Source organism: Halomonas sabkhae, from assembly GCF_030409265.1.
Classification (GTDB): domain Bacteria; phylum Pseudomonadota; class Gammaproteobacteria; order Pseudomonadales; family Halomonadaceae; genus Halomonas; species Halomonas halmophila.
This window is the reverse complement of record NZ_JAUFPM010000023.1, coordinates 283524-341194: the sequence shown is the minus strand read 5'-3', so window position 1 is coordinate 341194 and position 57671 is coordinate 283524. Positions and strand designations below refer to the sequence as shown.

Here is a 57671-nt window from a genome sequence, read left to right as displayed (position 1 = left end):
GCCGCCATCCGTGCGGCCCTGGCGGCGGAGGGACGCGCCTCCGGAGGTGACGGGGCATGACGCTGGCACTGCCGAGGATCGAGTCCGCCGGCCTGGATGGCTGGATGGTGCGCCTCTTCGATTCCATCGACGAGGCCAACATGCCCTGGCTGACGGCACTGGTACGCCAGTGTGAGGCGAGTCTGAGCGATGCCCTGGTGGATCTGGTGCCGTCCTACACTACGCTGCTGGTCATCTTTGACCCCCTGGTCATCGAGCCGGGGGACGTCCGGCAACGCCTGCAGCAGCTACTGGCCAACCTCGAACCCGATGACAACAGCGCGGCAGCCGACGTCGTCGAGCTGCCCACCTGGTACGACACTCGGGTCGGCCCGGAGCTCGAGCGTATCGCCGAGCGGGCCGGGATGAGCATCGAACAGGTCATCGAGGCCCACAGCCAGACCGAGTATCGTGTCTTCGCGCTGGGCTTCGCGCCGGGCTTCGCCTTCATGGGGCGGGTCGCCGAGGCGATTGCCTGCCCCCGGCTGGATACCCCGCGGCGACACGTGCCGAAGGGCAGCGTGGCCATCGCCGAACGCCAGACCTCGGCCTATCCGCAGGTCTCGCCGGGTGGCTGGAACCTGATCGGCCGCACCCCGGCCGTGCTCTTCGATCGGCATCGCGACGGCTTCAGCCTGCTCCGGGTCGGTGATCGTGTGCGTTTCGTGCCGGTATCGCAGGCCGAGTTCGAGCAGCTGGGCGGCGATAGCCAACCCATGGAGGCCCGGGCATGAGTGCGCCACAGACGCTTTTCGAGGTTCGCCGTGCCGGCCCGCTGGCTCTGCTGCAGGATGCCGGCCGCTTCGGCGTGCGACGACTGGGCGTGACCCAGGGCGGGCCGGCCGATGCACACGCCTGGGCTTGGGCCAATCGGCTCGTCGGCAATGCCTGGGGCACCACCGGGCTGGAAATCACCATGGGCGGACTCGAGCTTGTGTGCCGGAGCGAGGCCGTCATTGCGGTCTGTGGGGCGGACCTGGGCGCCAGCCTGGATGGCGAGGCCCTGCCGCTGTGGCAAGGCCTGCGGGTGGAAGCCGGCCAGCGCCTGTCCTTCCAGCAGCCGGTCAACGGCCTGCGAGCCTATCTGGCGGTCGCCGGCGGCTTCGAGGCCGAGCAGGTGCTCGGCAGCACCGCCACTGTCACGCGTGAAGGCCTGGGCGGCCTGCATGGTGACGGCCAGCCGCTGCAGGAAGGTGACCGGCTTTCCCGCGCCGCCGGTCCGAGCGGACTCCAGCCCGGCCAACAGGCGCCGGCGGATGCCATCATCGACTATCGGCAGGCGCCACGATTGGCGCTGATCCCCGGGGCCCAGGTGGCTGCCTTCGAGGGCCGCAGCCTCTACCAGGCCTTCAACGCGACCTGGCAGGTCGATGACCGCGCCGACCGCATGGGCGTGCGCCTGCGCGGCCCGGAGCTGAAATGCCGCTCGGGCGGCATGATCTCGGAAGGCATTGGCCCCGGCGCCGTCCAGGTTCCCCCGGACGGCCAGCCCATCGCACTGCTCAACGACCGCCAGACCATCGGCGGCTACCCGCGCCTCGGGGCGCTGACGCCGCTGGCCTGCGCCCGGCTGGCACAATGCCTGCCCGGCCAGCAGGTGCGCCTGCAGCCCACCAGCCTGGAACAGGCCAGCCGCGCCTATCGGGCCTTTCGCAGCTGTTTCGGAGAGTCGTAAATGAGCATTTTGATCGGACTCGCCCGCGAGCTGATTCTTAACGCCGTATAACCGAGCGCAGACAGTTTTCGGACAATGCTTAGATACCCAGGCCGCTCTCCCGCAGCAGCTGATCGATCGACAGATCGGACGGCTTGCGGTGGGGCGTCTCCTCGAACATCAACTCGGACTCCAGCTGACCGACGCCGTCACGCACCAGGCGCTCGATCAGCTCGGCCTTGGAAAACCCCGTGCGCTCGGCAAGGCGCTCCAGGCGGGTCTCCAGCTCCTGCGAGAAACGAAGAAAATGCGGCATGATGCAATCTCCTGAGGTAAGCAGGCCTAACCTATCCCATTGATGTGACAAAGTGTTGACATCGCTAACACATCACATCGTCCGATCCGTCTCCCTCTCGTCGTAAGCATTTTTGATGAGACCCGCCTCTCCGATCTTTCAGCGAATAGAAGATATCAATCAATCGCGTTTATAGGCGAAAAACGGAGTTTTCTATTCTCCTGGCTAACATCCTGTTTAATCCCGGAATTATGCTCTGAGCATGATTCTTCTAATTTTGTTTGTATTATAAATCTTGATCACAAGATGGACGGTAAGTTGTGTTTTTGAATAAAGTATGATGAAACAAATAGGTGCTGGTCGCTGAAATAAATAGAGTTGTGCTGTATCGATTAATCCTGCCATTTTAGTAGTGTCTGGCAGAGCCGCTGTGTCGCTGAATGATGACAGTTGAAGTTTTCTCCAAAGGCCTTATTTAAGGATTGCTGCAGTGCGGCGCTCAAGCGGATGGTGGCGTGCCGGCTCTGGAAAAAAGGGAGCGAATTATGTTGACCCCGGGTGGGCCGCGGTGTTGAATGCATCACCCGCCACGCCTGCCATCATGCCAATCTTGTCTAATCAATACAGGGTGAAATTAGCCCGAAATATAATAGAGAAGATGCGCTTTGGTTGTCGCTTTGCGGAGACGCTTAAAGTTTTGGTATTGCAGTTGGGAAAATACGGCAATAGTGGCCTTAAAGCTCTGGCCCTTGCCATCGGGTAGCCACTTTAAAGCCAATAAAAACAATAACTAACATCTCTGGTGAAGAATGCTCGGCGGTTTTCTTGTGGGCATTCTTGTAGGCCGCTTGTAAAAGTTTGTTGCATGCATTGAATGTTCAGATTTTTAAAATATAATGCGCAGCTATTATAAAAAGCTAATAAGTACACCAGGTAGAACTGAAGTGGCTGTTTCCAGATCCAGCAACCGGCTTTGTGTTGACTGGATTCACCGTTGCAACGGCGTAACGCCGGCGCAGGAAGGAGCACCATGTTCAGAGCAATTGGAGTGCTGGTGTGTGGCGTTGGTCTGCAAGCGATCGACGTCGTGCATGCTCAGGAACAGCCCCTGGATGACCGGCGTGAAGCCTGGGTCATCAAAGCCCGGGATGGGCAGTTAGCCACGGGTATCGAGGGTCTTCAGCGTTTATATACCGAGACTCGGGATGCCCGAGTGCGCGACGATCTGATCGCGCTGTTGATCCGTGCCGAGCGCTATCAGGACGTGCTCGACGTCTGTGCGAACTGTCGCCTGGACAGCCTGTCAGCCAACAGCCTGGAAATGCTGGGCATGGCGGCGCGGCAGACGGCCGAGCTCAATCGAGCCAATGCCTATTACCAGGCACTGACCGAGCGCCAGCCCGACAATTTCCAGGGCTGGCTCGGCCTGACCCTGACCCGGCTCGAGATGGGTGATATTGGCGCCGTGGACAAGCTGCTGCGGCGCCTGCAGGAGCAGCAGGGGCGTAATCAGCAGTGGCTGCAAGCCCGTCTCGACCTGGCGTCCCAGCTTAATGCGCCGGTCATGGAGCTGCAGACCCGCCACTGGATGGTCGAGCGCTTTCCCGACAATATTCCGGCCATTCAGGCCCTGTACCGGCTGGCGGTCGAGCTGGGGGCCACCGGCGCCGCCGAGCGGGTCATGACCGAGTATCCCGAGGCTTTCAATGCCAGGGACCGCCTGTGGTTGCGTTACTACCGGGCCCGGGACCGGCTGCGTCTCGCACAGAGCGCCAACAAGCCGGAGCTCTATGGCGGCGCTCTCGACACCTTCAATGCCGTTCTGGCCGAACCGGACGCGGCGCCCGGCCTTGTCAAGCGTGCCGAATTCGACAAGCTCCTGACCCTGGTCAAGCTACGCCGCTTTGCCAAGGCCGAGGCCTTCGCCGGCGAGCTGGAGATGCGCTATGGCGAGTTGCCGCCCTACCTGCGCCGGGCACGCGCCGATGCGCTGTCCGGACTGGGGCGCCCCGATGACGCCCTGGCCATCTACCAGTCGGTGGTCGCAGACGACCCGGCGCAGGCGCATGATGCCAGTCAGCCGCTGAATGCTTCCTTGTTCTATGCCTATGCCGACCTGCAGGCCTATGACCGGGCCGAACACCTGTTGAGCGACTGGAAAGACCATGAGCCGGCCACGCGCTGGGACTTCACCGGAACACGCCGCGTCGATAATGCCGGCCATGACCAGGTCCTTCAGCTCGAGATGGTGCTCGAAGCCTGGCGTGGCGACATCGATGCCGCCCAGGCGCGGCTCGACGAATTCCTGCAGCGGGCTCCGGCCAATGCCTCGCTGTGGAAGACCCAGGGCGACTTCCATCGCTGGCGGGGCTGGCCCGACAAGGCGATCGAGGCCTATGAGCGTGCTGTGCAGCTATCCGCACCCGACAACCGTGAGGCCCCGCGCCACGGCATCCTGCTGGCGCGTCTGGACAGGGGCCAATGGCGCGACACCGTCGACGCCATGGAACGTCATATCGAGGAAGACCAGCCCAGCGTCAACCGCGACAGCCTTGCGCGCGACCTTCGCGAGCGGCGTGCCGGCGGTCTCAGCGTGTCCGGCTCGACGGGCGAGGGCACCGGCAGCGGGGTTCAGAGCAGCCGCGACTGGCAATACAGCACCCGCCTCGAATCACCCCGGCGGGACGATGGCGGGCGCTTCTTCGCCGAACGCATCGACATGTTCGGCGAGTACTACGATCAGGATCTGCGTGCCTCCTACAACACCATTGGCTACGAACTGCCGCTCTATCCCGCGACCTTTTCATTCAGCGCGGGGCAGGGCGCACACCTCAGTGACGAGACGCTGCTGCGGGGCAAGCTGGATCTGAACCTCGATGATCACTGGTCGGCCTCCTTCAAGGCGGAAATGAACGCCTCAGGAACGCCACTGCGTGCCCTGAATGACGGCCACAATGCCGATCTCTACGAAGCGGTACTCGGCTATCACCGCGACGAGGCAGGTGCCGGCAGCCTTAGTGTCAGCGTCATGGACGTGGACGACGGCAACCTGCGCCGCTCGCTGTCGGCCAGCTGGCGGGAAACCCTCTACCGCTACGACGAATGGCGGGTCGATGGGGCGGTATACGCCGGTACCTCGCGCAATGACGACGTCCCGGCCAGTTATTTCAATCCGAACAGCGACGCCAGCCTGAGCGCCGAGGTCACGGTCGAACACCGCCTACCGCTGGGGTATCGCCAGAGCTTCGTGCAGGGCCTGACCCTGGGCTCGGGGCGTTACTGGCAGGAGGACGAGGACGCCGCCAATACCTGGCAGATCGGTTATCAGCACCGCTGGGAGCTCGCACCGCGGCTCAATCTCGAATATGGCTTCAGGCGCAGCCGGGCCGTCTACGACGGTGATGCGGAGTTCACCAACGTCTTCAGCCTGGGGCTGGACTGGAGGTTCTTATGAGTTCGCAAGTCGCAATGCCGAACCTCGGGCGCATGGCCGCTTTGATGAACATGGCAATTACCCGGTTGGTAGCCGGCCTGCTCGCTGTTGCGCCGGTCCTGGCCGATACCAGTGAGCAAGCGAAGAAGTCGACCGAATACACGGTGCTGAGCTACCACGATGTCGTCGACCTGACCCGCACGCCGGATCTGGAGATCTACCCCCAGACCATCACGCGTGACCGGCTGATCCAGCAGTTCAACCTGATCGACGATCTGGGCTACACCCCGGTCAGCCTGCAGGACATCCTGGATGCCGAGGCCGGTAAGGGCTCCTTGCCGCCCAACCCCGTGTTGCTGACCTTCGATGATGGCTACAGCAGCGTCTACGACATCGTGCTGCCACTGCTGGAGCTGTACGACTATCCGGCCGTCGTCGGCCCAGTGGGCTCCTGGCTGGCGGTGCCGGAAGGCGGCGAAGTGCCCTATGGTCAGACCAGCCTGCCGCGCGAGCGTTTTCTCAGCTGGGCCCAGCTGCGCGAGCTGCAGGCATCGCCGCTGGTCGAGATCGCCACTCATACCTACGACCTGCACAAGGGCGTCATCGGCAACCCGCAAGGCAACGAACAGCCGGCTGCCGGCACGCCGCAATGGAGCGAATCGGGCTACGAGAGCATCGAGGCCTATCGTCAGCGCATTCATGATGACCTCGAGCGTGCCCGTGACCAGCTCGAGAACAAGCTGGGCGAAGCGCCTCGCTCCGTCATCTGGCCCTATGGCGGTTACAGCCACGCCACCATGGACATCGCCGCCGAGCTCGGCATGCCGCATACCTTCAGCCTGCTCGCTCGCCCCAACAAGCTGGGGCAGGGCACCGACGACATCAATCGCTACCTGATCGACCAGGAAACCAGCCTGGAGACCTTCGAGGAATACCTGGGCGGCAGGATCTGGCACCCGGCCGACGAGCGGGTCATCCATGTCGATCTCGACTACGTCTACGACGATGATCCGGCGCAACAGGCCGAAAACCTCGGCAAGCTGCTCGACAAGGTCAAGGCACAGGACATCAGTACGGTCTACCTCCAGGCCTTTGCCGATGAAGACGGCAATGGTGTCGCCGAGAGCCTGTACTTCCCCAATGACCACCTGCCCATGCGCGCCGACCTGTTCAATCGTGTCGCCTGGCAGCTCAAGAAACGGGCCGGCGTCTCGGTATATGCCTGGATGCCGGTCATGGCCTTCGATCTCGGCGATGATTACACCTATGTCAGCGATGCGCGACTGGGCAACCCCAGCCCCGAGCGCTACCGCCGGCTGTCGCCCTTCGTCGAGCGCAATCGGCAGGTCATCGCCGATATCTACAAGGATCTGGGCTATTACGCCAAGTTCGATGGCCTGCTGTTCCACGATGACGGCCTGCTCAGCGACTTCGAGGATGCCTCGCCGGCCGCACTGGCGTGGTACCAGGACAAGTGGGGGCTGCCGGGCTCCGTGGACGCCATCCGCCAGGATGACGACCTGATGGCCAGGTGGACCCAGCGCAAGACCGAGTTCCTGATCGACTTCACCCACCAGCTGGTCGATGAAGTCGGTCGCTACCGCATGTACGACACCACGGCGCTCTACACCGCGCGCAATGTCTACGCGCCGGTGGTGCTGAACCCGGACAGCGAGCAGTGGTTTGCCCAGGAACTCGAGGCCTTCTCCCGGGCCTACGACTACACCGCCGTGATGGCCATGCCCTACATGGAAGGCGCGGAGGACGCCGATGCCTGGCTGAAGAACATCGCCGAAGTCGCTATCGCGCGGGTCGACCCGGATTCACTGGTGTTCGAGCTTCAGGCTCAGGACTGGCGCGATCAGACACCGGTACCCAGCGAAAAGCTGGCGCACTGGATGCGCACCATCCGCGAGGCCGGCATCAACCAGTACGGCTACTACCCGTATGACTTCCACAACGACCATCCCGATGCCGAAGTGCTGCGTCGTGAGTTCTCCCTGGGCACCACATTGAGGAAGACGCCATGACCTTCATCGACGCACTCGCGACCTTCACGATCGGCTACCCGAGTCTCATGGCGGTCGTCTGGACCTGTGGTGGCATCTATTACTACTTCCACTGGGAGCGTGCCCAATCGCGGCGGCCCGCCCTGGCGGACATGCCGGATGCGCCCCGGGTGACGATCCTGGTGCCTTGCCACAACGAAGGGGGCAACATCAACGAGACCGTTGATCACCTCTTCCGCCAGAACTACGCCAACCTCGAGATCATCGCCATCAATGACGGCAGTCGCGACGATACCGGCGCTCGTCTGGATGCACTGGCCCAGCAATACCCGGGACTCAAGGTCATCCATCAGGAGAACCAGGGCAAGGCGGGAGCCATGAACCACGGGCTTTCCCATGCCACGGGCGACTATATCGTCGGCATCGACGGCGATGCAGTACTCGACTACGACGCCGTCAACTGGATGGTCATGCACTTCCTCGACAGCCCCAAGGTCGGCTGCGTGACCGGCAACCCCCGTGTGCGCACACGTTCCACGGCCATCGGCAAGATCCAGACCGGCGAGTTCTCGTCGATCATCGGCCTGATCAAGCGCGCCCAGCGGATCTACGGCATGGTCTTCACCATCTCCGGCGTCATCTGCGCCTTCCGCCGTACGGCGCTGATGCAGGTCAAGGGCTGGAGCACCGACATGATCACCGAAGACATCGATGTCAGCTGGAAGCTGCAGTTGTCCGGCTGGCAGGTGCGTTATGAGCCGCGTGCGCTGTGCTGGGTGCTGATGCCGGAGACCCTGCGGGGCCTCTACAAGCAACGGTTGCGCTGGGCACAAGGCGGGGCCGAGGCCTTCCTGCGCCACTTCACCAAGGCCATACGCCTGAGCAATCGACGCTTCTGGCCGCTGATCATCGAATACGTCATCAGCGTGGCCTGGTGCTACTCGATGCTGATGCTGCTCGTCACCGGTCTGGTCGGTGTCCTCACCGGCGTCACGCCGTGGACCGAGATCGAACTGCTGCGCTGGTTCGGCGGCGCCCTGGTCCTGCTCTGCCTGGTGCAGTTCGTGGTCAGCTTCGCCATCGACAGCCGCTACGACCGGGGCATGATCCACTGCATGTTCTGGTGTATCTGGTACCCGGTTTTCTACTGGATGTTGAACATGGCCACCGTGGTGGTGGCCTTCCCCAAGGCCGTGGTGAGACGCCCCGGCCAACCTGCGATATGGAGCAGCCCGGATAGAGGAGAAAGATTCCGTGAATAGTGCCAACCCGATGACCCGCACCAATACGCTCGACCATGCCCTGGTCGCGCCCAACATCCTGGGCCCCGTGGTGATCAGCAACAAGCGCCGCAGCAGCTGGACCTACCGCTGCCGCGACGCCGCCCTGACGCTGTTCACCCTCGGCCTGTGGTGCCTCGTCCTGTCCCAGACATACCTGCAGATGGCGGACGCCGAACTGCTGCTGAAGGTCGAGATGTTCCTCGGCCTGCTGGAGATTGTCGGACTCAACTTCGTCATCGTGTTCGGTGTGATTCACGTCTGGGTGATGTATGAACGCCTGCTGCACTGGGCGCGCAAGCGCCGCCAGAAGCGGCGGGAGGCCAGGGGGTAACGAGCCAGGCGCTGCGAGAAACGAGCTGCGAGAACGGAGCTACGAGAAACGAGCTACGGGAAACGAGCTACGGGAAACGAGCTACGAGACACGAGAAACGAGCAGTTGGTAGCCCGCAGTACGTTTCGCGTGTCTAGCTCGGATCGCAACCCACAGCTCGAAGCTCGCGGCTTGTATCTCGGCTCTATCGCGGTTCGCAACCCACAGCTCGAAGCTCGCGGCTCGCACTTCACAGCTCGAAGCTCGCGGCTCGTATCTCGCCTCTATCGCGGCTTGCAACCCACGGCTCGAAGCTTGCGTCTCGTTTCTCGGCTCTAGCGCGGCTCGTTCCTCGACCCCCGTAGCTGGCGCTTCTTGTCGAAATAACGTATTGCGTCATATGCTGTTATACGTTATACTTTGTGTGTCGTTTCAAGACGTGGCCAACGCCATGATCAAAAACTTCAAGGACAAGCGGGCCGCGACTATTGCTCAAGGCTTGGTGGCTCGCCAGTTACCCGGGGATATTCAGCGCACGGCGTTGAAGAAGCTACGCCAGCTTGACGCTGCCGCTACGTTGGATGATTTGCGAATTCCTCCGGGTAACCGACTGGAAGCACTTCAGGGGAGTCGGGCTGGTCAACATAGTGTGCGTATCAATGACCAGTGGCGTTTGTGTTTCCGCTTCGTGGAGGGCAACGCCTACGACGTCGAGATCGTGGATTATCACTGAGGCCAACGAGGAGGCAGCGATGAGTCACCAGACTACCAACCCCGGGAGGCTGCCCAATATCCACCCTGGCGAAATCCTGCTCGAGGAGTTCGTCGAGCCATTGGGGCTGACCAAGAATGCGCTGGCTACGGCGATTGGCGTGCCGGCAACGCGCATTGGCGAATTAACCCGTGGGCGCCGTGCCATCACTGCCGATACGGACCTGCGCTTATCGCGCTATTTCGGCACAAGCGAGGGTTTCTGGCTGAGGTTGCAGAATGCTCATGACCTGGAACAGGCCCGTCGTGCAGGGAACTACCGTTCCATCAAGCCGGGAACGGGACAGAAGCTGAAAGCTTGAAGCCGGAAGACACCCCAAGGTCAAGCCCGGGGGGAGCGGTTTTGGGTTTCTCTTCCAGCTTCAAGCTTCCGGCTTCAAGCTAAAGGTCAGTTCCAGCCGCGAAGCGGCGCTCTTCCAGCTTATGACTTCCAGCTCCGCGCCATAACGTCCTCGATAATCGGCACCGGGGTCATCAGGTGTTCCTGCATCATGCGACACGCGGTGTCGCTGTCGCGGGCGAGGATGGCCTCGACCAGGGCGGCGTGTTCCTGACGCTTGCGTTCCAGGGCTTCCTCGGACAGGGCCGTTTCGCGCAGCCACAGGTGGCGATAGCGCTCTACCTGATCGAACAGCGTGTCACGCAGTTGCAAGAGGTTGGGGGAGTTGCAGCCCTTGGCGATGGCGGTGTGAAAGGCCTTATGTCGCGCGTCCCATACATCCAGCATTTCCTCGGGGCTCTGGACCTCCACCACCTTGCTCAGCGTATGCGCCTTCGCCAGCACATCGGCTTCCCAGGCATCATCGCCGCGCTGAATCGCCAACTCCAGCACCAGTCGTTCGAGTTGCGCCCGCGCATCATAGAGATCGGCGAGCTCGGCCCGCGACATCGTCGCCACCCGATACCCGCGCTGACTGATCGCCACCACCAGACGCTCCGCCACCAGCTGTGATAACGCCTCCCGCAACGGCCCGACACCCAGCCCGTAGCGATCCTTCAAGCGACTCATCACCAGCTTCTCACCCGGCTGAAACACCCCCCGGATGATATCCCGCTTGAGCCCGCGATACGCACCGACCCCCAGATTCTGCTTCGCGCTAGTCTCCATGACACCGCTCACTGCCGAAGTGAACCGGTATGATACGCCAAGACATCGGGGTGGGGAGAGGGGGAGAGCGCCTCGTACGAGTGAAGAAGGAAGAACGGCGCTGCGCGCCTTTAAGAAGGAAGGAAACCCTTGAGCTCTATTCATGGGGGCTTCTTCCCTCTTCCTTCTTCGAGCTTCAAGCTTCCGGCTTATAGCTACCAGCACTCATGTCAGCAAAACGAGACATTACACATAAGCCCTTTCCTATGGTCTGATAGGTCGCTGCTGACACGCTGGTCCGGCAGGTTACGGAAATTCACGCTTTCTCAGGGCCGCTGAAGGGCCTCGAAGGCCTGCGCGGCTGGCCGTGGAGCTCTTTAATCCATAGAATGATGGCGAGCTAGAGGGGGTGACCGGATTGCGTCCCCCGTACAAGCAGCGCCAATAGACAATTGAGCAACACAGGGCAGGGGAAAACGCCCGGAACAATCCCGGGGCGGTAGCGTGGCTGAATGCATGGCCAGCCCCCCGTTGCCTGCTGCCGGCTACGCTTTCACACGATCCTGCAAGGAGCGATCCGGTCGCCATCCGCGGTCCTGCGCCTGACCTGTGGGCAAGTAAACGCAAGGGCAGAGCGGCTAATACAGCTCCGGTGAAGCCGAAGGCCAGATCACCAGCGGAAGCCGTTGTGTGCCGGAATCCGCAAAGCCCGGATTAGAAAGAATTCTATAAGGAAGTTCCGTGATTTCACATCATCATGAATGCCTCTTTGTTCATATTCCAAAGTGTGGTGGCCAATCAGTTGAGATGGCATTTCTCAAGGATTTGGGGTTGGGGTGGAAAAATCGTGCCCCTCTTTTGCTGAGGCAAAGTATCGAGAAGGAAAAAGCCCCGCCCAGGCTTGCGCATTTATCTGTCACGGAATATCTAAAAAATTGTTACATAAGCAATAATTTGTATGATGCATACTACAAGTTTTCCGTTACCAGAGACCCATATTCAAGGGCAGTTTCACTGTTCAATTATTTGAATATAGCCGACACGGTGGATGACTTTTGTGAAAGACTCGAGCGTCAGGTCAAGAAAGGCGGGCCTCGTTACTGGTTCATGAAACCTCAGGTTGATTATCTCAAGGATGACAATGGACATATAGCGGTTGACGATTTGTTCGACTTGCAAGAGCTGACTGAAAAATGGCAGGTAATCAGAGCCAAGGCTGGTGTTTCAATAGAAAAGCTTCCTCATGTCAATAGCTCCAGTGATAAAAGGATTACCGTCAACGACCTGACCGGCGAGCATTTGGACTTTCTTACCGGGTTATACGCTGAAGATTTTGAAAGGCTAGGGTATTCGATCAAGAAGGCGTGATGAACAGGGTTCTGTACTGATTGCATGACGTCTATAAGCTGTACCTTTGCTTTATCGGCTGAAACAGGTTGCTTAGCCAATCTTTCTCGCAAAATCTGGAAAGTTCTGGGTCATAATACCTCTGAACGCATGAGGAGCAGTCTCTAACATGGCACTGGATGCCTGGCTCAGTACTTTCAGTGTGGTCGCCGTGCTGGTGGCCCTGGCGGCAACCAAGATCGCCGCCGATGCGATCCTCATGGCAGCCCTGGCGTTTCTGGTGGTCAGCGGCGTGCTGGGGCCGGCCGAGGCCCTGGTGGGGTTTTCCAATACCGGCGTGATGACCATCGCCGCCCTCTATGTGGTGGCCGCCGGTCTCAAGGAGACCGGCGCCGTACAGTGGGTCGCCAATGCCTTGCTGGGCCAGCCGGACAGCCTCAAGAAGGCCCAGCTTCGAGTCATGTTGCCGGCTTCGAGCCTCAGTGCCTTCATGAACAACACCACTGTAGTGGCCATGTTCATCCCGGCGCTGCAGGAGTGGTCGCGCAAGCTCAAGATGCCGCCGTCCAAGCTGCTTTTGCCGTTGAGCTACACGGCGATTCTGGGCGGTACCTGCACCCTGATCGGCACCAGCACCAACCTGGTGGTCGATGGCCTGCTGCAGAGCGAGAAGGGCGTGGCCCTCGGCATGTTCGACCTCGCTCAGGTCGGTGTGCCCATGCTGCTGGTCGGTGGCACCTTCCTGATGCTGTTTGCCGATCGTCTGCTGCCGCGCCGCGAAGGGTTGATCGAGCAGCTGGACCTGGCCCGCGAGTATAGTGTCGAGTTCGTGGTCACCGAGGGCGGGCCTCTGCCCGGCAAGACAATTTCCGAGGCCGGGCTGCGTAACCTCCAGTACGGCTATCTGACCGATATCGAACGCGACGGCCGTTTGATGACCGCCGTGCCGCCCGAAACCCAGCTCGAAGGCGGCGATATCCTGGTCTTCATCGGCGCGCCCGAGCTCGCCCGCGAGCTGCGCCAGGTGCGGGGTGTCAGCCCCGGCAGCGACGACATTCACAAGCTCGACGTGGCCAACCACCACCGTTGCCTGGTCGAGGCGGTGATCAGCCCGGACTTCACCGGGGTCGGCCAGACAGTGCGCGAAGCCCGGGTGCGTTCACGTTTCCAGGCGGTCATCCTGTCGATCTCGCGCCAGGGCCGGCGCCTGCCCGGCAAGGTCGGCGATATCCGCCTGCAGGTCGGCGACACCCTGTTGATGGAAACCGGCCACGACTTCGTCGACCAGTACCGCTATCGACGCGACTTTCTGCTGGTCAGTGCCCTCAACGACTCCACGCCGCCCAGCTTTCACAAGGCGCCTGTTGCTCTGGGCGTGCTCGGCGCCATGGTCGCGGCCGCCGGAGTCGGCCTGCTGTCGATCTTCGAGGCCGCGCTGCTCGCCAGCGGCGGCATGTTGGCCACGGGCTGCATCACCGTCAGCAAGGCGCGTCGCTATATTGACCTTTCAGTGCTCACGGTCATCGCCGCCTCCTTTGCGCTCGGCGCCGCCATGACCAGTTCCGGCGCCGCCCAGATCATCGCCGGCGGCGTCGTCAGCGACAACATGTCGCCCTGGCTGGCCCTGGCCGTCGTTTACCTGCTGACCACGCTGTTCACGGAGATCATTACCAACAACGCCGCCGCGGTACTGATGTTCCCCATCGCCATGTCGGTCGCCGACCAGCTCGGCGTGAACTACATGCCCTTCGCCATCGCCATCATGTTCGCCGCCTCCGCCAGCTTCATGACCCCGCTCGGCTACCAGACGAACCTGATGGTCTACGGCCCCGGCGGCTACCGTCTATTCGACTACCTCCGCCTCGGCGCACCACTCAGCCTGCTCGTCGGCAGCACCGCCGTAGGGCTGATACCGATGGTGTGGGGGTTCTGACCGCTTCGCGGTCAGAAAGCTTGAAGCCGGAAGCTTGAAGCTCGAAGAAAAAGCAACACCTACCCCAAAACCAAAGTACTCGGGTTTGACGTTGGGGTTACTTCCAGCTTCCAGCTTCTAGCTTCCAGCTAATAAGCTAATAACCTAGGAGCCCCTAATGTCAGAGCATGATGATGTGCGTTGGCGTCAGCGGTTGGCCAACTTCAGACGGGCGCATGCTCAGCTTGCGGGTGCGTTGGCGCTGCGGGTCGAGCGGGAGCTCAGCGACCTGGAAAAGCAGGGAACGATACAGGCATTCGAGTTCACCTATGAACTGGCCTGGAACCTGTTGCGAGACTATCTGGCCTGGCAGGGCGCCGAGCTGATTTCGGGCTCGCGCGATACCATCCGTGAAGCGTTCAAGCTGGGGCTGATCAGTGACGGCCATGCCTGGATGGCAATGCTTCAGGATAGGAATAGAACCGTGCATACCTACAACGAAGCCACGGCCAACGAGATTCTCGAGCATCTTGGCAGTCGCTATGCCGAGCTATTCGAAGAGCTCGACAGCACCTTTGCCAGGCTCGAAGCCAACATCGACCAACCGCCACAAGACGAGTTGTGATGACCACTCGATTCGGACTCTCGGAAGACGATATCTCCAGACTGTGCCAGGTCTTCGAACGTTATCCCCGGGTGGAGCAGGTACTGGTCTATGGCTCCCGCGCCAAGGGCACTCACCGCCCTGGCTCGGATATCGACCTGACGGTGAAAGGTGAGCTCGACTGGCAAGTGTTCAACCAACTGACGATAGAGCTGGACGATCTGCTGTTGCCGTACCAGATCGACCTCTCGATCTATCAACATATCGAAAACGACGAACTCAAGGCGCACATCCAACGCCACGGACAAGCGGTGTACGCACGGAGCGGAAGCCGCCCTTAGCTTGAAGCCGGAAGCTTGAAGCTGGAAGAAAAAGCAACACCTACCCCAAAACCACATTGGTTGGGTTTGACGTTGGGGTTACTTCCAGCTTCTAGCTTCCAGCCGCGAAGCGGCGCTCTTCCAGCTAACAACCCCAAGGAGCCCCCCTTGCCCCATTTCGTAACTGACAATATGCGCGACCGTTTGCTGGCGGGTGTCGAGGCCGCGGGCCGTGAGGTCCTGACGGTGTACAACCGCACCTACGAGGTCGAGACCAAGGACGACGACAGCCCGCTGACCGAGGCGGACATGGCGGCGCATCATGCGCTGGTCGGGCTGCTCAGGGAAGTGACGCCAGAGGTACCGGTGTTGTCCGAGGAGTCCGGCGACATTCCCTTCGAGACACGACAGAGCTGGGAGCGTTACTGGCTGATCGACCCGCTGGACGGCACCAAGGAATTCATCAAGAAAAACGGTGAATTCACCCTGAACGTGGCACTGGTGGAAAACGGCGATCCGGTGTTCGGCATCGTTCATGCGCCGGTGCTGGATACCAGCTGGATCGGCCAGGTCGGTCAGGGCGCCACCAAGATCGAGAAGGGCGCCACCCGCGAGATCCAGGTGCGCGCACTTCCGGAAGCCGGCGCCGAGCCCTGGAAGGTCGTCGGCAGCCGCTCCCACGGCTCCGAGGAATTCGAAGCCTTCTGCGCCCGCCTGCCGGAGCACGAACGCGTCTCCATGGGCAGCTCGCTCAAGCTCTGCCTGGTCGCCGAAGCCGAGGCCGACCTCTACCCACGCCTCGCCCCGACCTGCGAATGGGACACCGCCGCCGCCCAAGCCGTCGTCATCGCCGCCGGCGGCCAGGTACTCAACGCCGAAACACTTGAACCCCTACGCTGCAACCAGCAGGATTCGGTGTTAAACCCACACTTCATCGTCTGCGGACAACGCGACGAACGGTGGACGACGGCCCTGCGGGCCAGCCTGAAGCCGGAAGCTGACTAAAGCCGGAAGCTAGAAGCTGGTTTAAGCTGGAAGTGAGTTTTAGCTTGAAGCCGGAAGCTTGAAGCTGGAAGTAACCCCAAGGTCAAACCCGAGTACTTCGGTTTTGGGGTAGGTGTTGCTTTTTCTTCCAGCTTCCAGCCGCGAAGCGGCGCTCTTCCAGCTTATAGACTTATTCTTGACCCAACGGACCAACCGCTATGGAAATAACCCCTGAACGCCAGACTCACCTCAAGCAGCTCGAGGCTGAGTCGATTCATATCATTCGCGAGGTGGCTGCCGAGTTTCGTAACCCGGTGATGCTGTACTCCATCGGCAAGGATTCCTCGGTGATGCTGCACCTGGCGCGCAAGGCCTTCTACCCGGGGCCGCCGCCGTTTCCGCTGATGCACGTCAACACCACCTGGAAATTCAAGGAGATGATCAAGTTCCGTGACGAGATGGCAGAGGCCGCCGGCATGGAGCTCATCGAGCACATCAACCAGGAAGGTGTCGAAGCCAACATCAACCCCTTCGATCACGGCAGCTCCAAGTACACTGACGTGATGAAAACCCAGTCCCTGAAGATGGCGCTGGACAAGTACCAGTTCGACGCCGCCTTCGGTGGCGCCCGTCGCGACGAGGAAGCCAGCCGCGCCAAGGAGCGTGTCTTCTCCTTCCGCGACAAGCACCACCGCTGGGACCCGAAAAACCAGCGCCCGGAGCTGTGGAACGTCTACAACTCCAAGGTCAACAAGGGCGAGTCGATCCGCGTCTTCCCGCTCTCCAACTGGACCGAACTGGATATCTGGCAGTACATCTACCTCGAATCCATCCCCATCGTCCCGCTGTACTACTCCGCCCCGCGTCCGGTGGTCAACCGCGACGGCATCGACATCATGGTCGACGACGACCGCCTGCCGCTGGAAGAAGGCGAAGTCCCGGAAGAGAAGTGGGTCCGCTTCCGCACCCTCGGCTGCTACCCGCTGACCGGCGCCGTGGAATCCCACGCCACCACACTCCCCGAGATCATCCAGGAAATGCTCCTGACCAAGACCTCGGAACGCAGCGGCCGCGCCATCGACCACGACCAAGCCGGCTCCATGGAGAAGAAGAAGAGGGAAGGCTACTTCTAACGCGCCGGAGGCGCGTTAGAAAGCTGGAAGCCGGAAGCTTGAAGCTGGAAGTTCACACCTCCCCATATAAGCTAGTCTGCAAAGACAGCCATGGAGGCGAGGAAATGAGATGGACTTCGAAAAGCTGCAAGTGTGGAAGCGGTCGGCCAGGTTATCGGCCGAGCTGTACAAGGAAATGCGTGATCTACGTGACTTTGGCTTCAAGGATCAGATTACGCGCGCCGGCCTCTCAGTACCCAGCAATATCGCGGAAGGCATGACTCGCGGCACCCTGAAAGATAAATGTCGTTTCCTATTGATCGCCAAGGGGTCATGCGCCGAATTGCGAACACAAATCTACATCGGTATCGATATTGGCTACATCGACAAGGCTATTGGTCACCGATGGATACAGGAAACTCGTGAAGTTGCCTCCATGCTTTCAGGCCTGGTAGGCAAGCTCACCAATGAATAAATCTGCTGTGTAGCGAACGTGGGTGGAAGTTCTTCCAGCTTCCAGCTTCCAGCTTCCAGCTTACAGCTAGGAAATAACGCTATGTCCCACCAATCGAGTCTTATCGCCGACGACATCGAAGCGTATTTGAAAGAACACGAGAACAAGGATCTGCTGCGGTTTATCACCTGCGGTAGTGTGGATGATGGTAAATCGACGCTGATTGGTCGGTTGCTGCATGATTCCAAGATGATCTACGAGGATCAGCTGGCGGCGATCACCCAGGCGTCGAAGACCAGCGGGACCACCGGGGATGAGGTGGATCTGGCGTTGCTGGTGGATGGCTTGCAGTCCGAGCGGGAGCAGGGCATCACCATCGACGTGGCGTATCGCTTCTTCTCTACCGAGAAGCGCAAGTTCATCATCGCCGATACCCCGGGGCACGAGCAGTACACCCGCAACATGGCGACGGGCGCGTCCACGGCGAGCCTGGCGGTGATCCTGGTCGATGCGCGTCACGGCGTGCAGACCCAGACCCGCCGCCACAGCTTCATCGCCGATCTGCTGGGTATCCAGCACCTGGTAGTGGCCATCAACAAGATGGACCTGGTCGATTACTCGGAAGAGCGTTACAACGAGATCGTCAAGGAATACCAGGATGAGGTCGCCGGCAAGCTGAACGCGCCGGACATCCGCTTCGTGCCCATGTCGGCGCTCAAGGGCGACAACGTCGTCAACAAGAGCGACACCATGGCCTGGTACGAAGGCCCGGCGATGCTCGACCTGCTCGAGACCGTCGAGATCCGCCACGACTCCAACCTGCGCGACCTGCGCCTGCCGGTGCAGTACGTCAATCGCCCCAACCTCGACTTCCGAGGCTACTGCGGTACCCTGGCCGCCGGCGTGATCAAGCCGGGGCAGTCCATACGCGCGTTGCCTTCCGGCAAGACCTCAAAGGTCGAACGCATCGTCACCTGGGACGGCGATCTGGCAGCGGCTTACCCTGGTCAGGCGATTACCGTGACCCTGGAAGACGAGATCGACATCTCGCGGGGTGACTGGATCGTCGCCGACGATGCCCAGGTCCCGCTGGCCACCAGCTTCGAGGCCGATATCGTGTGGATGCACGAAAAGGCCCTGGAGCCCGGCAAGCTGTATGACCTCAAGCTCGCCACGCGTGACATGGCCGGCAAGGTCTCGGCGATCGACTATCAGGTCGACGTCAACACCCTGGAGCAGCGCCACGCCGATCATCTCGACCTCAACGCCATCGCGCGCTGCCAGGTCGAGCTGACTGCGCCGGTGCCGGTGGACGACTACCGCACCAGCCCGGGCACGGGTAACTTCATCATCATCGACCGCCTGACCAACATCACGGTCGGTGTCGGCATGATCCACCAGCCGCTGGAAAGCGAACTGCCCTACGAGTTCCGCGAGCACGACAGCAAGGCCAATGTGGTGTGGAACCGCACCAGCGTCACCCAGGCCATGCGCGAACAGCTCAACGGCCACGAAGGCAAGTGCGTGTGGCTGACCGGCTACTCCGGCTCCGGCAAGTCCACCCTGGCCAACGCCCTGGAAGTCGAACTCAACCGGCGCGGATATCACACCATGCTGCTCGACGGTGATAACATCCGCCACGGCCTGTGCAAGGACCTGGACATGGGCGAGGGCGACCGTGCCGAGAACATCCGCCGGGTGGGCGAGGTGGCGCGTCTGTTCGCCGAGGCCGGGGTGATCGTCATCACCGCCTTCATCTCGCCGTTCCGCGCGGGCCGCGAGGAAGTGCGCAGCATGTTCGACGAAGGCGACTTTGTCGAAGTGCACGTCGATACGCCGCTGGATATCTGCGAACAGCGCGATCCCAAGGGGCTGTATCACAAGGCACGTGAAGGGCGCCTCAAGGACTTCACCGGCATCAACAGCCCCTACGAAGTCCCGGCCAACCCGGATGTGACGGTCAGCACCGAGACCATGAGTCAGCAGGACATCATCACCCACCTGCTCAAGGCCTTGTAAAGCGCGTCGAGACGCCCTGTGCTCAGGGCCCTCAAGGAGGTCGTGTCGGCCCCGGCTCTCGGGGAATCCGACGCGGCCTCTGCGCCATGCCGATATCGCAAGGAAATCATCATGCAACAGCAACAATCCGGCGGCAGATGCTGGCGTGGCGGTGCCGCGCTCATGCTGAGCCTCGCCGTGGGCCTGGCCGGCTGTGCGGCGCCGCCCAGCCCCTATAACGCATCAGGCTCCGTGATCCCCAATGCCGAGGGCACCCCGGTGGGCGCCAACCTCAATGGCTTCCTCAGTCAGTCGATGCCCGGCAACACCATCGTCCTGCAGCAGAGCCCCTGGGGCGCCAACGTCGAGGTCATGGCAGAGGCGAGCTATTTCGCTGCCAGCGGTCGCGAATGTCGTCATCTGCAGATCATGGAGTTGCAAGGCAATTCAATGCGCACCGCCGTGGCCTGCAAGACCGCTGATGGAAACTGGGTCGCCCACCGGTTGGTGACGCAAACTCAGTCAAGGAGGACAGGCCGGTGATCAACTCCAGGAAAATGAAACTCAGTGCGGCCCTGGTCGCCAGCCTCTGCCTGTTGCCAGGCCTGGCCAGTGCCCAGAACTTCGTGCAACCCAGCACGGGCATGAGCCAGTCCGAGAGCGAGTCTTCGAGTGCCTCCCAGGGATCCGGCAGTAACGGCCAGGGTGGTGAGGTCGACGCCAGTCCTCGGGCCAACTGGGATAATGCCAACTATGGTCCGGTAGCCAATCCTTCCAGGACACAACTCGACGAATTGCCGCCTTTCGGCAGCAATCTCTTCGAAGGTGGTTTTCGCGGCACCATGGCCGACGGCCTGAATGCCAGTTACCAGATCAAGCCGGGTGACCAGATTACCCTGCGCGCCTGGGGAGCGGTGGAGATCGACCGCACCATGCCGGTGGACGCCCAGGGCAATGTGTTTATCCCCTCGATCGGCCCCATCTCCGTGCAGGGCATGAACAGCCAGCAGCTTGATGCAGAGATGCGCCAGGCGATCAAGAACGTCTACCCGCAGGATGTCGAGGTCTACACCAACCTGCAGGGCGTGCAGCCCGTCGGCGTCTTCGTGTCCGGCTATGTCGAAAACCCCGGCCGTTACGCCGGTACTCCCTCCGACTCGGTGCTCTACTTCCTCGACCAGGCAGGTGGCATTGACCAGGATCTCGGCAGCTATCGCCAGATCCGCGTCGAGCGCAATGGTCGTACCGTCAGCACCATCGACCTTTATGACTTCCTGCTCGAGGGTGATATCCCGCGTCCACAGTTCAAGGATGGCGATACTATCGTCGTCGAAGAACGCGGCCCGTCAATCGCCGTTACCGGTGATGTAAAGCGCGAATATCGCTACGAGCTCCAGGGCCAGCAACTCAGCGGTGCTGACGTCAAGCGCCTGGCGCGCCTCAACAGCGGCGTATCCCATGTACTGTTGCGTGGTGACCGTGCCGGCGGCCCCATGGCCGAATACTTCGCGCTCGACGAGTTCAACGGCCAGACCGTGCAGAGCGGTGATGAAGTGCTGTTCAGCTCCGACAAGCGTGCCGAGACTATCGTCGTCGAGCTGCAGGGCAGCTTTCACGGCCCATCCCGCTATGCACTGCCGCGTAATGCCCGTCTGGGCGAGTTCCTTGACGCCATCAGCGTACCCAAGGACATGACCAGCGTGCGCGACATCTCGATTCTGCGCGAGAGCGTCAAAGAGCAGCAGCAGGAGGCACTCGACAAGAGCCTGCGCCGCCTGCAGACCACCTACCTGGGCTATCCGGCGCGTACTGCCGAAGAGGGCAAGATCCAGGTCCAGCAGGCCCAGTTGATCGAACAGTTCGTGCAGAAAGCACGACAAGTCGAACCTTCCGGCCAGCTAGTGGTAGCGCGCGGTAACAGCAACATTGCCAATGTGCGCCTGCAGGACGGCGATGTGATCAACATCCCCGAGACCAACGATGCCGTGCTACTCAGCGGCGAGGTCACCATGCCCCAGGCCGTGGTTTACACGCCGGGCATGTCCGTCGAGGACTACATCGAACAGGCCGGCGGCTTCACCCCGCGTGCCGATGACGATCAGATTCTCGTTGCCCATCGCAACGGGGCAGTCATCCCGGCTGACGATGCCCGCCTGCGTGCCGGCGACGAAATCATCGTGCTGCCCGCCGCGCCCACCAGCAACCTCGAACTGGGTAAGTCGATCACGCAGATCCTCTACCAGATCGCCGTGGCCACCAAGGTCGCCCTCGATCTTTAATGCATGATCCATCAGGCGACCCACGGGTCGCCTGAGCCCTATTCGACAGGTTCTCTCTTGCATGTTTGATATCTTTTCCCGCGGTGCTCATGGCACCGAACGCTCGCCGTGGGACGTCACGCGCAGCGTCTGGTACGCCATGTTCATGCGCGAAGCCATCTCGCGCACCATGACCGACCGCATGGGCTGGTTCTGGATGATCGCCGAGCCCATGGCCTTCACCATGATCATGATCGCCATTCGCGGATACATCCGGGGCGGGCGTTTGATCGTCGGCGCCGAGTTCATTCCCTGGATGATCGTCGGGATGATGGGCTTTTTCCTGATCCGTGAAGGCATGATGCGCTCCCTGGGGGCCGTGGAATCCAACCAGGCGCTGTTCGCCTATCGCCAGGTAATGCCCGTGGACACCATCCTGGTGCGCAACTTCCTGGAAGTCATGCTGCGCACCCTGATCTTCCTGATCTTCATTGCCGGCGCCTTGATGCTGGGCATGGACATTACGCCGGACCATGCGCTGCGCGCCATGTGGTACTGGATCGCTCTGTGGGCACTGGGACTGGGCCTTGGCCTCATTGTCTCGGTGGCCGGCAGCATGGTGCCCGAGGTGGGCAGAATCGTGCGCATGATCAACATGCCGCTGTTGATTCTTTCCGGCGTTATCTTCCCGTTGAACAACCTGCCGCACTGGCTGCTCGAATATGTCATGTACAACCCCATTGTGCATGGCCTGGAACTGCTCAGGGTCAGCTTCTTTGACGGCTATCAGGTAATTCACGGCACCAGCGGCACCTATTACGGGATGTGGGCGTTGAGTACCCTGGCGCTGGGCTTGTTGATGCAAATGCGCTTCCGTGACCGGCTCAAGGCCAAGTAAACCGGGCTTTTCATGATTGAAATTCGCAACCTCTACAAACGCTATCACAACCACCATGGCAGCCCCTGGGTGCTCAAGGACATCAATCTGACCTTCCCGCCAGGGGTGAGCGTGGGCCTGGTGGGGCGCAACGGGGCCGGCAAGTCCACCCTACTGCGACTCATTGCCGGGATGGACCACCCCGAGCGCGGCAGTATCCAGCGCAGCTGTCAGGTCTCCTGGCCCATTGGCCTGGCGGGAGGCTTTCAGGGCTCGATGACCGGGCGGCAGAACGTCAAGTTCGTGGCACGCGTGCACGGCGGACGCAACAAGGAACAGGAAATCATCGACCGAGTGCAATCCTTTGCCGAGATCGGCGATGCCTTCGATGAACCCATCAAGACCTATTCCTCGGGCATGCGCGCTCGCCTCAACTTCGGTCTTTCGTTGGCGTTCGACTTCGATGTCTACCTGTCTGACGAGGCCACTTCAGTGGGTGACCGCGCCTTCAAGGCCAAGGCCACCAAGGCGTTCAAGGAGAAGGTCGGCAAGGCCAGCCTGATCATGGTGTCCCATGGCGAATCCATGCTGAAGGACCTGTGTCAGGCCGGTATCTATCTGCATGACGGGCAAGCCACCTGGTACGACGATGTGGAAGATGCCATTGAGGCCTATCACATCGACACCGATAGTCAGAATCCGGACTACCCCCTGGGAACACCGGTAGACGCCAGGCGTCTGCCCGAACCGACTTCACTGGCCGAAGCCGAGCAACAACTGCAGCAACGCCAGGAAGAACGGCAAAAGGCCAAGGCCATGTTCGACGAGGCCAAAGAGAAGGCGCTGATTCCACGCCAACGCAAGATATATGGCGACGCCTACCGTGAGAGCGAACATCAGCTGGAAGACGCCCAGACGCAGCTGGAAGCCTTCAAGAGCGACCAGACGGCCCGATAATTCTTGCCCGCTGGCTTATCATTGTCACACCGCAAACCGGTAAATGGCCGCAAGAGAGCTTGAAGGCCCACGCCTTCAAAACCTCGCAACGCCCGGCCGGCAGGTTGGTGTATTCACGTATTCAGGTTTGTTATTCCCTATGGCCTCACAACATCGCACCAGCAATATCTTCAAGACACAGCCACACTGGATCATTGCCGGGGTGGCTATTTTATTAGTGGCATTCTATTGGATGCTCTGGGCCGAAGACCGGTATGTCTCGCGTGCCACCGTGGTACTGGAAAGCCCGCAGCTCAGCGAACCCGATTTGAGCATGTCGTCCCTGTTCGGAGGCAGTAGTGGCGATACCGACCTGTTGCTGCTGCGTGAGTACCTGCTCTCGGTGGATATGCTCAAACAGGTCCAAGAGCAGCTCGACTTCCGCCAGCACTACACCGAGCACGGCGATGTCTTTGCCCGCCTCGGTGATGCCAATGCGCCCATCGAGTCGCTTCATGAGTACTACCAGAAGCGCGTCACCATCGAGATGGATGAGTATTCCGGTGTACTGAATGTCGAGGTTCAGGCCTACACGCCGGAATTTGCTCATCAGGCGGTGCAGCTGTTGCTGGATGCCGGCGAACAGCACATGAACCAGATGGGCCAGCGCCTGGCACAAGAGCAGGTAACCTTCCTGGAAACCCAGCTTGATCGGCTCAATGAGCGCCTGAAAGAGGCCCGCACCAACCTGCTGGAATTCCAGAACAAGGAAGGCCTGGTAGCGCCCGAGCAGACAGTGACGAGTATTAATCAGGTAGTAGCCACTCTGGAAGGTAACCTGGCCCAGCTCAAGGCCCAGCGCCAGGCGCTCTCCAGTTACCAGAGTGCCCGCTCCGCGGAAATGCAGCGCGTGCAGAGCGAAATCAGCGCCATGCGCGAGCAGATCCAGGAACAGCGTGACCGCCTGGCCCAGGCCACCGGCGAGTCCCTGAACCGCGTTTCCTCCGAGTACAAGACGCTGGAACTCCAGGCCCAGTTCGCCCAGGAGACCTACTCCAGCGCGCTCTCCGCACTGGAAAACACCCGCCTTGAAGCCGCCCGCAAGCTCAAGCAAGTAAGCGTGCTGCAAAGCCCGCTGATGCCGGAATACCCCACCAAGCCGGACCGCCTCTACAACACCACCGTGTTCGCGCTGGTCACCATCTTCCTGGCCTTCATCTTCAGCATGCTGGTAATGATCATTCGCGATCATCGTGACTAACTTCAAAGATCCACTGGTTTTTTGTGAAGGCATTAATATCAAATATAATTTATAAACTCTTTCTGTTTTAAAAAATATATCGGTTGTATTTATCTAGTCTTCATAAATATAGTGAAAACAGTTTGGTTTATTTGTTTTTATTGAAGCTGACAAGCTACTTACGGCTCAGAAAAATAGCAAAGTACTGAGAAAGCTTGAGCGCGTTAAGTAAAGTTATATTAATGATAATTATCAAAATAATATTTAAGGCATATGAATATGGTAGTCTCCATCGAGAATCTGGATATAAATTATTACAAAAAAAAATACGGTGACCTTTCCGGTTTTTCAGATGAAGAACTAAAAAATCACTGGTATTATTTCGGAGCTCATGAGGGACGTCTATGCTCTGAGTTACAGGAATGTGATTATACCCCCTTGACCGATAATGTTTTAGAACTATTGCAGCCTCCGTTTTCTGAGAGGTTTGTATGGAAAGTTGTTCAGGGAAATAGCATTAGGTTAAAGGGAAATGAGCTTGGCGGTTGCGGCCCATCATTAGGTAGTCGAGTGAGAAACTTTAAATCTATAGACGAAACCACCCATGACATAGAAAGTAAAGCGCATGAGACTGTTGAGGATGACCAAGATGAAGATGAGCTTTTTGGGGATTGGCGAGAAGAAGATGAGCTTTATGAGGATGAGCTAAACGAAAGTGAGCTTTTTGAAGATGAGGCTTATACTGATACTCCCTTTGTCACAGTGTCTTCTGGAGAAAGTGGAAAGAGTGTAGATCCTAAGGAAGCTTTTGATGCCTTCTTTTACGTGAGTTTTTATAATGAGTTAAAGGGGACCGCCTGGGAAAGTAATGACATGCTCTATGCTCACTATAAAGCTCATGGTGAGCCAGAGGGTAGGGTTCTCAATATATACCACTGGCTGAGTAATAATTCGCTTCCGGTTTATTTCTTTCCCTTAGGTTTGTCCCTGAAGGGCGTGCTCGAACTGAATTTGAGCGTTGGTATCGAGGTTGGGCTGAACCAGCTATTAGCTGTTTTTAATGGGAATGCCAACATACCCGTAAAATTCTATGAAGATGACGCCAAGAATTCACTGCATTATATCTGCATGGCGAGATATTATCTGGCAGCGGGCTGGGAAGAAAAGGGGGTAAATCTTCTTAAGTCGTCGTGTAAGTATCTTGCTACAGCTGAAGCCTTGGAGCTTTTGGGTAACTTTCATTACAAGTATAAGCAATACCGTCTTGCTCTAGGGTATTATAATGCTGCAAGGAGTTGCAGTAATCCAAGTAAATGGCTATTTATCAACCTTGCCAAGTGTCTTGCTTCTTTGAAGCAATACGAGAAAGTGTTTCATGCTTTGGCTGAGGGGGTTAAGAAATATCCCGATTTCACCCATCAGGTTGATGTACTTGATGAGATTGCTGAGTCAGCATGGGCCGAAGTTTATCCAGCTTTAATGACTTATGTTGATCAAGGCGATCGTGATCAGCTTGTATTGGCTTGTAATACCTTTACCCATCATCTTTATAATGCTTATTTACAGGCTGCTGGGTGTGATGAGCATCCGTCTCTCAACAGTGGTTTGAATCACGATAAAATATTGATCGTTGGTGACTTTCAAATAAACCAGTGTGCTCGTTACCGGATTAACCAAAAAATCGAGCAGTTGGAGTCAGTAGGGCGAGTAGTGAAAGCTATTGACTGGACGGAAATTGGAAATTACTCCGCCGCTATTGCAGCCCATGATATCATTATTTTCTACCGAGTGCCTGCGGTCCCCCAGGTCCTCAAGGCAATGGCTCAGACCAACGCTGGGGGTAAACTCTCCCTTTTTGAAATCGATGACCTCATATTTGATGTGGACTACCCGCCACAATTAGAAAGTTACGGTGGATATGTAACTCTTGAAACACATCGTGAACTTACCCGTGGCATGTCTCTGCTTCATGCTGCTGCGAAATTTTGTCGAATAGGTATTGCTTCAACTGAGCCACTAAAGGAGCGACTTGAAGGGCTTGTTTTTGACGGCAAGTGTATCCTGCACAGAAATGGGCTTGATACTTTGAACGCCTCCGGTTCAGCAGGCTCCGTAGCTAAAGAAAAAAATACAGTTGATATTTTTTATGGTAGTGGCACACAGGCAGATAACCAGGGTTTTCTAGAACTGGCGCTTCCCGCCATCAAGAAGCTTTTAGCAAGACACCCAAGTCTTCGACTCGTGATTGTTGGCTACCTAAAAATGCCGTCAGGTTTTCTTGATGATTTTGGTTCTCAAGTCTCCATTATACCTCCATTGGAGAGCGTGGAAGCGTACAGGTCACTGTTGCGTCAGGCTGATATTAACCTTGCCGTATTAGTCAGTGACCCTGTCAATGACTGCAAGTCAGAACTTAAGTGGTTTGAGGCAGCCTGTTTTGCCGTTCCGTCTGTCGTCAGCTCCACGCGCAATTACCGTGATGTGATTCATCATGGGGAAGATGCTTTGCTGGCTGGCAACGCGGATGAGTGGGAATCCTCGATCTCACGCTTGGTGGAAAGCCCTGAATTACGTAAAGAGATCGGAGGTAAAGCTCAGGTACGTACTCGTAAAGAGTATTCGTTACCAGTTCTCGGCCAGCACCTGGTTGATCAGCTTCTTGAACATTACCAACAACTTCTGGTTGGTGGTTCAAACAACGTTAATAATAATATCACGCCTAGCCAAGCCAGTGAGCGACCAAGACGCAAGATTGCCTTGGTGAATGTTTTCTTTCCACCTCAATCCATTGGTGGTGCTACCCGGGTTTTGGCCGACAATTTCAAGTCTTTGCGAAAGTCATATAACGAGGATTTTGACCTGGTAGTATTTACGGGTGATGCGGAGTGTAGAAAACCACACCAAATGAGTGTATATCGCCATGATGGTGTTAACGTTTATCGAGTTACCACTTTTTTCCGCGAACACATGGACTGGCACGCTCAAGACCCCAAAATGAGAGAGCTTTTTGCAGAATTCCTTGAATGTGAAAAGCCCGATCTTGTCCATTTTCACTGCGTCCAGAGATTAACAGGTTCTGTAGTCGAGGCATGTCGTGACGTAAATATTCCATACTTGGTTACCGCTCACGATGCCTGGTGGATTTCAGACTTCCAGTTCTTGGTTGACCAGCATGGCAAAGTGTATCCGGAGGGGCATCCGGACCCATATTCAGTATATGAGCTGCCTTCTGGAATAAGTCACGGGGCTTCTCTTGAGCGAAAGATGTATCTTAAATATTTACTTGCAGATGCTCGCAAAGTGCTGACGGTCTCCAGCTCCTTTGCAGATATATATCGCAAAAATGGTATACCTGATATTGAAGTGACTCCAAATGGCATTTCCGATGACATTGAATGGACACGCAAGGACACGCAATATACGAGCCGCATTGTGGGTGGCCATGTGGGTAATATGACAGAACACAAGGGTTACCACCTCCTTAGACAAGCAGTTCTTGAAGTCCAGCCTGACAATATGGAATTCCTGGTTGTCGATCATTCGCAGGAAGAGGGCTACGAATCTTTTGAATACTGGGGCCAGGTCCCCATCCGCTTTATCGGTCGTGTCAGCCAAGACAATATTGTGGCTCTATATCGTCAAATTGATGTGCTTTTTGCACCATCAACAGGGCCCGAAAGCTTTGGCCTTGTTACCCGAGAGGCTGCCTCTTGTGGTTGCTGGGTAGTGGCTTCCAGCTTGGGTGGTATTGGTGAAGATGTAATTGATGGGGTTAATGGAAACATCATCGAGCCTAAAGCTGATGCGTTAAGATCTACAATTATCGAGTTAAATAAATTCTCTAAAAACCAAGTTGTTGATTCTGGCCATATTGTACTTTCAAGTGAGCAGACGAGAGGGTTGGTATCAAAGTACTACAGTTCTACTTGATTTTTTGTGCTGAGTTTTTACCTTAAGCTAAGTGTATACCCTTCTTTGTTATTTGGTTTTAACGGGTTTTCGTTAGACTCTAAGTTCTTAAAAGATGATTATATATGCTTCTCAACTTATAATATTTGCATGGTGAATTTTTTTATTATTTTTCTTAAAGCAACCGGCTGGTAATCTTTTGGAGAGGTAGAGGTTGGTTCATTAGACCTTTCCGTCACCTTTTTCTCCTTGTCTCCGTTCTTATTGCTGTCTCTCTTGAGTGATTAAGGATGTGCTGTGGCAGATATGATCGATACTTCAGTTGATAAACAACCTATTATGTGTTATTCCTTATTTAAGTGCTGCAAGGGTTTTCTATAAATAATGCATTTGTTATATACATAAGATATATTTTATTGCTGATTATTTTTTATCAGGTAGCGTATATGCACCTCTTTTTTTAATAATCTATAGATTTGGGTTGTACCTTGAAAGTTTTATTCCGTATTCCCTGGTCTTTCAATGTTATTGATTTTAAAGTGGAAAAATGGGCTTGGTTAGTAAATAAAGGTTTATATTATGAAATATTTAATTACTGGAGCTGCCGGCTTTATCGGCTCGGCGGTGGTTCGTGAGCTGATCCAGAATTCCAGTCACCATGTCGTCAATGTCGACAAGTTGACCTATGCGGGCAATCTGGAGTCCCTGGCCTCGGTCGAGTCGGATGAGCGCTACCATTTCTTGCAGGCGGATATCGGAGATATCGAGGCCATGACCGAGGTGTTTGAGAAACATCAACCGGATGTGGTGATGCACCTGGCGGCGGAGAGCCATGTCGATCGCTCCATTGATGGCCCGGCCGAGTTCATTCAGACCAATGTGGTCGGCACATCGGTACTGCTGGAAGTGGCCCGCAAGTATTGGCTTGGCCTGAAGGAAAGTCAGCCCGGGAAGGCGGCGGGCTTTCGCTTTCACCATATCTCCACCGATGAGGTGTATGGCGATTTGGAAGGCACGGATGATCTCTTCACCGAGACCACGCCGTATGCACCCAGCTCGCCGTATTCGGCCAGCAAGGCCAGCTCCGATCATCTGGTGCGCGCCTGGCATCGTACCTATGGCCTGCCCACGCTGATCACCAACTGCTCCAACAACTATGGGCCTTATCACTTCCCCGAGAAGCTGATACCGCTGATGATCCTCAACGGCCTGGCGGGCAAGCCGCTGCCGGTCTACGGCGATGGCATGCAGATCCGCGATTGGTTGTACGTCGAGGACCATGCCCGTGCGCTGATCAAGGTCGCGAGCGAGGGAGAAATCGGCGAGACCTACAACATCGGCGGGCACAACGAGAAGGCCAACATCGAGGTGGTGCGCACGCTATGTGACCTTCTGGATGACCGCGTTGGCACCTCACACCTGGCGCCGAACACCACACACCATGACCTTATCACCTATGTGGCGGACCGCCCGGGCCATGATGTGCGTTACGCCATTGATGCTTCGAAGATCGAGCGCGAGTTGGTCTGGACGCCTGCCGAGACCTTTGAAACCGGTATGGCCAAGACGGTGGATTGGTACCTCACCAACCGCGAATGGTGGCAGCGCGTGCTGGACGGCAGCTATCGTGGCGAACGATTGGGAGTGTTGTGATGAAGGTTCTGATCACGGGGGGCAACGGCCAGGTTGGCTTCGAGCTTCAGCGCCGTTTGTCCACCCTGGGCGAGATCGTGGCGCCGAGCCGCGCCGAGCTGGATCTTTCCGATGAAGCGGCGGTTGGGCAGTATCTCGCGACGCTTGAGCCGGACGCGATCGTTAACGCCGCGGCCTACACCGCCGTGGACAAGGCCGAGTCCGAGCCGGAGCTGGCACGCCGCCTCAATGCCGAACTGCCCGAACAGTTGGCCGCTTATGCCGCCTCGCGGGGCGTTGCGTTGGTTCACTATTCTTCGGATTACGTCTACCCCGGTGATGGCGATAATGCCTGGAGCGAGGAGAGCGGCACTGGCCCCGCTTCGGTTTACGGCGAGACCAAGCTGGCCGGGGATCAGGCCGTGATGGCCAGTGGTTGCCGGCATCTCATCTTCCGTACCAGTTGGGTGTACAGCGCACGTGGTCACAACTTCATGAAGACCATGCTGCGCCTGGCGCGGGAACGCAGTGCCCTGAAGATTGTCAATGACCAGATCGGTGCGCCCACGCCGGCCCGTTTGATTGCCGATGTTTCCCTGATGGCGCTGCTGGGCCTGCAGCATGGTCGGGTCGAGAGTGGCCTGTATCATCTGGCGCCTCGCGGCGAGACGAGCTGGCATGGCTTTGCCAGCGAGATTTTCCGCCTGGCAGATGAGGCAGGGGAGGTGCTGGTGGTCGAGCCGGCCCAGGTAGCCGGCATTCCCACCAGTGAGTATCCTACGCCCGCCGCTCGGCCTCTGAATTCGCGGCTCCAGCTCGAGAAGCTGGAAAAAGCCCTGGCCATACGGCTGCCCGAGTGGCGCGCCCAACTGGCGCTCACGCTCGATGAACACCTTGGCCGCTGATCGGCCAATGCCCGGCAGGCGCGTGATCGCCGCTTTGTCGGGTGGATCTTATGAAGAACATGAAAAGGAGAGATAGTATGGCGCGCAAGGGCATTATTCTGGCGGGGGGCTCCGGCACCCGCCTGCACCCGATTACCCATGGTGTTTCCAAGCAGTTACTCCCGGTGTATGACAAGCCGATGATCTATTATCCGGTCTCGGTGCTCATGCTGGCCGGCATTCGCGAGATTCTGATCATCTCCACCCCGGAAGACCTGCCCCAGTACGAGAACCTGCTGGGCTCCGGCGAGCAGTTCGGGGTGCACATCGAGTATGCCGAGCAGCCCACGCCGGACGGCCTCGCCCAGGCGTTCGTGATCGGGGAAGACTTTATCGGCAATGACCCGGTATGCCTGGTACTTGGCGATAACATCTTCCATGGCCAGCATTTCTCCGAGCAGCTTCTGCGGGCCGCCAATCAGGAGAGCGGCGCTACTGTCTTCGGTTATCTGGTCAAGGATCCGGAGCGCTTCGGGGTTGTCGAGTTTGATGATCACGGTAAGGCCATCTCCATCGAGGAAAAGCCCGCCAAGCCCAGGTCTCCTTATGCCGTGACGGGCCTGTATTTCTACGACAATGATGTGGTGGAGATCGCCAAGCAGGTCGAGCCTTCGGACCGTGGTGAGCTGGAAATCACCAGCGTCAACAACGCCTACCTGAAGCGCGGCGACCTGGTCGTGGAGCGCCTGGGGCGCGGCTTTGCCTGGCTGGATACCGGCACCCACGACAGCCTGCTGGAGGCCAGCCAGTACGTGCAGACCATCGAGCACCGTCAGGGACTCAAGATTGCCTGCCTGGAAGAAATCGCCTGGCACCAGGGCTGGATCAGCAATGAGGCCATGCAGCAGCGAGGCCAGGAGCTGAAGAAAACAGGCTATGGGCAGTACCTGCTGCATGTGTTGTCGGTGTAGTGAGCCGGGCCCTGATAGCTGACCAATGTTGATCCCGGGGGTGGTCATGGCCACCCCGCGGCGAAAGAGGATGATAGAAAATGGAATACACCCGGCTGGATATTCCCGAGGTGGTACTGCTCGCGCCCAGAGTTTTCGGCGATGAGCGCGGCTTCTTCATGGAGAGCTTTCGCCAGAGCGAGTTCGAGGAACACTGTGGGGATTACACCTTTGTGCAGGATAACCACAGCAAATCTAAGCACGGCATTCTGCGCGGCCTGCATTACCAGTTCGAAAAACCCCAGGGCAAGCTGGTGCGCGTGACCCGGGGCGAGGTCTTTGATGTGGCCGTCGATCTGCGACAGGAAAGCCCGACCTTCGGTCAGTGGGTGGGCGCCCACCTGAGTGAAGACAACAAGCAAATGCTCTGGGTGCCGCCGGGCTTTGCCCATGCCTTTTATGTCATCAGCGATGAAGCCGAGTTCCAGTACAAATGCACGGATTACTACAACCCCGGCGATGAGTACTGCATTCGCTGGGATGATGCGACCCTGGCGATTGAATGGCCGCTGGTGGAGGGTCGTGAGCCATCCGTTTCGGAGAAGGATGCCAAGGGGCAGCAGTTTGCCGATGCACCCAAATTTTGAGCAGTTGCCAGGCATCACATCCGACCCGCGCCGCGGTCTCAGTGCCCTGCACACGCGGCGAGTGAGGAAGGCTTGAGGGGTATATGAAAGAGACTTACACAGCGCTTTACGAATTCGGTGGGGCTTTCCTCGGGCCTTCACTGACTACTTATGCCAGAGCGGTTGAAAAGGCTAGCCAGGGCCAGAATACCCTGCCGGTATGCCTGGCCCGCGAAGGCTGGTTGTTGTATCGGCTTCTGGACCGGTTGCAGGCTGCGCGACTGATTGACCTGCCTACGCCGCCGGTCTATCTGAAGGTGTCGCGCACGCTTCTGTTCCGGGCCATGCTGGGCGATCCGGATGTGATGGACATGGCCCTGAGCACGGAGTTCACCGGTACGGTCGTGGATCTGCTGATGAAGCGCTTTGGCTTTCAGCTCAACGAGACCTACAAGTGCCTGCCGGCCGAAATACTGAGCTTCGAGATGGTGTTGCCGGATCACAAGGAGCGCGTTCTCAAGTGGTTCGAGCCCCATTATGCGCGACTGCGGTCGCATGTGGCACAGACCCGTCAGGCCTTGTTGGATTACTTCACCAACACCGGCCTGGCCACTGAGGGTGTCACACCCTTGATGCTCGACCTGGGCTATGGCGGTACCATCCAGAAACTGTGCACCAGGCTTCTCGAGAAGGATACCCGTGGCCTGTATTACATTGCCAAAAAGGCCGGCGAGCATGACGTGGAAGGGCATCAGGCCAGCATGTCAGGGGTATTTCGTGAAGGGATCAACTGGCAGGAAAACTACACCATGCTCGAGCGCTCCCTGTTGCTCGAGTGCCTGATGACAGCGCCGCATGGTCAGGTGGTGGACCTCAAGGAAAATGCTGACGGTGAGATGATGTTCTTTTATGGCCGGGAGGCCGCTAGTCAGCGTTATTACCAGGATCTCGAGGCCATCCTCGATGGGGCAATCGATACTGCCATCTACAACCTGCGCCACGGCATCCATTATACCCACCAGGAAGTGGAAGCGCTTTTCGAGGTTTACGCGAAACGCCCCGGGGCCTTGCCCAAGGCTGTATGGCACCTGTTTACCGCGGATGACGATATCTCGGGTAATGGCATCGTGAACCCATTACAAATCTTTGGCATTTAAGGGTCGTGCGTCTGGTATGAAAATTAAATCGTTTTCCAGATTCTTCAAACCGGAATCTCAAAACAGTGCCGATGAAACACCCTCACCGCTCGCCCCGGGTGCAAGGGCCGACGACTCACAGCCTGAAAGCTACAGTTCGGAGGAGGCGCAGATGGGACAGGACGATACCGAGGCGGCCTCCGCCCCCCGGCCCGAGGACGACCTGACGACCTGCTTGCGCCGTGGCCTCTTTGACCCCGAATGGTATCAGCAGACCTACGGGCGTAAGTTCGATGATATCGGCGAAGCCTTCGAGGATTACACCACCAAGTCGCGCTTTGCCCCGGTGAATCCATCTCCGGCCTTTGATAGCGAGAGTTATTTCAGGCTCAACATGGATGTCTATCACGCCCAGATCAGCCCGTTGCGCCACTTTGTGCGGGGCGGCGAGAAGGAGGGCAGGCAATACACACCGGCCATTCCGCGCTGGATGCCCAGGCAACTGCTTACCCCGGAGCGGGAAGTGGGCGAAAACGCCAGTGAGTTTAAGGTAGCTGTCTGCCTGCACATCTTCTATGCCGACTTCGTCGACAAGTACGCCGCGGCGCTGGACGAGTTTCCCGTCCAGGTGGATGTGCTGCTGACGCTTTCCGATGATGAGCAGGTCGAAAAGGCAAGGTCGGTTTTCGGTGAGCATCCCAGAGTCTCCCATGTGGAAACACGGGTGGTGCCCAACCGGGGCAGGAACTTCGCTCCGATGCTGGTGGAGTATGCCGAGGAGCTCAAGACCTATGACCTGTTTTGTCACCTGCACTCCAAGAAGTCGCTGTACTCCGGGCAGGAACAGACCCAGTGGGCCGACTACCTGACGGAGTATCTGCTCAAGGACCCATCAGTCGTTTCCGGGGTATTGAATGCCTTCGCCGAGGACGCTGAGCTGGGCGTCTATTATCCCACTACCTTCTGGATGATGCCGGCCTGGGTCAATCATGTGACCATGAATGCGCCCTTCATGAAGGAGTGGCAGGAAAAACTCGACCTGCCGTCAACCAAGGGGTTTTTGACCTATCCGGCGGGCGGCATGTTCTGGGCACGCCCGGAAGCGCTGGAAGGCATCATCAGTGAAGGCTGGCAATACGAGGACTTCCCGGAAGAGCCGCTGCCCAATGATGGCTCCATGCTGCATGCACTGGAGCGTGTGATCGGTGTGGTGGCAGAAAAGCTGGGGTATCGCCAGTTCTTCTATTACCCGCCTTCAGGGCAGTTTACCGCCGACCAGACTTTCATCACCTCGAGCTATCATGCTCATGGCATCGAGCAGCACCAGGCCGCCATTCAGGGATACCCCTGTATCAGCTTCGATGTCTTCGATACGCTGGTGCGCCGCGAATTTACCGTGCCGGACTACGCCAAGCTAAAGCTCGGCCAGCTCCTGCACGAGCGCCAATTGGTGGAAAGCCCTGCAGCCTTTGTGAAGCTGCGCAATGAGGCTGAGCTACAGGTACGCAAGGCCAAGAGCTTTCAGGGCGATGTCGTCATCACCGAGGTGTACGACCGACTGGCCGATGAGCTGGGTATCAGCCGAGAAGAAGCTCAGGGCCTCATGCAACAGGAGTTCGAGCTCGACCTGGCGATGATCCAGCCCAAGGATGAAATGGTCGAGTTCTTCAATCACCTGGGAAGCACCGGCCACAAGCTGTGGGTCATTTCGGATACGTATTACACCCGGGATCAGGTTGGCCTGATGCTCAAGAAGGCCGGGATCGCCACCTCCTTTCGCCTGATGGTCTCCAGCGAGGACCAGAAGCGCAAGGACAACGGCACCATGTGGCACATGGTCAAGGAGGACCTGAAGGCGGAAGCGATCGAGCATCATCTGCACATTGGCGACAATGTGGTGGCGGATGCCCAGTTGCCCGGCGACCTCGGCTTGCAGACTTTTCATATTCTGCATCCCATGGACAAGTGGCTCGCTTTGGGCTTTCCTCCCGTGCTTCAGGGTGACGATGCCCTGGATGAAGCGCAAATACTCAAATGGGGCAAGCTGGTCAGCCAGGTCGGACGCGCTCCCTTTATTGGTGAATGATGAAAAAAGATACACTTTACTTGCATGTTGGGTGGTCCAAAACGGGCACTTCCGCGATTCAGTCGCAGGTACAACAGCAAAGCGCGTCGTTTGCGGATAAAGGAATACTTTATCCGCAAAGCCTGCAGTGGCCGGATCATTCCCACCATCCCTTTGCCCTCTCTTTCAAGGGCAGTGGGGCCTATCAGAGTGATATGACGCCCCCGCAGGCGCTCGAAACCCTGCGCCAGGAAATGGAGACCTCCACGGCGCCCAGCGTGTTGATTTCCTCCGAGCTCTCTCCCTTTTACTTCAACAACCCGAAGTTCAAGGAGTTCGTCGAGCAGCACTTCGAGCGGGTGAAGGTCATCTTCACGGTGCGTCCGCAGTCCGAGTTACTGTTGTCGTTGTTCAACCAGCTGGTGAAGGACCCAAACATTCGCTACGGTGGGTCACTGTTTTCACTGGCCATGAGTAATATTGCCTGGCTGAACTTCCATCAGAACATGCGGCAGTGGCGTGACGTGGTGGGCCCGCAGAACATCATCGTCATTCCCTACAGCAAAGCCGTGGTGGATGACTTCTTCGCTGAGTTTGGCGTTACGGTGCAACATGTCGACGACGATGGCTCTCGCACCGTGAACCCTTCCTTGCCGACACGCTGCCTGAGCGTTCTGCAGGCCAGGGGGCGCAAAGCGACAGACAACGCCAGCTTTGCCCGCATCCGCAATGAGGTGATCGACCTCGCAAGTCAGGTACCCGCCGAGCGGGACAGGCATGTGCTGTTCACCGTGCCGGAACAGCAGTCGCTGGATGCGCATTTCAAACAAGGCAACCAGCTGCTGGCCGATGAATATGGGCTCGATATCAATAAAATACAGAAGCAGCATTACAAGCCGGTGAAGGGGTTGCCGCCCGGGATTAAACTTGAAGATTTTGCAAAGTAAACAGTGGGGGATGGCATGAAGTTGGTTCTTCACCCAGGACACTCAAAGTGTGGTTCTACTAGCATACAAAGATCCATCATTAAGAATAGGCTAATGTTGGAAAAGTTTGGTTACGTTATACCAGATCCACAAATGAGGGTCAGAGGAGACGAAGGCTTTAATCCAAATGGAGAGACGCCACGCCCGTTTTATCGCAAAGTGATGGAGTCTAACGATACCAGTGAGCTTTCAGAAAAGCTTGACCATATTCTAGCCAAAGATGAGTTTTCAGATAAAACATTTCTGTTGTCAGCTGAAAATCTGGTCAACCAGCTTAGAAAACCTCCTGGCTATAATATACATAAGGTTCTTAAGGAATATTTTTCTGAAGTTAAGGTTTTGTATTATATAAAGCCATTTGATGAGTTTTTGCTTTCAGCATGGCAGCAATGGGGTTATAAAAAGGGGAAGTCATTTGAGGGTTTTGTAGATGAAGCTGTAAAAGTTAATAATCCATCTTTTAGAATAGCTGCAGATTTTTTCAGCAAAACTTATGGCAAAGAGAATCTTAGCATATCTGTAGTTAAGAAGGACTTTTTGAGAAATGGCAGTCTCCTGGAGGATTTTTTTTACAAGCTTGGTGTGCCTAGCGATAGTCTAAGTTTGATGTCAAGTGAGAGTAATGTAAGCTTGAGCCCTGCCCTTTGTGACTTGTTATCATACTGTCCGAGCCTTTTTAAGGACATACATGATGAGTCAGTGAAAAAGTTGCTGTCATCTTATCTTGGTAGAGATTCACTGATTTTTGAGAGAATGCCTGGTTTTGTTTCAAAGGAAGTATCGGATAAAATTTCTCAATCATTTGGCAATGATGCAAAGTTACTTTGCAATAACTATATGCGAAATGCTGGACCCAATGATCTCTTGAGTTCTTCTTCTATTACATCTGAGGAAGGGTATGATGAGGTGAAGATGCTTAAAAGGCAGATGGCAGTCCAAACAGAACTGTTAATCTCTTTGATGAAGGAAGGTCGATCTCAATGACCAAGTACAACATGTGCCGCTTCAAGTACGATGTTGCTATTACTCAATGCTATCGCCTCCTCTTGGCTAGAGACCGAGCCACCATCCGGTGAAGGCGTTGCCGCCGGGTATTAATCTGGTAAAGGTGGCTGCTGAACCTCCTTCCTGAATGAATTTGGAAGAGTTAATATTTTTTGATCAATGGTTACTAGATTATGTCACAGCTTTACCTACATGTGGGGCATGGCAAGACAGGTTCGAGTTATATCCAGTCCAGTCTTGCTCTGAGCCAGAGTATCTTGCTGGAAAACGGTATCGATTACCCCGAATCCAGTTCAGCCACAAGGGCGAAAAAGGGTAGGATCACGTCCGGCAACGGTGGCATGTTGCGCTCTGTTTTATCGCAGGACTACGCACCGGCCTCTGATAACGTGTTGTTCAGTAGCGAGGTATTGTTCCACGATTTTATCCATGGAAAGCTTGATGATGTACTTGAGCAGTCAGGGGCAGGTCGCTTCGACTCCGTCAACATTCTGCTGTTCATTCGTGATCTGGTCGAGCATGCATCCTCCTCTTACCAGCAGATGGTCAAGCGAGGTGGTTCGACCGTCGACATCGAGGGAATGTTTTCGCGGTATAAGCAGCCGGAACTTGTCTCGACGTTTATTGATCGGTGCCGACAACACCCCAATGTAAGCATCACGATTCTCAATTATTCCAACTGCAAGCGGAGTGTTCTCCAATCCGTCGAGAGCTGGCTTGGTCTTGCCCCGGCCACACTGGTCACTCCTGCAATTGAAAATGTCAACCGCTCGATGACGCGCTCGGAGCTTCGCGTGCAAAAGGGCGTGAATGGTGTGCTGGGTAAATCTGGTCATCTTGTGTCAGACCAGCTTTGCAACAATATGCCTGACATCAAATCAGAGAAGTCCTTGCCCAGCGAAGATATTCAGCGAGACATGCTGGAGCGCTTGAAGAATGCCTGCGATTATGTCGATAGTCATGCCGATGCTGATCAGCGTTACAATGATGTAACGCTTCCAGTGGATGCAGAGAGCCTTAGAGACGACAACTATACTTTTACCGGTCACCAGATTGACATCGTCGCCAAGGGCCTGGCAGGAGAAATCAAGCGGCTAAGAGATAGGCAAGCGGTGGCAGCTCCTGCAGCGTCACTGGAACCGGGGGCTCTGAATTTTTCGGATTTTTCCAAAAAGCTTGAAGGAAAATTCGACCGGCGAGCTGCTGATACCCTCCGCGACCTGGCTCTGTGCTTCGAGTCAGCCGGTGACCTGGTTAGTGCGCACCATGTCATGAACCTGGCCTTGAAGGCGAGGCCCGCGGGCAAGCTGATACGGAAAAAGGTTGCCGAATACTCAGCTCGACTGCAACAGGGGTAAGGCATGAGTCGTCGCTGTTATCTGCACGTGGGGATGCACAAGACGGGGTCATCCTCGATTCAAGACGCATTGATGGGGTACGAGGACAACAATGTAGAGTACCTTAAACTCCCGAGCTCCAATCATTCTGTTCCGCTGGTTTCGGCTGTTATGCCGGATCTGCAAAACTACCCTCAAGTCAAAAAGCGTAATTTAAGCGAAGCCGAGTTGGAGGAGTTCAAGAAAAAGGCGCAAACCAACCTTACAAAAGCACTTTCTGCATCACCAGAGAAAGATGTCGTTATATCGGCAGAGTATTTTAGCCATCCCGGCAGTGTGCCAAGAAAAAACCTGGAAAGGTTGAAGGGTGTGCTAGAAAAATACTTTTCTGAAATAAAGGTTGTTGCTTATGTTCGATCTCCAGAAAGCTTCATGGAAAGTGCACTACAGCAAAGAATCAAAAGTGGCGAGTCCAATATTACCCTAAAAACGCTGTACCCTCATTATCAGGATAGGTTTCAAAAGCTGTATGAGCTCTTTGGAAAGGAAAATATCAGCCTTGTGGGGTATGAATCCGAGGGGGGCGTCGAGGGAAGTGTTGTATATGACTTTTGTGAGCGTGTCGGCATAGAGTATGGGGCAGCAAAGAGCGCTACTTCGAATGAAAAAATTGGATTTGAAGCAATGGCTCTTTTGTATTCCTACAACCTGTTTCGAAATTTTGTTAACCCAAAAAGCTTTAATACCGAATTTTCCCGAGAGTTCATGGCTGGTCTCCAGTCAATTTCAGCATCCAGGTTTAACCTAGATGCCTCTTTCATTGCAGAGGTCTTGGATAGTAATAAGGAAGATGTGTCCTGGGTTGAAGACAGAATTGAAAAAAGCTTCAAGAAACCGTCAGAGCCAAGGGGTTATCGTATTACCTGCCTGGATGATATGGTCTCTTTCATAAATAGTGGTGACGGTTTTTATGATAAAGCTAAAGAACTACCGGATTATACGAAAAATATAGTTCGACCAGAGCTATTTGAGGCCTTCCTTGAAAATTATCTGCATTCAACCTTTTCTCTTGACAAGTCCGGCTTCAATAGCCTAAAGAATGCATGGACTAAACCTGTTGTGGCCTTCCGTGAGTTGGCTAAATCCCTCTTTTATTCAGGTATGGTTACCCAAAGTAAACTGGTTCTGGATTTAGCCCTGAAAGAGCACCCTGGCGCCAAGGCCCTCCAGCAGCTGGATCAACAAGCTAAATCAGCGCTTGATGATCTGGGGGGCAGTCGGTTTGTGAAAAATGATAATGCTCATTCTGATAAACAAAACAAAAAGCCTGTTTCAAAAGATCGATCTGCATTGATTCGGGATATTGGCTTGGAGTTTTACCGCAAGGGCGATCTTGACACTGCTTTGGCTGCCACTCAGGTGGCTTATAAATTAAAACCGGCTTCACGTTTTTTACGTATGAGGGTTGAAAAAATTCGCTCTGAATTACCCACCGATTGGCAGTCGGGTGTGAAGCCAGCCACAAAACCAGAAGCGAGTGATCCGCCTCAGGGTCAATTACCAATCAAATTGCTTTCACGAGATGAATACGCTCGTATGTACGAGCCATTTCGTGAAGCCAGTCATTCGATATGGTTGAAAGAAAAAACTCGTTTCCTGGCTGAGCGAGTGAATCTTGACAATATAATACAAAGAATCGAGAAGGCGTATCAGTCAAGAACTGGTTTGAGCGTTATCCGCAGTGGCGATGGTGAGGGGAGTTTCCTGGCACGGTGTGCATCCGGGTGTGAAAGAGATCTCTTTTATCTGTGCGCCAGGGGGTCTTTACGGTTGCACTTTGGTCATCAGAATTACAAGTATGATGATCTGAATTTTTGGGCGAATGAAATCTACTCAGCCTTTGTCTCCTCGGATATCATCACATCTGCCAGAGATGAGTCGACAGTAGAGCGGCTATTGAAAGCAGGTCACGACATGGATTTCAGATCCATGGTTGGGCAGATTGCAGGTAGCATCGTCCCCTACTTGATTGCGCAACGCCATGGCAATGATGTATATCCCTCAGGTTATCTTCACAGGGACCTGATTCCTCACTACCGTAATCTTTTAAAAGGCAAGGAGGTTGTGCTCCTGGGGCCTAATGATCAAGCCTTTGCTGATGACTTTGCTACTCATTATGATTGCTCCATAACTGGTGTTATTACCATCCCGGGCCAATATACTGTCGAGAAAGCTAAGCTCAAAAAAGCTTTGTACCCCTTTTACTACCAGAGTGCTCTGAGCAGACTGTATGAAATGGATCTGCGAGGCAAGGTTTGTTTAGTGGGGGCAGGCTTGGCTGGCAAGGTGTTTTGTTCGAGGATTGCCCAGCTTGGCGGTATCGGGCTTGATGTCGGTAGCATGATGGATGCCTGGAGTGGCAAGAAAGCACGCAAGTACCATACATCCGAGTTCCTTGATGCGTCTTCTGTACAAAAAAGTTGATACCTCTCTTTCTATTCTTGGACGTTCTCAGGGAAGGTTAAATGGCTAGACTGTTTATTCATGCAGGTAATCACAAAACAGGTACTACCTCCATCCAGAAGTACTTGTTTGAAAACAGAGGCTTGTTTCTTGAACAGGGCGTCTCCTGTTTTTTGCAGGGAATAAAGCAAAAAGTGGTTCGTGGTAACCATTCCTGGTGGTTTGATCACAACAGCCTGAAGGATGGTTCGGCATATTTTCGCCGTGGTTTTGCGGAAGCTCTTGGCCGACATGCCACCACCGCGGAGAATGTCGTTGTTTCCTCCGAATGTTTTTCCTGGGTATTCGACAAGCAGGCCTTGACGGCATTCGCGGGTCAGCTTTTTCAGTACTATGACGATGTTCAGGTTGTTTTTTATATACGTCGTCAGGACAGGCATGCCGTTTCTCATTACCAGCAAGCGGCCAAGAGTTTCGCTGAACGCGAATTTTTCACTGGCAACAATGGCGCTTTACCCGACCTGACAGACAACGTCATTAACTATCTGGACTACCATAAGAAGTTACTCTTTTGGGAAAGTGTGTTTGGTCAGGGCAACGTGACCTTCAAGGTGTTTGACGACCACTTGGCTAGTGTTGGCGTTGTTTCCGACTTCCTGAGGGTGCTTGGTTTGCAGTCTTCAGAATTCCCGGAAGAGGGGGCCAGAGCCAATGAAAGCTGGGGATGGGAGAAGACCAAGGTCTTTCGCATATTGAATCAGCTTGGTGTTCGTCACCAAAGTGAATTAGGAAAGACGTTAAAAAACTCGCTTGATGATAGCGGTAAATTGTTGCCTTCACTTGAAGAAGCAAGTACTTTTTATGATTTTTTTTGTGACTCTAACAAAAAGTTGGCTGAAAGGTTAAGCTGCAACCCAGGCGCTAGCCTTTTTGAAGAAGATTTTACTTTTTATCCCGAGCATCGTACAGATTATTTTGACGAAGCTTCTGCGGATAAAGCCATAGAAGATTTGGCCCAAGGGTTTCTAGATTATTTAAAAAAAAGCTCTAATTGATTATTTTTCTTGGTTTCAATGATCGTAATTTTTTATGGTTGTTTATATTTCTTTTCAAGATGATCTTTCAAGCCCTGTTCTCATGGCGGGCTATGGTAGCTCCATGCTTCTCGAATCGTGGCCGGGCACGTGGTATCATAGGGTGGTGCAACTTCAAAAAGGATCTTCTGCTGATAGCCAATTAGGAATTTTTTGGGGTTTTGGTGGTGTTTTTATCTTGTTTATTCGGAATTACCGGCTGCTTTGTGAGGCTCTATGAAAGTTAATGATTATGATGTAATTGTTCATTTTGGGGCTCCCAAGACCGGCACTACGGCTATACAAAAATTTTGTTTGGAAAATCGTCAGACGCTGAAAAAGCATGGCGTTTATTATCCAGAGCACCCGCTTGACAGCAACAAGGTTTCAGCCGGACATGTGGGATTTTCAAAGCGCATTCTGGATGGTGAAGAAGACGAGGCCATAAAGTTTCTTGAAAAATTTGTTGCGTTGGCCAAAAAAGAAAAATGTACGCTTCTCCTTTCCAGCGAAGCTCTATATGGTAAGGCGGAAGTTGCTCGGCGCTGTTTAAAAGGCTACAAGGTTGGTGTCCTGGGGTGGTTTCGCGAGCCTGTTGATTTTTTTGTCTCCAATTATATGCAAGGTGTAAAGCGTCACGGACAAACAAGAAAGTTGACGGATTTTTGTCTCAATTTTGTTGAGGGTTCACACCCTTATCTTGATGGCTCTTTTCTGCATGATTGGGCGGATCAGTTCGATGACGAAAATTGTGACATTAAATTCTATGATCGTTCTGCATTGCCTGATTTTCCTCTTGAGTATCAACTCCTGAGTTCCCTTGGTATCGATTCCTCAAAATGGTCTGCCTTTAATAAGGAAGAGGGGTTTGTCAACCGAAGTTATGTCAGCTCTGCTCTTGAGTTAAAGCGGCTCATCAATAATGTGGTTGGCGACAGCCATGCATCCTTGAATAAAGAAGTTGACGTTCTGCTACAAGAGTACTCCGACCAAACCAATGAACCACACTGGCAAGCGCGTAACGAACTTGATGATGAGCTTTCCACAAAACTTTTCCAGAAATTCGAGAAAACTAATCTAAAGCTTAAAAATCGGTTCTCTAGCCTTGCATCACTGGGTTCTCGTGATCTTTCTGTCAACCAGGATAGCGACGCGTTACCTGAGCCCATTAGCCTTGCTGAGCCCCTGAAGCACATCAGGTCAAAGTCGCCTGATTCTTATCGATTGCTTTTCGAATGCGTCAAGGAAAAGATTAGTGAAGGTGGTCGTGGTTATCCGTTGCTGAAATTGGCTGACCTGATGGGCGCCTCATTCTCTGAGCCAGCCTATCCTGCGTCCTTGCTGTCTTCTCGAGCTTACACTGTCTTGAGCAATGAGAAGTCACGTGAGGCCGATTATCTACGCGAGTTTGCCTTGACGCTCGAGACACTTGGGTACTACCAAGATGCCTTGCAGGTTATCGACACCGCAAGTTCTCTTCGCCCCAAGGGCAAAGGGATTCTCAAGATTAGAAACAGGCTCTGTTCGCGAATTGACCGTGTCGCTGACGAATCTAACAAGGTTGATGGATGATGTCGGCTGCCCTCTGGTGGAAAATGCGACATCAATTCTGGGGAGGGGTCTCTCACGTGTTGCGATTCAGTAAACGCTTCCTGCGTTACACGCCCTTGTTGCAGGAGCCGCTGTCAAAATTCACCCCCCTGCGGGCCCTGGAAGCTCCAGGTGGCAAAGGCTATGCCCTGCGTTCCCTGGATGATGATCCGCAGTTTCTGTTGAAAAGCTCCCTGCCACTGCCGGGTTGGCACATGCTCGAGGTGGCCATGCATCATGACCAGCCTTCGGCGGCGGTTCGGCTCTATCTCGATACCGGCAAGGGCATGAGCGAGGAAACCAGCGTTTACCTGCCCTTGAAGATGGGCAGGGTCACCAAACGCCTGTTCTATGTGCCGGCGGGGCTCAAGGCCATGCGCTTCGATCCCATCGAGAGCATGGGGCGTTTCACTATCAGCCATATGCGTTTTGTCTGGCTGACGCCCTGGTTTGCCCATGACCGCCTGGCCCAGCGCCTGGCCAACATGCACTATGCTTGGCGCACCATGAACAAGCCCGATGTGCTGCCGGCGCTCAAGAAGAAGGCCGAGGAGCAGGGGCGGCATTGGCGGGAAATGGCCCTGTCGGATTATGAGGAAACCTTCGAGCGCGTTACCGCGCGTCGCAGTTATCGGCAGTGGCTTGAGAATCGCAAGACTCTTGGCCCGGATAAGGTCCAACGCGTCATCGACAAGCTGCCCAACAAGCCGCAGATCTCGGTTTTGCTGCCGGTCTTCAATCCCGACCCCGAGTGGCTGGAAGCCTGCCTGGATTCAGTGCTCGAACAGCAGTACCCGTACTGGCAGCTATGCATTGCCGATGATGCTTCCACGGATTCCCGCGTTCACGATGTGCTCAAGCGATATGCCGAGAGCGATTCGCGCATTCAGGTGGTCTACCGCCCGCGCAACGGGCATATCTGTGCGGCCAGCAATAGTGCCATGGCCCTGGTGAAGAGCGAGTTCGTGGCCCTGATGGATCATGATGACCTGCTTTCGCCCCGAGCGTTGTTCCATGTGGCTGAGGCGCTGCACCGCTTCCCGTATGCTCAGGTGCTGTACAGCGATGAAGACAAGCTGAATGACGAGGGCGAGCGTTACGACCCTCACTTCAAGTCGAGGTGGAATCCGGACTTGTTGCTGTCGCAGAACTATCTATCGCACCTCGGCGTCTACCGCACCGAGCTGGTCAAGCAGGTGGGGGGCTTCCGGGAAGGTTATGAAGGTAGCCAGGACCATGATCTGGCGCTGCGCTGTACTGCCGGCCTGACCTCGAATGAAGTAATCCATATTCCCCACGTGTTGTATCACTGGCGTGCCGGCGAAGGCTCAACGGCACTGGCCAGTCAGCAGAAGGATTACACCAGCGAGGCAGGGCTGAAAGCCGTGCGCAGTGCCCTGGAGGCCAACTGGCCGGGTGCCCGGGCGGAGCACGGCAACCTGCCCAATACCTACCGTGTGATCTGGCCCTTGCCCGACCCCGCGCCCAAGGTGACCCTGTTGGTGCCCACCCGGGATCGGGTCGAGATCCTGCGGCCCTGTGTCGATGCGATTCTCGAGCGCACCGATTATCCTGATCTGGAACTGCTGATTCTGGATAACCAGAGCGAATGTGAAGAGACCCTGGCTTACATGCGTGAGGTGGAAGAGCGTGACCCTCGGGTTCGCGTGCTGGCCTGGCATGAGCCGTTCAACTACTCCGCGATCAACAACTTCGGCGCCCGCCAGGCGCAGGGCGAGATTCTCGCGCTGGTCAACAACGATATCGAACCGATCAAGGAAGACTGGCTGCGTGAGATGGTCAGCCATGCGTGCAGGTCGGAGATTGGCTGTGTTGGTGCCAAGCTGTATTACCCCAATGATACCGTTCAGCATGGTGGGGTGATTCTGGGCATCGGTGGGGTGGCCGGTCACGCCCACAAGTACTTCAGCCGCAATTCCCCGGGGTATTTCTCGCGCCTGTTCCTGACCCAGAACATGTCGGCCGTCACCGCGGCTTGCCTGGTGGTCCGCAAGTCGGTCTTCGAAGAGGTCGGCGGCCTCAACGAGACTGACTTGCCAGTGGCCTTCAATGATGTGGACTTCTGCCTCAAGGTCGGCGAGGCGGGCTACCGCAATCTCTGGACCCCGCATGCCGAGCTCTATCATCACGAGTCGATCTCGCGGGGCGCAGACAACAACTCGAAGAAGCGCGCCAGGGCAGATGGGGAAGTGACCTACATGCGCAATACCTGGGCGAAGAAGCTCGATCACGATCCAGCCTATAACCCCAACCTGACCCTGGTGCACGAAGACTTCTCGTTGAGGTGAGGAGGCAGACGAAAGAGGGAAGAGGGATGATGGAGGAGATGTGGGTAGTGGTCGGTGATTCAGCATGACGGGGCCGATGCTCACTAAGCGCTGGCTGGTACTCAGTGACGGGGCGCTGCCGACCGAGGATATCTATCTTCTCGAGTCGGCCGCGCCTGCGTTGCGTGATGAGGGCTTCGATGTAGGGCGCCTGGGCGTGCGTGGTTTGCGTTGGCGGCTGGCTCGCTGGGTGTTGTCGCGGCAGATGGGTGCCAATCTGGTGATCTGTCGCAGCCTGCCGGTGTATGCCCTGCGCTGGCTTGAGCGTCATCGTGATCTGTTCGGCCGGATTGTCTATGTGATTGATGACGATATAGCCGCGGCGGCGGCTGACGATACGCTGCCCGAGGCTTATCGCAAGCGCATGGGGCGGCTTGCGTCGTTGCAGCCGCGATTGCTGGCCCTGGCCGATGTAGTAGTGGCCTCCAGCGAGGCACTGGCGGCGCGTTTCGAGGAGCGGCACCGGGATGTGCGGGTTCTGACTCCGTCACTGATCTCACCCTTGCCCGATTTGCACCACTTCGAGCAGTCGACCTGGTGCCTGGGGTTCCATGGCACACGAGCTCACCTGGCCGACCTGCAGCATATTGCGTCCGCCCTGATACACTTGCACGATGAGCAGTCGGCACTGACCATGGAAGTCATGATGGGTCAGCACACTCCGCCCGAGCTGCGTGGCCTGGAGCGTGTGGCCGCCCCCCAGGCCAAATCCTGGCGGGCCTTTCAGCGCCATCAACAAGCGCAGCGCCTGCAGATTGGTGTAGCTCCCCTGCTCGATACGCCATTCAACCGTGGCAAGTCGTTCATCAAGTTTTTCGACATCACTGCCATGGGCGGTGTTGGTGTCTACAGTCGGCGTTCGCCGTACACCGAGATTGTCGAGGATGGCGAGACGGGGCTGTTGGTCGAAGATTGCCCACAGGCCTGGCTGGAAGCGTTAAGATACCTGGTCGCCAACCCCGAGACGGCGAAGGCCATGGCCGAGAAGGCGGCGCAGGTCGCTCGTGAGCGCGGTGATCCGGCCCATGCGGTGGCCTTCTGGCGTGCTCTGGGTTCCGAGAACTGAGGAAGCGTTTCATGCTCAAGCAGATCACCCGCTTGCCTGTATGGTTGGTGGAGTTGTTTACCGGTGCCAAGTCGTTCGTGGCCAACCCACTGATTGGCAGCCAGCGGTTGAATCGGTGGGGCCTGCATGTCGGCCGGGTGGCACTGGCACATGGTGTCATGCGGCTACGCATGGCTCTGCTGAGCTGGCGAGTGCCGAAGGCGGATCGCCGCCAGTTCATCGAGCAGGGCTATGTGCTAAAGCACAACTACCTGCCGGAGGCCGAGTACCAGGCGCTGGTGGAGGAGGTTCGTCATGGCCCGGGGGAGGTGCGTCAGTGCATCCAGGGCAATGCCCGAACCCGGCGCATGCTGCTGGCACCTGAAGTGCTCGAGAAGATGCCGCATACCCGGGCGCTGATGAAGGATCCGGCATTTCGGCGCTTGATGCGCTTCTGTGCCGGCCACCTGCGAATGCCGATCTGTCATGCCGAGAAGGTAATGAACGGCGTCACGGATGATGCGCCAGATCCGCAGACGAATCTGCACGTGGATACCTTCCAGCCGACCATGAAGTTCTGGCTGTATTTGGAGGATGTCTCGGAGCACAACGGACCCTTCGTCTTTGTACCGGGATCGACATGTCTGACGCGCGATCGCTTGCGTTGGGAATATCAGATGAGTCTGAAGGCGCGGGAGCATGCTGACCGTTACACGGCGCGTGGCTCGTTCCGGGTTGGGCAGGAAGAAGCCGAGACGCTGGGCAAGCAGCCGCCACAGAGTTTCCATGTGCCGGGTAATACGTTGCTGATTGCCAACACCTTCGGCGTGCATGCCCGCGGGCATGCCGAGCCGGGTACATCGCGCCTGGCCTTGTGGGGTATGAGCCGTACGAATCCGTTCAACCCGTTGCCCGGGCTGGGTTTCGAGAGCCTGAACCGCCTGCAGTATCGCGTGCTGCAGCGCATGCGCCAGCGTGATGATGAACGGGCGGCGGCACGCGGCGTCCGCTCATCCTGGCATCGGGTGGAAGGGGAAGAGTTCTGCTGGTCTGCATGAGGCTGGGTTTTGGCTCAGGTTCAGGGTGGATGATTTCGATGAAAGGGTGAGTAGTTGTCTATGAATAAGTTTGTATCGGGTGCCGGCGGGGCGAAGCTGTTTGCCGGGTTGGCGGGGAGCTTGATGTTGGCTGCCGGTGTATTGGCGTCAACCACGGTGGTGGCGGACCAGGGGGCCAGGTATGGCGACCCCTACACGCTGAGCCTGATCGATACGGATGAAGGCTGGGCCTGGGGTGGCCATGCGGGGCAGGCGATTTACGAGACAGTGAAGAGCGGTGAGGCATTTGATCCGTTCGCCTGGCAGTTCAAGGACTACAAGATCGTCAGCACCGGGCTGCAGAAAGAGCTAGTGGATCTCTGGGGATATTCCAAGATCTATGCCGAAGCCAATGTTTCCTATATCTGGGGAAACGAAGAGTACTACGAGGCTTTTCTGACGCCTTCCATCAGCTGGGAACATTTCATGTGGGACGATACGATCGACACCACTGCCTATGTCGGCGTGGGGATGTCCTACACATCAGAAGCGTCGAAGCTGGATGACTCCGGTAAGCGTTGGATGGTATCCATGATCTTTGAGCTGGAGGGGCAACCGGCGGCCTGGGGACCCTGGTCGATCTATGGGCGTCTCCACCATCGCTCGACGGCCGGGATCATCAATGACGGCGACGGTGGCAGTAATATTCCTTCGCTGGGTGTGCGCTACCACTTCGATTGAGCGCTGTCAGGGGAGGGGCAATCCCCTGGTAAAGCATCGTGCCACGTGCCGCGAACGCAAAAGCTACCGGATCCTCCGGTAGCTTTTTTTGTATGTGGCGGCGCAAAACCGCTTGGGAACGTATCGCAGCGCCCTGCTCGGGGATGCTGCTGCCGGCATTGAGTTGATAACGAATGCCTGGAAGGGCGTGATCAGTCCGCGGCCGAGTCGACGCCGCCGTCTTCGGCGACTTCACCTTTTGGAAGATCGGCTTCGGGTTCTTCCGCGACTTCGGCGTTGTAGTCGGAACCTGTACCGCCGTCCTTGACGATGGTCTCATCATCCAGGTTGGCGTTCGTCTCGCCTTCGACTTCCGGGTTATGGTTGGACTGCACGCCGCCGTCCTCGACGATGGCTTGGTCCTGCTGCTCCATGCCGTTTTCATGATGCTCTGCCATGGCGACGGAAGAAGCCAGCAGCAGGGTGCTGGCGATGGCGGCTGTCTTGATGGTCTTATGCATGCTTTACCTCTAACAGGCTGGGAGTTCGTACACCGCAGGGCGGAAAGCTGTACTGCGCCTCTGTTGTGTTGTACATAACCTATACGCCATATTGATAACATGCAAACTATTAGGCTGATCGTTTAAGGCCATCGGCTGCTGGCTGAATTGCGCTGGCTATTGATTGTCTGATGCTTCTGGGCCTAAACCTGCAAGAACTTTTATCAACTGTCGCCATTTTGCCACGCTTCAAGCGCCTTTCGACCTGCTAGGATACGGCTTCATGAGATAGCCACAGAAGAGGGAGAGCAGCCTCATGCGTGTACTTTGCTTGTTGATGGGCGCCTTGATGATGGCCGGGTTGGCGGGCTGTAGTTACCACCCGGCGCGTATCTCGCCGGAACCGGCTGTCGTGATTGATGATGATCGTCACCATGACCGTGATCACCGTCATCGTGATGATCGCCACCATGAGCATGGTCGTGGCGGTGATTTCTGCCCTCCGGGGCAGGCCAAGAAGGGCCGTTGTTGATTCGGCTGACTCAACAGGGTGGCAGATCCACAAACGCCGCGACGATGCTTCATCGTGGCGGCGCTTTGGTTGGGTGAGCAAGACAGCTCATTCACTTCCGGGAGTTGTCCAGTCTTCGAGTCGAATACCCGGGACGCGCTGGAACTCGCTCAGGTTGTTTGTGACGACGACAAGCCCCATCGATCGGGCGTGGCCGGCGATCATCTGGTCATAAGGACCGATAGGCTTGCCGGATCTGGCGAGTTCGGCACGCAGCTGTCCTGTATGAGCTGCTGCATCCCTATCGTATTGCAATACTTCGAGGCGAGCCGCAAAGCTTTCCACGACGTGAAGATTATGGTCGGGGTGCCCGGACTTCTCGGCACCATAGATCAGTTCCATCAATGTGACGGTGCTAATACATAGGCGCTCACGGTGCTGTTGGAACGCTTCGCGTACCTGAGCTGGCTTATTCTTGATGGTGAAAATGCAGATGTTGGTGTCCAGCATGTACTTCAGCATCAGAAAGCATCCCGCTTTTGATCCGCTGGCTGCTCGCGATCGGTCATGTAATCTGCTGTGACACCTTCTTCAGCAAACCAGGCATCCCAAGCGCACCCGGAAGGTGTGATAATGCGTACCTGTCCCACCGCGACAACGTCGACGTGTTTCACGTCATCTGGAAAGGCGACTGCCTTGGGCAGCCGGACAGCTTGTGTTCGGTTGGACTGAAATACGGAACCCTGAGCCATGATCGTCACCTCCTGAGGTATACGCTGCGTATATCCCAGTGTAGCCGGATTTTGGGCGCTACGCAATCTATACGAGAAATACGCCGCCAACCAGCCAGATCTTTGGCCAACTGTCGCCGGCTGCTGCCTGAGAAGTGGGAAGCCTCGCCCGTGGCGCGTCAGCGCTTAGGGCGGGGAGCAGTCACTGCGGATAAGGGGGCACAGTATATCGACACTGCCGTTGGACTGTTCCATGCCATAGTGAGTGGGCCAGAAGCGCGCCTGGAATCGTCTTGTGCGTTAAGCGGATTAGACATTTGTCACTCCAGGTACATAGGTGCGCCGCTCTAGCAAACCAAGCAAACTGGCAACAGTGGACGTCAGAATGAGATAGATGATACCTGCCCAAAGGAAAACCAGGAAGTAATCCAGAGTTCGCGAGCCGATATTGGAGGCGATAGCAGTAATCTCTACCACACCAATGGTGTAAGCGATGGACGTGAATTTGAGTTCTATAATGGCCTCATTCGACCACTGGGGAATGACCCGTCTTAGCGCCTGGGGTAGCATGATATGACGAATTGCCTGCCACTTGCTCATGCCGCAGGCCCTGGCCGCCACAAGCTGGCCTTTGGGGACTGAAAGCACTGAACCGCGAAAGTATTCCGCCTGGTAAGCCGCACTGTTCAAGGTGATGGCAATGACGGCTGCGGTGAAAGCATCAAAAACGATCCCGACATGAGGCAAGCCAAGGTAGATGAAAAACATCTGTACCAGCATCGGCGTACCCCGAAAAAGCTCCACATAGCAGGTACTGATCCAGTAAAGCGGCCGGTTGCCGTAAACCCTTGCCCAGCAGAGTGCCAGGCCGAGGAAGAAACCCAATGTGATGGCTATCACCCAGAGCGCCAGGGCAACAGGCACTCCTTTGAGAAGCTCTGGTAGCCATTCAATGCCAAACTCTATAAATTCTCTCATGGCTTATCCATGCTCCGCGATGACATTGAGAAATGTTTGTGTACGCTCATTGCTGGCAGAGTTGAACAGGATATTCGGAGCGCCTTGCTCCACGATATGACCGTTTTCCATGAAAATGATCTCGTCCGCTGCCTGCCGGGCAAAGCTCATTTCATGGGTCACTACGACCATGGTCATACCCTCGGCAGCCAGCTGTTGCATCACTCTGACGACTTCTCCGGTCAGCTCGGGGTCCAGTGCGGAAGTTGGCTCGTCGAAAAGAAGGACGTCGGGATCCATGGCCAATGCTCTGGCAATCGAAACGCGCTGCTGCTGACCGCCGGAAAGTTCTGCCGGATAGGCATGTGCCTTGTCGCCCAACCCGACTCGTTCAAGCTCACTATGGGCCCGCTGTGTAGCAGTCTGTTTGTCAGTTCCTCCGACCTTTATCTGACAGATCCGAACATTGTCCAGCACCGTCAGGTGTGTAAAAAGGTTGAAGTCCTGAAAAACGAAGCCCATGCGTGACCGCATCGCGTCGATATTCTTGTCCAGTACTTCTTCGCCATTCAGGTAAATACGCCCGGCATCCGGAACGGTCAGGTAATTGATACAGCGAAGCAGGGTGCTTTTTCCTGAGCCAGAGGGGCCAATTAATACCTTGGTCTCACCTTTTTGCAGCCCGAACCCGATACCTTTCAGTACTTCAAGCCCGTCATACGATTTTTTAATGTCTTGTACATCGAGAATTAGATTATCGGCCATCTCTTGACGTTCCTGTTGGTTATTTTTCAAAGCCCGGCACGGAAAGCTTACGCTCGAAGGCATAGAGGAGGCTATTCCCGGTGCGGTTCAGGATGAAGTACAGGAGTGCTACCACGGCGAAAACCGTCAATACGTTGCCTTGTGTACTGGTAATGATGTAATGAGCCTGGCGAGTCAGCTCTACTACGCCGATCACATAGGCCAGCGAGGTTTCTTTTACCTCTGAAGAGAATTCATTGGTCCATGGGCCAATGGCATGCCGTGCTGCTTGTGGAAAGACGATATGTCGGATAGCTTTCATCTTCGACATGCCCATTGCTCGGGCCGCCATCATCTGGCCTGTCGGTACTGACTGGAATGCGCTTCGAAAGATTTGTGATTGGTATGCCGCAGAACGTAGCCCCATGGCCAATATAGCCGCACCAAAAGCCGAGATGTCCAAAACCCCGGATATGCCGTAAAAGAAGATAAACAACATGATGATGATCGGCACACCCCGGAAGATGCGTTCGTATAGCATCAAGGGCCACTGAATAAAGCGCGTTCTAGGGCCATATAGTTGCAAGAGGCAAATTGTCATGCCTATGACAAACCCAATCAATAACAGGGCGGCCAACAGTATGACAGCAACACCGAGCCCCTTCAGCAAGAAGGGAAAGTCTCGCAACAGAACGTCGTAGATATCCATGCCTGCTTCCCTTAAACAACGAACGCCTTCCATCATGGAAGGCGTTCGACGTTAAACGACTTATTCGTTGCCAAGCTCTGGAAGGCCGGCCACGGGTTTTTGGTAGGTATCTACGAAGTCAGGCATATGTCCTGGAACGGTCGGTACCGAAACACCTGGAATATATTCGCTGACAATTTTTTCCCATTCCCCTGAATCATAAATCGCCAGAATCCCCTGGTTAAGCTCCCCTAGAATTTCCTGAGGGTCTCCTTTCGATACAGCCAGGGCGAGAGGTGCCCGAATGTAGATTTTGCCGGCCATCTTCACGGGTTTGCCGGCATTGATATATTCCTGAGCCGAGGTGTCATCGACAATGACAGAGGAAATCCGGCCGACTGCCATATCATCCACTGCCATGACATAGCTATCGTACTTGGCCAGTTCAACATCGACCTCGGAGTCCAGGACATTTTCTTCCATCCAGGCCTGCTGGGAGGAGCCGCCTTGAACCCCTACACGTGCGCCGCAGCACACTGCGTTGAATACGTTGAGATCGGAGTCCTCGGGCACAAGCACAACATCGTTGGTTTCCCACCAGGGGATGGTGAAGTCGATATTCTGGCTGCGCTCTTCTGTAACAGTAAGGCCTGTTGCCAGGATGTCGATCTTTTCGGCGGAAAGTGCCGGAATCAAGGACGGAAAGGGCATGTCCTGGAAGGTTATTTCTATGTCCATTTCATCGGCAATGGCTTCCATGGCATCGATGGCAATCCCCTTGAACTCACCTGATTCTACGTAAGCCCATGGGGGGAAAGAGGCTTCGACCCCCACTGTGTAGCTTTCTTCTTGAGCGGATACTGAAGTTACCATTCCGCTGCTCAGCATGGCTGTGCCCATGATGGCCGCAGGTAAAAGGTTTTTTGCTAATTTCATGATTTTTCTCGCGCTTTTTGATGAGTTTGTTATTTGGCAACTCCAATATGAACCAGGGCTTCCTGGGTTGTCAAAGCCGCTTGACCAATACGCTGAATGTCTTTGAAGCCGCTTCGAGGCTGTCAACTTGAAGGTTCAATGACGTTGTGAAGGCGCTTGCATTCAACTTTATCCGCTCTGGCCGATCGGGGCACGTTGTTTGCTTGGCATCCGGCGACGGGTCCACGACAACACGCCCAGTGGTGGCATGGCGGGCATGGGAATCGGGGGCAGGGTGTCACGCGGCTGACCCGCCGCATTACGTTGTTCATGAGCGAAGCGCGGACGGGGCAGTGAGGCCTGGGTAATCACGCCGCTGATGAAGACGGCGGTTACAGCCACCAGTAGCGGGGTGCTGAGCGGCGCCCAGCCCATCACGACCACGAATAGCGAGGACAACACCGGCACCAGGTAGGTCATGAGGCCCAGCAGGGTCGTCGAGCAGCGTTGCAGTGCGAAGCCCCAGGTCATGAAGGCGATTCCATACGGTCCTATGCCGATCAGCGAGGCCATCAGCCAGTCCCGGGCGGTGCTCTGTTCGGCGGCGGGCTCCAGCAGGAGGTGCAGGCACAGGGCAGTGGCGGCGACTCCTCCAAACAGGCGCTTGTAGTTGGTCGGTCGTGACGGACTGCCCGTCTTCAGGTAGAGCGAGAAGACGATCCAGGATAGCCCGGCCGCCAGTCCGGCCGCATAGGCCAGCGGAGGGGTGGGCACGCTTTCGCTGTCGTTCAGGATCAGCGGTGCAAGCCCCGAGAAGGCTACCAGCGCGCCCAGCAGTGTCTCGATGCGCAAGCCCCGTCCCGCCAGCCGGTCGGCCACCAGCATGAAGCCTACCGGCCAGGTATAGGTCACCAGGGTCACCTTGGCGGGGTCGCCCTCGTCCAGCGCCAGAAAATAGAAGTAGAGGGCGCCGGTGAGCCCGCCAACCCCCATCAGCCAGAATCCGGCACTCTTGTCCGACTCCGGCCGCTGACCCGGCGTGCGCCATCGTTCCAGGCCCAGAGCCACGCCGGCTGCCGCCAGCATGGCGATGGCGGCTGTCAACATGGGCGGTAGTTGGACCAGTGCGCGCAATAGCGGCAGGCTGGCCCAGAGGGTGACGGTCATGAACCCGGCGAGCAGGCCGATACTGGCTGAATGGCGCATGTTTATGTTCCTGATCGATGACGAGTGAATGTTGCTATGGCGTGCATTCTGCGGATGTCATCTGCATCATGGAATCAAAGTCTTATGATAAAGCCATCAGGAAACGTGATGACCATTTCCAGCGTCCAGAGGCCCCTGGATCTCGTCGTGCTCAAGACATTCGTTGGCGTGGTGGACAAGGGGAGTTTCACCAGGGCGGCAGAGCAGTTGCACCTGGCGCAGTCCACCGTCAGTGCGCACCTGAATCGCCTGGAAGCGACCCTGGGATGCCAGCTCTTGCAGCGAGGCCAGAAGACGGCGGTGCCGACGCCGGCCGGGGAACGCCTGCTGATCCATGCACGGCAGATGCTGCGCCAGAATGCGCTGGCCTGGCAGGATGTTCAGGAGCAGCGCCTTGCCGGCGTGGTGCGCCTTGGCATTCCCGACGATTACGTGTTCTACCTACCCGAGGCACTGTCGGCCTTCGAGGCTCGCTTCCCGGGCGTGGAACTGGAGGTGCGCTGTGGCCTGAGTGTCGAGCTGGTGCAGGAGGTCAGTTCGGGGGCGCTCGATCTGGCGATCACCACCCGCCAACCCAATAGCCCGGGCGGCGAAGTCCTGTGTCGCGAACCGATGGTGTGGGCGGGGGCTTCCGGCTACGACACGCATCACCGCTCTCCCTTGCCGCTCGCCGTTTCCCGGGAGGGCGTGTGCATCTTTCGTGAACGAGCGATTGCCGCCCTGGACGCGGCCGGAATTGCCTGGCGGATTGCCTACGCCAGCCCAAGTCTATCGGGGCTCTCTGCCGCGGTTCGGGCGGGGCTGGCCGTGACGGTGCTCACGCCGTCCATGCTGGGGCCGGAGCTGCGCCTGCTGGGGCGTGACGAGGGGCTGCCGGAGCTGCCGTTCTCGGAGATCACCCTGCATCGCAGCCCCGGGCGACCCAGCGAGTCGACACAGCAGCTGGCCCTGCAACTGCAGGCGTACATTCGGGAGCGGCAGGGGGCCAGGGCTTCGAGCCAGTGATTGGATGCCATTGGCCCGGATTGCCGAACAGGGTGGCTGCCGACGCGCATCTCGCCGGCATCGACGTTCTTGACCGATGCTTCCATGGCATTGTTGCCGAGTATGTCGGCACGGAAGCTCCCGTGCGCTCGCCCAGCCAAGGGCAAGGGCTTGATAGTGCGCACGAAGTAAGCTATTCCCCAGGAATGAGCATGATCGGATGGCGCGTGCACCAGACGATGATTCACTGGTAGAGTATATTGGTGGCATACGAGGAGAGTTATGATGGGTACTCCACTGGATCCTATTGTCTCGGAGTTCGAGACGCAGGAACAAGCTGACAGCTATGACCGCTGGTTTCGCGAGCGCATCCAGCAGAGCCTTGATGATCCACGCCCCAACGTTTCCCATGACGAGGCGATGGCTCGTGTCCGGGCCATGATCGAGTCCAGGAAAAGTCGAGATGCTACCGGTTGAGTGGCGTGCTCATGCGCTGGATGCGCTTGAAGAGATCGCCGCTTACGTGAGCGAGCGCAACCCCCACGCCGCCGAGGCACTGGCCAGTGCCATCGAAGAGACTGCCAAGGCACTATCCGAGCATCCCTATCTATACCGCCAGGGACGTGTCCCTGGAACGCGAGAAGCGGTGGTTCATCCTAACTACCTGCTGGTATATCGTATTACGACCGATCACATCGCTATTCTG

General features: G+C 56.4%; 53 protein-coding genes (2 of these 53 cut by a window edge). 42 read left to right on the top strand and 11 right to left on the bottom strand.

Features of this window, described 5'->3' with window-relative positions; translation table 11 throughout:
* The 3 genes in view from QWY79_RS15340 to QWY79_RS15330 are tightly spaced (each overlapping or abutting the next) and all read left to right on the top strand, a layout consistent with a single transcriptional unit that may run on beyond the window.
* A protein-coding gene (locus tag QWY79_RS15340) for a 5-oxoprolinase subunit PxpA (RefSeq protein ID WP_290274688.1) crosses the window boundary here: on the top strand, window positions 1–60 show its 3' end. 711 nt of this gene lie to the left of the window's left edge; only the last 60 of its 771 coding nucleotides appear in the window; its start codon lies off the left edge, out of view; its stop codon occupies window positions 58–60.
* Window positions 57–773 (top strand): 5-oxoprolinase subunit PxpB, encoded by a 717-nt coding sequence (gene pxpB, locus QWY79_RS15335; RefSeq protein WP_290274685.1) that lies wholly within the window; start codon window positions 57–59, stop codon window positions 771–773. Before QWY79_RS15340 ends, pxpB begins: the two co-directional genes overlap by 4 nt.
* Window positions 770–1714, top strand: a complete 945-nt coding sequence (locus QWY79_RS15330) for a 5-oxoprolinase subunit C family protein (protein WP_290274682.1) — start codon at window positions 770–772, stop codon at window positions 1712–1714. The genes pxpB and QWY79_RS15330 overlap by 4 nt, the downstream gene beginning before the upstream one ends.
* Before the next feature lie 79 nt (window positions 1715–1793).
* Here the strand turns inward: QWY79_RS15330 and QWY79_RS15325 are convergent, their stop codons facing one another.
* Window positions 1794–2009 carry a ribbon-helix-helix domain-containing protein gene (locus tag QWY79_RS15325; protein ID WP_290274680.1) on the bottom strand — a complete coding sequence of 72 codons (216 nt, stop codon included), beginning with the start codon at window positions 2007–2009 and terminating at the stop codon, window positions 1794–1796.
* A gap of 1009 nt (window positions 2010–3018) precedes the next feature.
* Here QWY79_RS15325 and pgaA point away from each other — a divergent pair.
* The 6 genes from pgaA to QWY79_RS15295 all read left to right on the top strand — a co-directional run bounded on the left by pgaA (window position 3019) and on the right by QWY79_RS15295 (window position 10096).
* Window positions 3019–5442, top strand: a complete 2424-nt coding sequence (gene pgaA, locus QWY79_RS15320) for a poly-beta-1,6 N-acetyl-D-glucosamine export porin PgaA (RefSeq protein ID WP_290274678.1) — start codon at window positions 3019–3021, stop codon at window positions 5440–5442.
* Entirely contained in the window at window positions 5439–7451 is a 2013-nt protein-coding gene (gene pgaB / locus QWY79_RS15315) for a poly-beta-1,6-N-acetyl-D-glucosamine N-deacetylase PgaB (RefSeq protein ID WP_290274676.1), read from the top strand. The genes pgaA and pgaB overlap by 4 nt, the downstream gene beginning before the upstream one ends.
* Window positions 7448–8692: a poly-beta-1,6-N-acetyl-D-glucosamine synthase gene (gene pgaC / locus QWY79_RS15310; protein WP_290274674.1), complete on the top strand. Its 1245-nt coding sequence runs from the start codon at window positions 7448–7450 to the stop codon at window positions 8690–8692. The genes pgaB and pgaC overlap by 4 nt, the downstream gene beginning before the upstream one ends.
* The gene (locus tag QWY79_RS15305; RefSeq protein WP_290274673.1) at window positions 8685–9044 is read left to right on the top strand and encodes a hypothetical protein; all 360 of its coding nucleotides are present in this window, start codon (window positions 8685–8687) and stop codon (window positions 9042–9044) included. Before pgaC ends, QWY79_RS15305 begins: the two co-directional genes overlap by 8 nt.
* 430 nt (window positions 9045–9474) lie before the next feature.
* A complete protein-coding gene (locus QWY79_RS15300) occupies window positions 9475–9756 on the top strand; it encodes a type II toxin-antitoxin system RelE/ParE family toxin (protein WP_290274671.1) in 282 nt (93 codons plus the stop codon).
* Window positions 9757–9775: 19 nt separating this feature from the next.
* A complete protein-coding gene (locus tag QWY79_RS15295) occupies window positions 9776–10096 on the top strand; it encodes a HigA family addiction module antitoxin (protein WP_290274669.1) in 321 nt (106 codons plus the stop codon).
* Window positions 10097–10215: 119 nt separating this feature from the next.
* Here QWY79_RS15295 and csiR read toward each other — a convergent pair whose 3' ends face one another.
* The gene (csiR, locus tag QWY79_RS15290) at window positions 10216–10902 is read right to left on the bottom strand and encodes a DNA-binding transcriptional regulator CsiR (protein ID WP_290274667.1); all 687 of its coding nucleotides are present in this window, start codon (window positions 10900–10902) and stop codon (window positions 10216–10218) included.
* A 720-nt stretch (window positions 10903–11622) separates the two neighbouring features.
* Here csiR and QWY79_RS15285 point away from each other — a divergent pair.
* From QWY79_RS15285 to QWY79_RS15140, 30 genes are all read left to right on the top strand, one after another.
* On the top strand, window positions 11623–12249 hold the full coding sequence (locus QWY79_RS15285) for a sulfotransferase family 2 domain-containing protein (RefSeq protein WP_290274664.1): 627 nt from the start codon (window positions 11623–11625) through the stop codon (window positions 12247–12249).
* A 148-nt stretch (window positions 12250–12397) separates the two neighbouring features.
* A complete protein-coding gene (locus QWY79_RS15280; protein ID WP_290274662.1) occupies window positions 12398–14161 on the top strand; it encodes an SLC13 family permease in 1764 nt (587 codons plus the stop codon).
* A gap of 157 nt (window positions 14162–14318) precedes the next feature.
* Complete coding sequence (locus tag QWY79_RS15275) at window positions 14319–14765, top strand: nucleotidyltransferase substrate binding protein (RefSeq protein WP_290274661.1); 447 nt, start codon at window positions 14319–14321, stop codon at window positions 14763–14765.
* Window positions 14765–15085 (top strand): nucleotidyltransferase domain-containing protein, encoded by a 321-nt coding sequence (locus QWY79_RS15270; RefSeq protein WP_290274658.1) that lies wholly within the window; start codon window positions 14765–14767, stop codon window positions 15083–15085. The genes QWY79_RS15275 and QWY79_RS15270 overlap by 1 nt, the downstream gene beginning before the upstream one ends.
* Window positions 15086–15256: 171 nt before the next feature.
* Window positions 15257–16069: a 3'(2'),5'-bisphosphate nucleotidase CysQ gene (cysQ, locus tag QWY79_RS15265; RefSeq protein ID WP_290274782.1), complete on the top strand. Its 813-nt coding sequence runs from the start codon at window positions 15257–15259 to the stop codon at window positions 16067–16069.
* A 197-nt stretch (window positions 16070–16266) separates the two neighbouring features.
* Window positions 16267–17181, top strand: a complete 915-nt coding sequence (cysD, locus tag QWY79_RS15260) for a sulfate adenylyltransferase subunit CysD (protein WP_290274657.1) — start codon at window positions 16267–16269, stop codon at window positions 17179–17181.
* A 109-nt stretch (window positions 17182–17290) separates the two neighbouring features.
* Window positions 17291–17635, top strand: coding sequence for a four helix bundle protein (locus tag QWY79_RS15255; RefSeq protein WP_290274654.1), 345 nt, complete (start codon window positions 17291–17293; stop codon window positions 17633–17635).
* 81 nt (window positions 17636–17716) lie between these two features.
* Window positions 17717–19633, top strand: a complete 1917-nt coding sequence (gene cysN / locus QWY79_RS15250) for a sulfate adenylyltransferase subunit CysN (RefSeq protein WP_290274652.1) — start codon at window positions 17717–17719, stop codon at window positions 19631–19633.
* A 111-nt stretch (window positions 19634–19744) separates the two neighbouring features.
* Window positions 19745–20155, top strand: a complete 411-nt coding sequence (locus tag QWY79_RS15245; RefSeq protein WP_290274649.1) for an RT0821/Lpp0805 family surface protein — start codon at window positions 19745–19747, stop codon at window positions 20153–20155.
* Window positions 20156–20169: 14 nt separating this feature from the next.
* Window positions 20170–21891, top strand: coding sequence for a polysaccharide biosynthesis/export family protein (locus QWY79_RS15240; protein WP_290274647.1), 1722 nt, complete (start codon window positions 20170–20172; stop codon window positions 21889–21891).
* A 61-nt stretch (window positions 21892–21952) separates the two neighbouring features.
* Window positions 21953–22768: an ABC transporter permease gene (locus tag QWY79_RS15235; protein ID WP_290274644.1), complete on the top strand. Its 816-nt coding sequence runs from the start codon at window positions 21953–21955 to the stop codon at window positions 22766–22768.
* Between the two features lie 12 nt (window positions 22769–22780).
* Window positions 22781–23704, top strand: a complete 924-nt coding sequence (locus QWY79_RS15230; RefSeq protein ID WP_290274642.1) for an ABC transporter ATP-binding protein — start codon at window positions 22781–22783, stop codon at window positions 23702–23704.
* Between the two features lie 139 nt (window positions 23705–23843).
* Window positions 23844–24944, top strand: a complete 1101-nt coding sequence (locus QWY79_RS15225) for a KpsE/RkpR family capsule polysaccharide export protein (protein ID WP_290274638.1) — start codon at window positions 23844–23846, stop codon at window positions 24942–24944.
* A 258-nt stretch (window positions 24945–25202) separates the two neighbouring features.
* Window positions 25203–28853, top strand: a complete 3651-nt coding sequence (locus QWY79_RS15220; protein ID WP_290274637.1) for a glycosyltransferase — start codon at window positions 25203–25205, stop codon at window positions 28851–28853.
* 558 nt (window positions 28854–29411) lie between these two features.
* A complete protein-coding gene (gene rfbB / locus QWY79_RS15215; RefSeq protein WP_290274635.1) occupies window positions 29412–30485 on the top strand; it encodes a dTDP-glucose 4,6-dehydratase in 1074 nt (357 codons plus the stop codon).
* Window positions 30485–31369 (top strand): dTDP-4-dehydrorhamnose reductase, encoded by an 885-nt coding sequence (rfbD, locus tag QWY79_RS15210; RefSeq protein ID WP_290274632.1) that lies wholly within the window; start codon window positions 30485–30487, stop codon window positions 31367–31369. The genes rfbB and rfbD overlap by 1 nt, the downstream gene beginning before the upstream one ends.
* Window positions 31370–31446: 77 nt before the next feature.
* Complete coding sequence (rfbA, locus tag QWY79_RS15205) at window positions 31447–32319, top strand: glucose-1-phosphate thymidylyltransferase RfbA (RefSeq protein WP_290274629.1); 873 nt, start codon at window positions 31447–31449, stop codon at window positions 32317–32319.
* Between the two features lie 80 nt (window positions 32320–32399).
* The gene (gene rfbC, locus QWY79_RS15200) at window positions 32400–32945 is read left to right on the top strand and encodes a dTDP-4-dehydrorhamnose 3,5-epimerase (protein WP_290274626.1); all 546 of its coding nucleotides are present in this window, start codon (window positions 32400–32402) and stop codon (window positions 32943–32945) included.
* Between the two features lie 83 nt (window positions 32946–33028).
* Window positions 33029–34081, top strand: a complete 1053-nt coding sequence (locus QWY79_RS15195) for a hypothetical protein (RefSeq protein WP_290274623.1) — start codon at window positions 33029–33031, stop codon at window positions 34079–34081.
* 151 nt (window positions 34082–34232) lie between these two features.
* Window positions 34233–36146 carry a rhamnan synthesis F family protein gene (locus tag QWY79_RS15190; protein ID WP_290274622.1) on the top strand — a complete coding sequence of 638 codons (1914 nt, stop codon included), beginning with the start codon at window positions 34233–34235 and terminating at the stop codon, window positions 36144–36146.
* Window positions 36146–37072 (top strand): hypothetical protein, encoded by a 927-nt coding sequence (locus tag QWY79_RS15185; protein ID WP_290274619.1) that lies wholly within the window; start codon window positions 36146–36148, stop codon window positions 37070–37072. The genes QWY79_RS15190 and QWY79_RS15185 overlap by 1 nt, the downstream gene beginning before the upstream one ends.
* Window positions 37073–37165: 93 nt before the next feature.
* Window positions 37166–38095, top strand: a complete 930-nt coding sequence (locus tag QWY79_RS15180; protein WP_290274617.1) for a hypothetical protein — start codon at window positions 37166–37168, stop codon at window positions 38093–38095.
* A gap of 194 nt (window positions 38096–38289) precedes the next feature.
* The gene (locus QWY79_RS15175; protein ID WP_290274613.1) at window positions 38290–39474 is read left to right on the top strand and encodes a hypothetical protein; all 1185 of its coding nucleotides are present in this window, start codon (window positions 38290–38292) and stop codon (window positions 39472–39474) included.
* Window positions 39475–39477: 3 nt separating this feature from the next.
* Window positions 39478–41937 (top strand): hypothetical protein, encoded by a 2460-nt coding sequence (locus tag QWY79_RS15170; RefSeq protein ID WP_290274611.1) that lies wholly within the window; start codon window positions 39478–39480, stop codon window positions 41935–41937.
* Between the two features lie 41 nt (window positions 41938–41978).
* Window positions 41979–42971, top strand: a complete 993-nt coding sequence (locus QWY79_RS15165; RefSeq protein ID WP_290274609.1) for a hypothetical protein — start codon at window positions 41979–41981, stop codon at window positions 42969–42971.
* A 255-nt stretch (window positions 42972–43226) separates the two neighbouring features.
* Complete coding sequence (locus QWY79_RS15160; RefSeq protein WP_290274607.1) at window positions 43227–44561, top strand: hypothetical protein; 1335 nt, start codon at window positions 43227–43229, stop codon at window positions 44559–44561.
* Between the two features lie 56 nt (window positions 44562–44617).
* The gene (locus tag QWY79_RS15155; protein WP_290274604.1) at window positions 44618–46888 is read left to right on the top strand and encodes a glycosyltransferase family 2 protein; all 2271 of its coding nucleotides are present in this window, start codon (window positions 44618–44620) and stop codon (window positions 46886–46888) included.
* A 76-nt stretch (window positions 46889–46964) separates the two neighbouring features.
* Window positions 46965–47993: a glycosyltransferase family protein gene (locus QWY79_RS15150; RefSeq protein ID WP_290274603.1), complete on the top strand. Its 1029-nt coding sequence runs from the start codon at window positions 46965–46967 to the stop codon at window positions 47991–47993.
* 11 nt (window positions 47994–48004) lie between these two features.
* On the top strand, window positions 48005–49030 hold the full coding sequence (locus tag QWY79_RS15145; RefSeq protein ID WP_290274600.1) for a phytanoyl-CoA dioxygenase family protein: 1026 nt from the start codon (window positions 48005–48007) through the stop codon (window positions 49028–49030).
* Window positions 49031–49090: 60 nt separating this feature from the next.
* Window positions 49091–49750, top strand: a complete 660-nt coding sequence (locus QWY79_RS15140; RefSeq protein ID WP_290274597.1) for a hypothetical protein — start codon at window positions 49091–49093, stop codon at window positions 49748–49750.
* A gap of 191 nt (window positions 49751–49941) precedes the next feature.
* Here the strand turns inward: QWY79_RS15140 and QWY79_RS15135 are convergent, their stop codons facing one another.
* From QWY79_RS15135 to QWY79_RS15095, 9 genes are all read right to left on the bottom strand, one after another.
* Window positions 49942–50250, bottom strand: coding sequence for a hypothetical protein (locus QWY79_RS15135; RefSeq protein ID WP_290274594.1), 309 nt, complete (start codon window positions 50248–50250; stop codon window positions 49942–49944).
* A 247-nt stretch (window positions 50251–50497) separates the two neighbouring features.
* Window positions 50498–50842 carry a hypothetical protein gene (locus QWY79_RS15130; protein WP_290274591.1) on the bottom strand — a complete coding sequence of 115 codons (345 nt, stop codon included), beginning with the start codon at window positions 50840–50842 and terminating at the stop codon, window positions 50498–50500.
* A gap of 6 nt (window positions 50843–50848) precedes the next feature.
* A complete protein-coding gene (gene vapC, locus QWY79_RS15125; RefSeq protein WP_290274589.1) occupies window positions 50849–51262 on the bottom strand; it encodes a type II toxin-antitoxin system tRNA(fMet)-specific endonuclease VapC in 414 nt (137 codons plus the stop codon).
* Window positions 51262–51492: a type II toxin-antitoxin system VapB family antitoxin gene (vapB, locus tag QWY79_RS15120; protein ID WP_290274586.1), complete on the bottom strand. Its 231-nt coding sequence runs from the start codon at window positions 51490–51492 to the stop codon at window positions 51262–51264. The genes vapC and vapB overlap by 1 nt, the downstream gene beginning before the upstream one ends.
* Window positions 51493–51780: 288 nt before the next feature.
* Window positions 51781–52449, bottom strand: a complete 669-nt coding sequence (locus QWY79_RS15115; RefSeq protein WP_290274583.1) for an amino acid ABC transporter permease — start codon at window positions 52447–52449, stop codon at window positions 51781–51783.
* Between the two features lie 3 nt (window positions 52450–52452).
* The gene (locus tag QWY79_RS15110) at window positions 52453–53193 is read right to left on the bottom strand and encodes an amino acid ABC transporter ATP-binding protein (RefSeq protein WP_290274580.1); all 741 of its coding nucleotides are present in this window, start codon (window positions 53191–53193) and stop codon (window positions 52453–52455) included.
* 19 nt (window positions 53194–53212) lie between these two features.
* The gene (locus QWY79_RS15105) at window positions 53213–53881 is read right to left on the bottom strand and encodes an amino acid ABC transporter permease (protein ID WP_290274577.1); all 669 of its coding nucleotides are present in this window, start codon (window positions 53879–53881) and stop codon (window positions 53213–53215) included.
* A 60-nt stretch (window positions 53882–53941) separates the two neighbouring features.
* Window positions 53942–54796, bottom strand: a complete 855-nt coding sequence (locus QWY79_RS15100; protein WP_290274574.1) for an ABC transporter substrate-binding protein — start codon at window positions 54794–54796, stop codon at window positions 53942–53944.
* A gap of 168 nt (window positions 54797–54964) precedes the next feature.
* Complete coding sequence (locus QWY79_RS15095; protein WP_290274571.1) at window positions 54965–55981, bottom strand: DMT family transporter; 1017 nt, start codon at window positions 55979–55981, stop codon at window positions 54965–54967.
* A gap of 108 nt (window positions 55982–56089) precedes the next feature.
* On the opposite strand from QWY79_RS15095, the gene QWY79_RS15090 reads away from it, so the two are divergent.
* The 3 genes from QWY79_RS15090 to QWY79_RS15080 all read left to right on the top strand — a co-directional run.
* Window positions 56090–56986 (top strand): LysR substrate-binding domain-containing protein, encoded by an 897-nt coding sequence (locus QWY79_RS15090; RefSeq protein WP_290274568.1) that lies wholly within the window; start codon window positions 56090–56092, stop codon window positions 56984–56986.
* Between the two features lie 261 nt (window positions 56987–57247).
* A complete protein-coding gene (gene relB / locus QWY79_RS15085) occupies window positions 57248–57442 on the top strand; it encodes a type II toxin-antitoxin system RelB family antitoxin (protein ID WP_290274565.1) in 195 nt (64 codons plus the stop codon).
* On the top strand, window positions 57429–57671 hold the 5' portion of the coding sequence (locus QWY79_RS15080; protein ID WP_290274562.1) for a type II toxin-antitoxin system RelE/ParE family toxin. Its footprint extends 33 nt past the window's final position; the window shows 243 of its 276 coding nt (coding positions 1–243); its start codon is at window positions 57429–57431; its stop codon lies off the right edge, out of view. Before relB ends, QWY79_RS15080 begins: the two co-directional genes overlap by 14 nt.

Excerpts from the sequence above, each read along its gene's own strand:
- pxpB (WP_290274685.1), top strand. The coding sequence starts at position 57 with ATGACGCTGGCACTGCCGAGGATCGAGTCCGCCGGCCTGGATGGCTGG.
- QWY79_RS15330 (WP_290274682.1), top strand. The coding sequence starts at position 770 with ATGAGTGCGCCACAGACGCTTTTCGAGGTTCGCCGTGCCGGCCCGCTG.
- QWY79_RS15325 (WP_290274680.1), bottom strand. The coding sequence starts at position 2,009 with ATGCCGCATTTTCTTCGTTTCTCGCAGGAGCTGGAGACCCGCCTGGAG.
- pgaA (WP_290274678.1), top strand. The coding sequence starts at position 3,019 with ATGTTCAGAGCAATTGGAGTGCTGGTGTGTGGCGTTGGTCTGCAAGCG.
- pgaB (WP_290274676.1), top strand. The coding sequence starts at position 5,439 with ATGAGTTCGCAAGTCGCAATGCCGAACCTCGGGCGCATGGCCGCTTTG.
- pgaC (WP_290274674.1), top strand. The coding sequence starts at position 7,448 with ATGACCTTCATCGACGCACTCGCGACCTTCACGATCGGCTACCCGAGT.
- QWY79_RS15300 (WP_290274671.1), top strand. The coding sequence starts at position 9,475 with ATGATCAAAAACTTCAAGGACAAGCGGGCCGCGACTATTGCTCAAGGC.
- QWY79_RS15295 (WP_290274669.1), top strand. The coding sequence starts at position 9,776 with ATGAGTCACCAGACTACCAACCCCGGGAGGCTGCCCAATATCCACCCT.
- csiR (WP_290274667.1), bottom strand. The coding sequence starts at position 10,902 with ATGGAGACTAGCGCGAAGCAGAATCTGGGGGTCGGTGCGTATCGCGGG.
- QWY79_RS15280 (WP_290274662.1), top strand. The coding sequence starts at position 12,398 with ATGGCACTGGATGCCTGGCTCAGTACTTTCAGTGTGGTCGCCGTGCTG.
- QWY79_RS15275 (WP_290274661.1), top strand. The coding sequence starts at position 14,319 with ATGTCAGAGCATGATGATGTGCGTTGGCGTCAGCGGTTGGCCAACTTC.
- QWY79_RS15270 (WP_290274658.1), top strand. The coding sequence starts at position 14,765 with ATGACCACTCGATTCGGACTCTCGGAAGACGATATCTCCAGACTGTGC.
- cysQ (WP_290274782.1), top strand. The coding sequence starts at position 15,257 with ATGCGCGACCGTTTGCTGGCGGGTGTCGAGGCCGCGGGCCGTGAGGTC.
- cysD (WP_290274657.1), top strand. The coding sequence starts at position 16,267 with ATGGAAATAACCCCTGAACGCCAGACTCACCTCAAGCAGCTCGAGGCT.
- QWY79_RS15255 (WP_290274654.1), top strand. The coding sequence starts at position 17,291 with ATGGACTTCGAAAAGCTGCAAGTGTGGAAGCGGTCGGCCAGGTTATCG.
- cysN (WP_290274652.1), top strand. The coding sequence starts at position 17,717 with ATGTCCCACCAATCGAGTCTTATCGCCGACGACATCGAAGCGTATTTG.
- QWY79_RS15245 (WP_290274649.1), top strand. The coding sequence starts at position 19,745 with ATGCAACAGCAACAATCCGGCGGCAGATGCTGGCGTGGCGGTGCCGCG.
- QWY79_RS15240 (WP_290274647.1), top strand. The coding sequence starts at position 20,170 with ATGAAACTCAGTGCGGCCCTGGTCGCCAGCCTCTGCCTGTTGCCAGGC.
- QWY79_RS15235 (WP_290274644.1), top strand. The coding sequence starts at position 21,953 with ATGTTTGATATCTTTTCCCGCGGTGCTCATGGCACCGAACGCTCGCCG.
- QWY79_RS15230 (WP_290274642.1), top strand. The coding sequence starts at position 22,781 with ATGATTGAAATTCGCAACCTCTACAAACGCTATCACAACCACCATGGC.
- QWY79_RS15225 (WP_290274638.1), top strand. The coding sequence starts at position 23,844 with ATGGCCTCACAACATCGCACCAGCAATATCTTCAAGACACAGCCACAC.
- QWY79_RS15220 (WP_290274637.1), top strand. The coding sequence starts at position 25,203 with ATGGTAGTCTCCATCGAGAATCTGGATATAAATTATTACAAAAAAAAA.
- rfbB (WP_290274635.1), top strand. The coding sequence starts at position 29,412 with ATGAAATATTTAATTACTGGAGCTGCCGGCTTTATCGGCTCGGCGGTG.
- rfbD (WP_290274632.1), top strand. The coding sequence starts at position 30,485 with ATGAAGGTTCTGATCACGGGGGGCAACGGCCAGGTTGGCTTCGAGCTT.
- rfbA (WP_290274629.1), top strand. The coding sequence starts at position 31,447 with ATGGCGCGCAAGGGCATTATTCTGGCGGGGGGCTCCGGCACCCGCCTG.
- rfbC (WP_290274626.1), top strand. The coding sequence starts at position 32,400 with ATGGAATACACCCGGCTGGATATTCCCGAGGTGGTACTGCTCGCGCCC.
- QWY79_RS15195 (WP_290274623.1), top strand. The coding sequence starts at position 33,029 with ATGAAAGAGACTTACACAGCGCTTTACGAATTCGGTGGGGCTTTCCTC.
- QWY79_RS15190 (WP_290274622.1), top strand. The coding sequence starts at position 34,233 with ATGGGACAGGACGATACCGAGGCGGCCTCCGCCCCCCGGCCCGAGGAC.
- QWY79_RS15185 (WP_290274619.1), top strand. The coding sequence starts at position 36,146 with ATGAAAAAAGATACACTTTACTTGCATGTTGGGTGGTCCAAAACGGGC.
- QWY79_RS15180 (WP_290274617.1), top strand. The coding sequence starts at position 37,166 with ATGTTGGAAAAGTTTGGTTACGTTATACCAGATCCACAAATGAGGGTC.
- QWY79_RS15175 (WP_290274613.1), top strand. The coding sequence starts at position 38,290 with ATGTCACAGCTTTACCTACATGTGGGGCATGGCAAGACAGGTTCGAGT.
- QWY79_RS15170 (WP_290274611.1), top strand. The coding sequence starts at position 39,478 with ATGAGTCGTCGCTGTTATCTGCACGTGGGGATGCACAAGACGGGGTCA.
- QWY79_RS15165 (WP_290274609.1), top strand. The coding sequence starts at position 41,979 with ATGGCTAGACTGTTTATTCATGCAGGTAATCACAAAACAGGTACTACC.
- QWY79_RS15160 (WP_290274607.1), top strand. The coding sequence starts at position 43,227 with ATGAAAGTTAATGATTATGATGTAATTGTTCATTTTGGGGCTCCCAAG.
- QWY79_RS15150 (WP_290274603.1), top strand. The coding sequence starts at position 46,965 with ATGCTCACTAAGCGCTGGCTGGTACTCAGTGACGGGGCGCTGCCGACC.
- QWY79_RS15145 (WP_290274600.1), top strand. The coding sequence starts at position 48,005 with ATGCTCAAGCAGATCACCCGCTTGCCTGTATGGTTGGTGGAGTTGTTT.
- QWY79_RS15140 (WP_290274597.1), top strand. The coding sequence starts at position 49,091 with ATGAATAAGTTTGTATCGGGTGCCGGCGGGGCGAAGCTGTTTGCCGGG.
- QWY79_RS15135 (WP_290274594.1), bottom strand. The coding sequence starts at position 50,250 with ATGCATAAGACCATCAAGACAGCCGCCATCGCCAGCACCCTGCTGCTG.
- vapC (WP_290274589.1), bottom strand. The coding sequence starts at position 51,262 with ATGCTGAAGTACATGCTGGACACCAACATCTGCATTTTCACCATCAAG.
- vapB (WP_290274586.1), bottom strand. The coding sequence starts at position 51,492 with ATGGCTCAGGGTTCCGTATTTCAGTCCAACCGAACACAAGCTGTCCGG.
- QWY79_RS15115 (WP_290274583.1), bottom strand. The coding sequence starts at position 52,449 with ATGAGAGAATTTATAGAGTTTGGCATTGAATGGCTACCAGAGCTTCTC.
- QWY79_RS15110 (WP_290274580.1), bottom strand. The coding sequence starts at position 53,193 with ATGGCCGATAATCTAATTCTCGATGTACAAGACATTAAAAAATCGTAT.
- QWY79_RS15105 (WP_290274577.1), bottom strand. The coding sequence starts at position 53,881 with ATGGATATCTACGACGTTCTGTTGCGAGACTTTCCCTTCTTGCTGAAG.
- QWY79_RS15100 (WP_290274574.1), bottom strand. The coding sequence starts at position 54,796 with ATGAAATTAGCAAAAAACCTTTTACCTGCGGCCATCATGGGCACAGCC.
- QWY79_RS15095 (WP_290274571.1), bottom strand. The coding sequence starts at position 55,981 with ATGCGCCATTCAGCCAGTATCGGCCTGCTCGCCGGGTTCATGACCGTC.
- QWY79_RS15090 (WP_290274568.1), top strand. The coding sequence starts at position 56,090 with ATGACCATTTCCAGCGTCCAGAGGCCCCTGGATCTCGTCGTGCTCAAG.
- relB (WP_290274565.1), top strand. The coding sequence starts at position 57,248 with ATGATGGGTACTCCACTGGATCCTATTGTCTCGGAGTTCGAGACGCAG.